At 72.3% G+C, this 56016-nt stretch carries 50 protein-coding genes (2 of these 50 running past the window's edge); 23 read left to right on the top strand and 27 right to left on the bottom strand.

The features are described from left to right. Positions 1-578: the beginning of an ABC transporter permease gene (locus AOQ37_RS27005; RefSeq protein ID WP_062647763.1), read on the bottom strand. The gene continues 895 nt to the left of window position 1, outside the view; the window shows 578 of its 1473 coding nt (coding positions 1-578); it begins with the start codon at positions 576-578; its stop codon lies off the left edge, out of view. 223 nt (positions 579-801) lie between these two features. Between AOQ37_RS27005 and AOQ37_RS27000 the strand changes: the two genes are divergently transcribed. Next, positions 802-2022 (top strand): D-alanyl-D-alanine carboxypeptidase family protein, encoded by a 1221-nt coding sequence (locus tag AOQ37_RS27000; protein ID WP_078890368.1) that lies wholly within the window; start codon positions 802-804, stop codon positions 2020-2022. 372 nt (positions 2023-2394) lie between these two features. On the opposite strand, the gene AOQ37_RS26995 is transcribed toward AOQ37_RS27000, so the two are convergent. Continuing rightward, positions 2395-3165, bottom strand: a complete 771-nt coding sequence (locus AOQ37_RS26995; RefSeq protein ID WP_062647760.1) for an SDR family oxidoreductase — start codon at positions 3163-3165, stop codon at positions 2395-2397. Positions 3166-3335: 170 nt separating this feature from the next. Between AOQ37_RS26995 and AOQ37_RS26990 the strand changes: the two genes are divergently transcribed. Continuing rightward, positions 3336-4976 carry an alkaline phosphatase D family protein gene (locus AOQ37_RS26990; RefSeq protein ID WP_062647759.1) on the top strand — a complete coding sequence of 547 codons (1641 nt, stop codon included), beginning with the start codon at positions 3336-3338 and terminating at the stop codon, positions 4974-4976. A gap of 55 nt (positions 4977-5031) precedes the next feature. Here the strand turns inward: AOQ37_RS26990 and AOQ37_RS26985 are convergent, their stop codons facing one another. The 3 genes from AOQ37_RS26985 to AOQ37_RS26975 all read right to left on the bottom strand — a co-directional run bounded on the left by AOQ37_RS26985 (position 5032) and on the right by AOQ37_RS26975 (position 8610). Beyond that, a complete protein-coding gene (locus AOQ37_RS26985; RefSeq protein ID WP_062647757.1) occupies positions 5032-6018 on the bottom strand; it encodes a small ribosomal subunit Rsm22 family protein in 987 nt (328 codons plus the stop codon). A 151-nt stretch (positions 6019-6169) separates the two neighbouring features. After that, entirely contained in the window at positions 6170-7336 is a 1167-nt protein-coding gene (locus AOQ37_RS26980) for a serine hydrolase domain-containing protein (RefSeq protein ID WP_062647755.1), read from the bottom strand. Continuing rightward, positions 7291-8610, bottom strand: a complete 1320-nt coding sequence (locus tag AOQ37_RS26975; RefSeq protein WP_062647753.1) for a multidrug effflux MFS transporter — start codon at positions 8608-8610, stop codon at positions 7291-7293. The genes AOQ37_RS26980 and AOQ37_RS26975 overlap by 46 nt, the downstream gene beginning before the upstream one ends. 87 nt (positions 8611-8697) lie before the next feature. Here AOQ37_RS26975 and AOQ37_RS26970 point away from each other — a divergent pair, with 87 nt between their 5' ends. The 3 genes from AOQ37_RS26970 (at position 8698) to AOQ37_RS26960 (ending at position 11243) form a co-directional block, all read left to right on the top strand. Further along, a complete protein-coding gene (locus tag AOQ37_RS26970; protein WP_062647751.1) occupies positions 8698-9699 on the top strand; it encodes a Gfo/Idh/MocA family protein in 1002 nt (333 codons plus the stop codon). A 45-nt stretch (positions 9700-9744) separates the two neighbouring features. Next, a complete protein-coding gene (locus AOQ37_RS26965) occupies positions 9745-10377 on the top strand; it encodes a TetR/AcrR family transcriptional regulator (protein WP_062647749.1) in 633 nt (210 codons plus the stop codon). Between the two features lie 128 nt (positions 10378-10505). Continuing rightward, positions 10506-11243, top strand: coding sequence for a bifunctional DNA primase/polymerase (locus AOQ37_RS26960; RefSeq protein ID WP_062647748.1), 738 nt, complete (start codon positions 10506-10508; stop codon positions 11241-11243). 127 nt (positions 11244-11370) lie between these two features. Here the strand turns inward: AOQ37_RS26960 and AOQ37_RS26955 are convergent, their stop codons facing one another. From AOQ37_RS26955 to efeO, 4 genes are read right to left on the bottom strand one after another with little or no spacing between them, the layout of a single operon-like run. Further along, positions 11371-12396 (bottom strand): SCO2278 family lipoprotein, encoded by a 1026-nt coding sequence (locus tag AOQ37_RS26955; protein ID WP_078890367.1) that lies wholly within the window; start codon positions 12394-12396, stop codon positions 11371-11373. After that, complete coding sequence (gene efeU / locus AOQ37_RS26950) at positions 12335-13228, bottom strand: iron uptake transporter permease EfeU (protein ID WP_062647744.1); 894 nt, start codon at positions 13226-13228, stop codon at positions 12335-12337. Before efeU ends, AOQ37_RS26955 begins: the two co-directional genes overlap by 62 nt. Before the next feature lie 3 nt (positions 13229-13231). Then, the gene (gene efeB, locus AOQ37_RS26945) at positions 13232-14485 is read right to left on the bottom strand and encodes an iron uptake transporter deferrochelatase/peroxidase subunit (protein ID WP_062647742.1); all 1254 of its coding nucleotides are present in this window, start codon (positions 14483-14485) and stop codon (positions 13232-13234) included. Between the two features lie 15 nt (positions 14486-14500). After that, positions 14501-15640, bottom strand: a complete 1140-nt coding sequence (gene efeO, locus AOQ37_RS26940; protein ID WP_062647741.1) for an iron uptake system protein EfeO — start codon at positions 15638-15640, stop codon at positions 14501-14503. Between the two features lie 580 nt (positions 15641-16220). Between efeO and AOQ37_RS26935 the strand changes: the two genes are divergently transcribed. Next, positions 16221-16865 (top strand): PhzF family protein, encoded by a 645-nt coding sequence (locus AOQ37_RS26935; protein WP_062647740.1) that lies wholly within the window; start codon positions 16221-16223, stop codon positions 16863-16865. A 123-nt stretch (positions 16866-16988) separates the two neighbouring features. Beyond that, entirely contained in the window at positions 16989-17213 is a 225-nt protein-coding gene (locus AOQ37_RS26930; RefSeq protein ID WP_062647738.1) for a hypothetical protein, read from the top strand. 99 nt (positions 17214-17312) lie between these two features. On the opposite strand, the gene AOQ37_RS26925 is transcribed toward AOQ37_RS26930, so the two are convergent. Then, positions 17313-17960, bottom strand: a complete 648-nt coding sequence (locus tag AOQ37_RS26925; protein WP_062647737.1) for a biliverdin-producing heme oxygenase — start codon at positions 17958-17960, stop codon at positions 17313-17315. Between the two features lie 122 nt (positions 17961-18082). Continuing rightward, a complete protein-coding gene (gene map, locus AOQ37_RS26920; RefSeq protein ID WP_062647735.1) occupies positions 18083-18940 on the bottom strand; it encodes a type I methionyl aminopeptidase in 858 nt (285 codons plus the stop codon). Positions 18941-18997: 57 nt separating this feature from the next. Between map and AOQ37_RS26915 the strand changes: the two genes are divergently transcribed. Further along, the gene (locus tag AOQ37_RS26915) at positions 18998-19231 is read left to right on the top strand and encodes a hypothetical protein (RefSeq protein WP_062647733.1); all 234 of its coding nucleotides are present in this window, start codon (positions 18998-19000) and stop codon (positions 19229-19231) included. 42 nt (positions 19232-19273) lie between these two features. On the opposite strand, the gene AOQ37_RS26910 is transcribed toward AOQ37_RS26915, so the two are convergent. Continuing rightward, complete coding sequence (locus tag AOQ37_RS26910; RefSeq protein WP_062647731.1) at positions 19274-19870, bottom strand: hypothetical protein; 597 nt, start codon at positions 19868-19870, stop codon at positions 19274-19276. 103 nt (positions 19871-19973) lie between these two features. On the opposite strand from AOQ37_RS26910, the gene npdG reads away from it, so the two are divergent. Both npdG and AOQ37_RS26900 read left to right on the top strand, forming a co-directional pair. After that, the gene (gene npdG / locus AOQ37_RS26905) at positions 19974-20702 is read left to right on the top strand and encodes an NADPH-dependent F420 reductase (protein ID WP_062647730.1); all 729 of its coding nucleotides are present in this window, start codon (positions 19974-19976) and stop codon (positions 20700-20702) included. Positions 20703-20764: 62 nt separating this feature from the next. Further along, on the top strand, positions 20765-20983 hold the full coding sequence (locus tag AOQ37_RS26900) for a hypothetical protein (RefSeq protein ID WP_062647728.1): 219 nt from the start codon (positions 20765-20767) through the stop codon (positions 20981-20983). On the opposite strand, the gene AOQ37_RS26895 is transcribed toward AOQ37_RS26900, so the two are convergent. After that, the gene (locus AOQ37_RS26895; protein ID WP_062647726.1) at positions 20973-21773 is read right to left on the bottom strand and encodes a site-2 protease family protein; all 801 of its coding nucleotides are present in this window, start codon (positions 21771-21773) and stop codon (positions 20973-20975) included. The genes AOQ37_RS26900 and AOQ37_RS26895 overlap by 11 nt on opposite strands. 180 nt (positions 21774-21953) lie before the next feature. Here AOQ37_RS26895 and AOQ37_RS26890 point away from each other — a divergent pair, with 180 nt between their 5' ends. After that, complete coding sequence (locus AOQ37_RS26890; RefSeq protein ID WP_234437008.1) at positions 21954-25316, top strand: AfsR/SARP family transcriptional regulator; 3363 nt, start codon at positions 21954-21956, stop codon at positions 25314-25316. A 65-nt stretch (positions 25317-25381) separates the two neighbouring features. Here the strand turns inward: AOQ37_RS26890 and AOQ37_RS26885 are convergent, their stop codons facing one another. The 3 genes from AOQ37_RS26885 to panB form a co-directional block, all read right to left on the bottom strand. Then, a complete protein-coding gene (locus tag AOQ37_RS26885; RefSeq protein ID WP_062647722.1) occupies positions 25382-26200 on the bottom strand; it encodes an ABC transporter permease in 819 nt (272 codons plus the stop codon). Beyond that, a complete protein-coding gene (locus AOQ37_RS26880) occupies positions 26197-27222 on the bottom strand; it encodes an ATP-binding cassette domain-containing protein (RefSeq protein WP_062647719.1) in 1026 nt (341 codons plus the stop codon). Before AOQ37_RS26880 ends, AOQ37_RS26885 begins: the two co-directional genes overlap by 4 nt. Before the next feature lie 141 nt (positions 27223-27363). After that, positions 27364-28230, bottom strand: coding sequence for a 3-methyl-2-oxobutanoate hydroxymethyltransferase (gene panB / locus AOQ37_RS26875; RefSeq protein WP_062647717.1), 867 nt, complete (start codon positions 28228-28230; stop codon positions 27364-27366). Positions 28231-28411: 181 nt separating this feature from the next. Here panB and AOQ37_RS26870 point away from each other — a divergent pair, with 181 nt between their 5' ends. The 4 genes from AOQ37_RS26870 to AOQ37_RS26855 all read left to right on the top strand — a co-directional run bounded on the left by AOQ37_RS26870 (position 28412) and on the right by AOQ37_RS26855 (position 33319). Then, the gene (locus tag AOQ37_RS26870; protein ID WP_078890366.1) at positions 28412-30007 is read left to right on the top strand and encodes an MFS transporter; all 1596 of its coding nucleotides are present in this window, start codon (positions 28412-28414) and stop codon (positions 30005-30007) included. Between the two features lie 86 nt (positions 30008-30093). Continuing rightward, positions 30094-30744 carry a TetR/AcrR family transcriptional regulator gene (locus tag AOQ37_RS26865; RefSeq protein ID WP_062647713.1) on the top strand — a complete coding sequence of 217 codons (651 nt, stop codon included), beginning with the start codon at positions 30094-30096 and terminating at the stop codon, positions 30742-30744. Between the two features lie 182 nt (positions 30745-30926). Then, positions 30927-31988, top strand: a complete 1062-nt coding sequence (locus AOQ37_RS26860; RefSeq protein ID WP_062647711.1) for an endonuclease/exonuclease/phosphatase family protein — start codon at positions 30927-30929, stop codon at positions 31986-31988. A 107-nt stretch (positions 31989-32095) separates the two neighbouring features. Beyond that, positions 32096-33319 carry an MFS transporter gene (locus tag AOQ37_RS26855; protein WP_062647710.1) on the top strand — a complete coding sequence of 408 codons (1224 nt, stop codon included), beginning with the start codon at positions 32096-32098 and terminating at the stop codon, positions 33317-33319. A 51-nt stretch (positions 33320-33370) separates the two neighbouring features. Here the strand turns inward: AOQ37_RS26855 and AOQ37_RS26850 are convergent, their stop codons facing one another. The 6 genes from AOQ37_RS26850 to AOQ37_RS26825 form a co-directional block, all read right to left on the bottom strand. Beyond that, positions 33371-33799, bottom strand: a complete 429-nt coding sequence (locus AOQ37_RS26850) for a MarR family winged helix-turn-helix transcriptional regulator (protein ID WP_062647709.1) — start codon at positions 33797-33799, stop codon at positions 33371-33373. Then, complete coding sequence (locus AOQ37_RS26845) at positions 33799-34215, bottom strand: SRPBCC family protein (protein ID WP_062647708.1); 417 nt, start codon at positions 34213-34215, stop codon at positions 33799-33801. Before AOQ37_RS26845 ends, AOQ37_RS26850 begins: the two co-directional genes overlap by 1 nt. A 349-nt stretch (positions 34216-34564) precedes the next feature. Next, a complete protein-coding gene (locus tag AOQ37_RS26840; protein WP_062647707.1) occupies positions 34565-36319 on the bottom strand; it encodes an NAD+ synthase in 1755 nt (584 codons plus the stop codon). A 104-nt stretch (positions 36320-36423) separates the two neighbouring features. Next, complete coding sequence (locus AOQ37_RS26835; protein WP_199825088.1) at positions 36424-38325, bottom strand: S53 family peptidase; 1902 nt, start codon at positions 38323-38325, stop codon at positions 36424-36426. Positions 38326-38721: 396 nt separating this feature from the next. Then, positions 38722-39321, bottom strand: coding sequence for a DUF305 domain-containing protein (locus AOQ37_RS26830; protein ID WP_234437007.1), 600 nt, complete (start codon positions 39319-39321; stop codon positions 38722-38724). Positions 39322-39332: 11 nt separating this feature from the next. Next, the gene (locus tag AOQ37_RS26825) at positions 39333-40001 is read right to left on the bottom strand and encodes a thioredoxin-like domain-containing protein (RefSeq protein ID WP_062647701.1); all 669 of its coding nucleotides are present in this window, start codon (positions 39999-40001) and stop codon (positions 39333-39335) included. Between the two features lie 151 nt (positions 40002-40152). Between AOQ37_RS26825 and AOQ37_RS26820 the strand changes: the two genes are divergently transcribed. Further along, positions 40153-40596, top strand: coding sequence for an RrF2 family transcriptional regulator (locus AOQ37_RS26820; protein WP_062647699.1), 444 nt, complete (start codon positions 40153-40155; stop codon positions 40594-40596). Positions 40597-40809: 213 nt separating this feature from the next. Next, positions 40810-41076, top strand: coding sequence for a DUF6959 family protein (locus AOQ37_RS26815; RefSeq protein WP_062647698.1), 267 nt, complete (start codon positions 40810-40812; stop codon positions 41074-41076). Between the two features lie 132 nt (positions 41077-41208). Here AOQ37_RS26815 and AOQ37_RS26810 read toward each other — a convergent pair whose 3' ends face one another. Next, the gene (locus AOQ37_RS26810; protein WP_062647696.1) at positions 41209-42081 is read right to left on the bottom strand and encodes a DUF4394 domain-containing protein; all 873 of its coding nucleotides are present in this window, start codon (positions 42079-42081) and stop codon (positions 41209-41211) included. Between the two features lie 396 nt (positions 42082-42477). Here AOQ37_RS26810 and AOQ37_RS26805 point away from each other — a divergent pair, with 396 nt between their 5' ends. Next, positions 42478-43773: a PucR family transcriptional regulator gene (locus tag AOQ37_RS26805; protein WP_199825087.1), complete on the top strand. Its 1296-nt coding sequence runs from the start codon at positions 42478-42480 to the stop codon at positions 43771-43773. A 100-nt stretch (positions 43774-43873) separates the two neighbouring features. Here AOQ37_RS26805 and AOQ37_RS26800 read toward each other — a convergent pair whose 3' ends face one another. Continuing rightward, complete coding sequence (locus tag AOQ37_RS26800) at positions 43874-45097, bottom strand: globin domain-containing protein (protein ID WP_062647692.1); 1224 nt, start codon at positions 45095-45097, stop codon at positions 43874-43876. Between the two features lie 332 nt (positions 45098-45429). Between AOQ37_RS26800 and glnA2 the strand changes: the two genes are divergently transcribed. Next, the gene (gene glnA2, locus AOQ37_RS26795; protein WP_020126756.1) at positions 45430-46791 is read left to right on the top strand and encodes a gamma-glutamylpolyamine synthetase GlnA2; all 1362 of its coding nucleotides are present in this window, start codon (positions 45430-45432) and stop codon (positions 46789-46791) included. Positions 46792-46967: 176 nt separating this feature from the next. Here the strand turns inward: glnA2 and AOQ37_RS26790 are convergent, their stop codons facing one another. After that, positions 46968-47402 carry a VOC family protein gene (locus AOQ37_RS26790; RefSeq protein WP_062647690.1) on the bottom strand — a complete coding sequence of 145 codons (435 nt, stop codon included), beginning with the start codon at positions 47400-47402 and terminating at the stop codon, positions 46968-46970. A gap of 196 nt (positions 47403-47598) precedes the next feature. Between AOQ37_RS26790 and AOQ37_RS26785 the strand changes: the two genes are divergently transcribed. Further along, positions 47599-50595 (top strand): bifunctional [glutamine synthetase] adenylyltransferase/[glutamine synthetase]-adenylyl-L-tyrosine phosphorylase, encoded by a 2997-nt coding sequence (locus tag AOQ37_RS26785; RefSeq protein WP_062647688.1) that lies wholly within the window; start codon positions 47599-47601, stop codon positions 50593-50595. A 90-nt stretch (positions 50596-50685) separates the two neighbouring features. On the opposite strand, the gene AOQ37_RS26780 is transcribed toward AOQ37_RS26785, so the two are convergent. Next, the gene (locus AOQ37_RS26780; protein WP_234437006.1) at positions 50686-51774 is read right to left on the bottom strand and encodes a DMT family transporter; all 1089 of its coding nucleotides are present in this window, start codon (positions 51772-51774) and stop codon (positions 50686-50688) included. 71 nt (positions 51775-51845) lie between these two features. On the opposite strand from AOQ37_RS26780, the gene AOQ37_RS26775 reads away from it, so the two are divergent. Continuing rightward, positions 51846-52739 (top strand): LysR family transcriptional regulator, encoded by an 894-nt coding sequence (locus tag AOQ37_RS26775; protein WP_062647686.1) that lies wholly within the window; start codon positions 51846-51848, stop codon positions 52737-52739. Positions 52740-52984: 245 nt separating this feature from the next. On the opposite strand, the gene AOQ37_RS26770 is transcribed toward AOQ37_RS26775, so the two are convergent. Then, on the bottom strand, positions 52985-53605 hold the full coding sequence (locus AOQ37_RS26770) for a TetR/AcrR family transcriptional regulator (protein ID WP_062647684.1): 621 nt from the start codon (positions 53603-53605) through the stop codon (positions 52985-52987). Positions 53606-53792: 187 nt separating this feature from the next. On the opposite strand from AOQ37_RS26770, the gene AOQ37_RS26765 reads away from it, so the two are divergent. Both AOQ37_RS26765 and AOQ37_RS26760 read left to right on the top strand, forming a co-directional pair. Then, a complete protein-coding gene (locus AOQ37_RS26765) occupies positions 53793-55421 on the top strand; it encodes an APC family permease (protein ID WP_078890364.1) in 1629 nt (542 codons plus the stop codon). Next, positions 55418-56016: the beginning of an amidohydrolase gene (locus AOQ37_RS26760; protein WP_062647682.1), read on the top strand. The gene runs 976 nt beyond the window's last position; only the first 599 of its 1575 coding nucleotides appear in the window; the start codon lies at positions 55418-55420; its stop codon lies off the right edge, out of view. The genes AOQ37_RS26765 and AOQ37_RS26760 overlap by 4 nt, the downstream gene beginning before the upstream one ends.

The raw sequence follows: 56016 nt of genomic DNA, 5'->3' as shown, positions 1-56016 counted from the left end.
CCGAGGTCCTGGTCGGTGACGTCGACACCGGCCACGGAGTACGAGTTGACGTCGAAGGAGGCACCGCCGCCCTGCACCTGCGGGGCTGCGGTGGAGCCGCCACCGGGGCCGCCCTGGCCGCCGTTGCCGCCGCTTCCGCCGGTGGAGCTCTGGGCCTTGCCCTGGGTGAAGGAGCCGTCGACCTTGGTGACGTTCAGGGTGAGGGCGCCGACCGCGGCCGACACGCCCTTCTGGTCGGCGACCTGCGTGACGAGCGCCGCCTTCAGGACCTGGCCGCCCTGCGTCGACACCCGGTCCGAGCTCTGCTCGGAGTCGTCGTCGTCCTCGCCCTTCGCGTCGAACTCGAATCTGGGGCCACCGGAACTGTTGGCCGAGGGCGCCGTGCGGGCCTTGGTGACGGTCATGTCGGTGCCGAGGCCGTACAGCGACTGAAGGACCTTGTCCTGAGCCTGTGTCATGCCGGCCGACACCGAGTTGACGGTGATGACCAGCGCGATTCCGAGCGCCAGACCCAGTGCGATGACCAGGGCGGCCTTCTTGCGCCGGCCCAGTTCACGCTTGAGATAGATGCCAAACATCCCGTTCCCTAAGGTTCTTGGCGCCCGCTGTGGGCGCGGCCACAACCTAGGGAGAAACCTTTGAGTCGTCCTGAGCAAAGGATGTGTAAGAACTGAGAATGCGAAGGCCGGGATCAGAATTCCTTGAGACAGCTGATTCCTAGGCTGCGGAGGGGCTTTTCCCAGGTGGCGGCGGTTGGCTGGGGATTTCCTTTTTCTTCGAACCCCCTAGTACGGTCCCGCAGTGCACGCCTTCTCGCGCCCGTTCCCGGGCTCGTCCCCGCGCCCGTTCCCGGGCTCGTCCCCGCGCCCGTCCCGGCGCTCCCTGCTGGCCCTCGCGGCCACCGCGCCCCTGACCGTCGCGCCGCTCGCCGCGACACCGGCCGCGGCCGCGTCCGACGTGGTGGTCGGCGGCGCGCGGCTCGTCGCCGACGGCGTCCAGGTGGACGGCGGCGGCGCCCTGCCGAGGAAGCTCACCGCCCGGGCCTGGCTGCTCGCCGACCAGGACAGCGGTGAGGTGCTCGCCGCCTACCGGGCGCATCTGCGGGTCGCGCCCGCCTCCACGCTGAAGATGCTGTTCGCGGACACCCTGCTGGGCCGGTTCGAGCGCACCGAGCGCTATGCGGTGACCGAAGCGGACCTGGCCGGCATCCCGTCCGGCTCCAGCCTCGTCGGCGTCCGGGCCGGGGTCACGTACACCGTCGAGCAGTTGTGGCAGGGCGTGTTCCTGCGCTCGGGCAACGACGCCGTGCAGGTGCTCGCCCGGATGAACGGCGGGGTCGCGAAGACGGTCGCCGAGATGCAGGCGCGAGCGGTCGACCTCCAGGCGCTGGACACCCGGGTCGTCAGCCCCGACGGCTACGACCACGACGGCCAGCTGTCCTCCGCGTACGACCTCGCCCTGTTCGCCCGGCACGGTCTGCGCGACGCCGACTTCCGCGCCTACTGCGGCACCAGGGCCGCCCGGTTCCCGGCCGGGAACGGGAAGACGTTCCGGATCGAGAACACCGACCGGCTGTTGTCGGGCACCTACGGGGTGACGCCGTACCCGGGCCTGATCGGTGTGAAGAACGGCTTCACCAGCAACGCCGGCAACACCTTCACCGGCGCCGCGACCCGCGCGGGCCGCACTCTCGTCGTCACCGTGCTGCATCCGAAGAGCGGCCACAACGCCGTCTACGAGGAGACGGCCGCGCTGCTCGACTGGGGCTTCGTGCAGGGGAGTTCGGCGCGGGCGGTGGGCACGCTGGTCGAGGCGTTGAGCGAGGGCGGGACCAGGGCGGCCGGGTCGTCGGCGGGGAAGACGCCGCATGCCGGGGCGCAGGCCTCGTCGGCGGAGGGCGGCGGCCCGGACGGCTGGGGCGTGCTCGGCGGGGCCGCGGGAGCGGTGGCGCTGCTGACGGGCGGGACCTACGCGCTGCGCCGGCGTCGGCGCCGTACCGGTGAGGCGCCGCCCGCGAGTTGACACCCGCGCATCGACGCCCGCGAGTCGACATCCGCTGGGTGACGTAGGTGAGGTGGCGCGTGACGCCCGCGGGCCGACGTTGCGACAGCCGTCCCACGGCGCCGGTGCGTACCTCGCGGTCCCAGCGAGGTCCACCCCCACCCGGTGCCGTGGGACGGCTGTCCCTCCCCCTCGGTGTGGCTTGCGGTAGTCCGTACGGAACTGTGGTGCTTCAAGTGTGAAGTTCTCGTGGAGAAGAGTTGAGCATAAGTCCGCCATCGGCCGCAATGGTACGGACGGAGAAACTCCGCTTGTGCAGGTTGAGGAGTTGACTACCTGGGGGCGGGCCGCGCCGCCCCCAGGTAGTCCCGCCGCCGGCCCCGGCGCGCTCCCTCAGCCCCGTCCGACGTACGGCATCGCCGTCGCCAGCACCGTCGCGAACTGCACGTTCGCCTCCAGCGGCAGTTCCGCCATGTGCCGCACCGTGCGGGCCACGTCGGCCACGTCCATCACCGGCTCCGGCGCGGTCTCGCCGTTCGCCTGGAGCGCTCCCGTCCGCATCCGCGCCGTCATGTCGGTGGCCGCGTTGCCGATGTCGATCTGCCCGACCGCGATGCCGTAGGCCCGGCCGTCCAGCGAGAGGGACTTCGTCAGTCCGGTCAGGGCGTGCTTGGTCGCCGTGTAGGGCGCCGACAGCGGGCGGGGTGTGTGCGCCGAGACGGACCCGTTGTTGATGATCCGGCCGCCCTGCGGATCCTGCTCCTTCATCTGCCGGTACGCCCCCTGCGCGCACAGGAACGCCCCGTTGAGGTTGGTGTCCACCACGTGCCGCCAGGCGTCGTAGGGGAGTTCCTCGAAGGGCACGCCGCCGGGGCCGAACGTGCCCGCGTTGTTGAACAGCAGGTCCAGCCGCCCGAAGCGGTCCCGCACGGCGTCGAAGAGGGCCGCCACGTTCTGCGGATTCGAGACGTCCGTCCGTACGACGAGACCCGTGCTTCCGGGGGCCAGTGCGGCGGTCGCCTCCAGGGTCTCGGCGTGCCGGCCGGCCAGCGCCACCGACCAGCCCGCGCGCAGCAGTTCCACGGACACCGCCCGTCCGATACCGGAACCGGCACCGGTGACGATCGCGATCTTCGGTGGCCCGGAGGTGAGGTTCGCATCCATGGCCCCGCAGCGTACGTGAGCCCCGCCGCCGGGACCCGGCAGCGGACCCGGCATGCGGAACGCACGCGTCCGACATCGGACTGTTGTGTACGCGCCAACCGGACGATGCTCGCGGGCCGCATCCGGCCACTCCAATGCCTCGTGTCGCCATTTCCCAGGGGAGGACCGGAATGACACCCGCAGCACGCCAGTCCCCGCACACCCCCGAACTCCGCGCCACCGCACGCCACCTGGGGCGCCGCCGCTTCCTCACCGGCACCGCGGCCGCCGCCGCGCTCGCCTTCACGGTGAACCTGCCCGCCGCCGGTACCGCGGCCGCCGCCGAACTCGACCCCGCCCGGATCACCGACGACCCCTTCACCCTCGGCGTCGCCTCCGGCGACCCGCTGCCCGGCTCCGTCCTCCTGTGGACCCGCCTCGCGCCCACCCCGTACCAGGCGGACGGCGGACTGCCCGCCGAGCGCATCACCGTGCACTGGGAACTGGCCCGCGACGCGACCTTCCGCAGGCCCGTCAGACGCGGCAGCGCGCTCGCCCACCCGGAGTTCGGCCACAGCGTGCACGTCCAGGTCGACGGCCTCGAGAACGACCGCGTGTACTACTACCGCTTCAAGGCGGGCACCTGGATCAGCCGCACCGGCCGCACCCGGACCGCCCCCGCACCCGGCGCCGGGGCGACCGCCCTCACCGTCGGCGTGGTCTCCTGCCAGCGCTACGACCAGGGCTACTTCACCGCCTACAAGCACCTCGCCGAGGACGACGTGGACCTCGTCCTGCACCTCGGCGACTACCTCTACGAGTACGCCGTCAGCGGCGTCGGCGGCGCCCGCGCCTACCCGGCCGGGACCGTGCCCGCCGTCTACGGCCACGAGATGGTGACGCTGGACGACTACCGCCTCAAGTACGCGCTGTACAAGTCCGATCCCGACCTGCTGGCCGCGCACGCCGCGCACCCGTTCGTCGTCACCTGGGACGACCACGAGACCGAGAACAACTACGCGGGCGCGGTGTCGGAGAACGACGACCCCGCCGAGGAGTTCCTCATCCGCCGGGCCGCCGCCTACCGCGCCTACTGGGAGAACCAGCCGCTGCGCCGACCGCAGCTCCCCGACGGACCCGACCTCAGGCTCTACCGGCGGCTGCACTGGGGCCGGCTCGCCCAGTTCGACGTCCTCGACACCCGCCAGTACCGCTCCGACCAGGCGTACGGCGACGGCTGGAAGGTCCCGGGACCCGAGTCCGAGAACCCGGCCCGCACCCTCACCGGCAAGACCCAGGAGCGGTGGCTGATCGACGGCTGGCGCCGCTCGCGCGCCCTGTGGAACGTGGTCCCGCAACAGGTCACCTTCGCCCGTCGGTTCAACTCCACCACCGTGCCCTCCCAGGTCTCCATGGACTCCTGGGACGGCTACCCGGCCTCCCGGGAGCGGGTCCTGGCGGGCGCGCAGGCCTCGGGCGTGGAGAACCTGATGGTCCTCACGGGTGACGTCCACGTGCACTACGGCTTCGACATCAAGCGGGACTTCGCCGACCAGGGCTCGAAGACCGTCGGCACGGAGATCGTCACCTCGTCGATCTCCAGTGGCGGCAACGGCTCGGCGAAGCCCGCCAACTGGGCCACCTTCATGGCCGCCAACCCGCACCTGAGGTTCTACAACGGGCTGCGCGGCTACGCGACCGTCTCGCTCGGCCGCGACCTCGCCCGCGCCGACTTCAAGACCGTTCCCTACGTCACCACGCAGGGCGCCCCCCTGACCACGGCCGCCTCCTTCGTCACGGAGGTCGGCGACCAGGGGCTCAAGCCCGCCTAGACCGGGCCGGCGTCGCGCCGGGCCGCAGGATGTCCAGGGGTCCGGGCCGCGCGGTTCACGGGGCCGGCGGCCAGGTGTCGCCCCAGTCGGCGTCCCGGGCCGCCCGGTACAGCTCGCCGTGCTTCTTCGTCACCGTCGTACGGCTCAGCCGCTCCTCGGCCTCGCACAGGTCGAGGAGCACCTGGCCCTTGCGGATCTGCGGCCGCCGCACCACCCGGGATGAGGCGGGGGAGACGGGGAAGCGGGCGGCGGCGACATAGCTGAACTTCTCGTCCTCGTAGGGCAGCGAGCCGCCCTTGACCTGCCGGTGCAGCGAGGAGCGGCTGACCCGCGCCGAGAAGTGGCACCAGTCCGTGCCGGGCACGATCGGACAGGCCGCGCTGTGCGGACAGGGCGCGGCGATCTCGAACCCGGCGGCGATCAGCCGGTCGCGGGCCTCGATCACCCGGGCGTAGCCGTCCGGGGTGCCCGGCTCGACGATCACCACGGCCCGCGCGGCCGACGCGGCGGCGTCCACCAGCACGGCCCGGTCGGGGGCGGCCAGCTCGTTGAGGACGTAGGAGACGGTGACCAGGTCGGTGGGGGCCAGGTCGAGGGCCGTGCCGATGCGGGCGCGCTGCCAGCGGGCGCCGCGCAGGGCCGGGTTCGCGGCGGCGATCTCCCAGCCGAGGGCCAGGGCGGGCTCGGCCCAGTCGAGCACGGTCACCGGGCGCGTCCCCTCCCAGGTGGAACTCACCGCCCAGGTCGCCGCGCCGGTGCCGCCGCCGATGTCCACATGGCCGGCCGGCGACCACTGCGGCACCGCGTCCGCGAACGCCTCCAGCGCCGAGCGCACCGCCTCGAAGGTCGCCGGCATCCGGTACGCGGCGTACGCGGCCACGTCCGCCCGGTCGCGCAGGATGGGGGCGTCGGTGGGGGTGGCGCCCCGGTAGCTGGCGATGAGCCGCTCAACGGCCTGTCCGGCCTGCTTGGGCGGCAGCCCGTCGAGCAGGTCCGTCAGGGCACCGCGGAGGGTCTCGGAAACGGATACGGAGACGTTCACCCCCGGATTTTCTCAGGTCCGGGCCCCCGCCCTCACCCCGCGCCCCCAGCACAGCACCACCGCAGCCTCACCGCGCCGCCCTCACCGCACAGCGTGACCGCCCGCACACTGCTGCCGCACAGCGCGACGGCACTGCGCTACCGCGCCGCCCTCACCGCACCGCCATCGCCAGCCGCGTCCCCACCAGGGCCCGCGGCCCGCTGTCCGGCACCCCGCGGCGTGGATGCACCGTGTTCGCCAGCAGCACCACGAACGTGTCCGTCGCCGGGTCCAGCACCAGCGAGGTCCCGGTGAACCCCGTGTGCCCCGCCGCGCCCTCGCCCGCCAGCTCGCCCATGAACCACGCCTGGTCCACCGCGAAGCCCAGCCCCGGCGGGGTCAGCAGCAGCTCCACGAAGTCGGGGCCGAGGATGCGGGCGGGGCCGTACGAACCGCCCGACAGCAGGGTGCGGCAGAACACCGCCAGGTCGCCGCCCGTGGAGAACAGCCCCGCGTGACCCGCCACCCCGCCCAGTGCCCAGGCGTTCTCGTCGTGCACCACGCCCCGCAGCATGCCCCGGTCCGCCTTCGCCCACGGCCGCCGCTGGTCCTCGGTCGCCGCCGCGCCGGGACACGGGCCGAAGTCGGTGGACGTCATGCCCAGCGGCCGGGTGATGCCCTCCCGCACCAGGACGTCGAGGGTGCGGCCGGTCAGCCGTTCCAGAACCTGCTGGAGCAACAGCATGTTCAGATCCGAGTACACATAGGTGCCCGGTGCGCCGACCGGTGTCTGCGCGCGTAGCAGCTCCCAGCGGCGGGTGTCGTCCGCGCACTCGTACAGGGGCAGCTCGGGGCGCAGCCCGGAGGTGTGGGTGAGCAGCTGACGGACGGTGATGCCGTGCTCCGCCGCCGCGTGGAAGTCGGGCAGATACGCGCCCACCCGCGCGTCGATGCCCAGGGTGCCGCGCTCGATCTGCTGCACCGCCGCCACCGAGGTGAACAGCTTGGTGAGGGACGCCAGGTCGAACGGGGTGTCGACGGTCATCGGGATCCGGGACCCGGCCGGAAGCTCCACCCCCGCGTCGGCCGCCGGGTCGTACGCCGAGTACCGCACCGCCCAGCCGACCGCCTCCCGCACGGCGATCACCGGGCCGCGCCCGGCGACCACGACGGCGCCCGCGGCCCAGGGCCGGTCGCCGGTGGTGAGGTCCATGACGTCACGGACGAGGAGGCGCGTCTCCGCCGGGTCGAGCCCGGCCCGTTCCGGTGTGTCGACACGCAGTCTCGGTGCGCTCAGCTCCCTGCTCCTTCCGCGCCCGCCTTGGTCCAGGGACGGCACATTCCCACGAAGCAGGCCACCGCCACCAGTGCGGCGGCCGACTGGACGACGGCCATCGGGACGGCCGTGCCCTCGCCGGCGATCCCGACGAGCGGCGAGGCGATCGCGCCGATGAGGAAGGAGGACGTGCCGAGGAGCGCGGAGGCCGAACCGGCGGAGTGCCGCACCCGCAGCAGGGCGAGCGTCTGGGCGTTGGGCAGGGTGACCCCCATCGCGGACATCAGCACGAACAGCGCGGCTGCCACCGGCGCCAGCCCGACCTCGCCGAACACCCCCGTCGTCATGAGCAGCAGGGCGGCCGAGGCCAGCACGACCACCGAGAGACCGGCGGCCAGGACCCGGTCCAGCCGGACGCGGCCCACCAGCATCCTGCCGTTGATCTGGCCGACCAGCACCAGCCCGACCGAGTTCACGCCGAACAGCAGGCCGAACGTCTGCGGCGAGGCGCCGTAGATCTCCTGGACCACGAACGGCGAGGCGCTGATGTACGCGAACAGCGCGGCGAAGGCGAAACCGCCCGTGAGCATGTAGCCGGTGAAGAACGGGTCGCCGAGGAGCCGGCGCATCGAGCGCAGCGCCTCGCCGACCCCGCCCGCGTGCCGCTCGGCGGCCGGCAGCGTCTCCGGGAGCCGGGTCCACACCACCCCGACCAGCAGCAGCCCCACGCCCGTGAGGAGCACGAACACGCCCCGCCAGTCCGTCCCCCGCAGGATCTGCGCGCCGATCAGCGGCGCCACGACCGGCGCGACCCCGGAGATCAGCATCAGGGTGGAGAAGAACCGGGCCATCGCCACGCCGTCGTACAGATCGCGCACCACGGCCCGCGCGATCACGATCCCGGCCGCGCCCGCGAGGCCCTGCGCCAGCCGGCAGGCGACCAGCAGTTCGACGGTGGGGGCGAGGGCGCACAGCGCGGTCGCCACCACGTAGACGACGAGTCCGACCAGCAGCGGGCGCCTGCGCCCCCACCGGTCGCTCATCGGGCCGACCACCAGCTGCCCCAGTGCCATACCGGCCAGGCACGCGGTCAACGTGAGCTGCACGGTCGCGGCCGGCGCGTGCAGGGAGCGGGTCACCTCCGGCAGCGCCGGGAGGTACATGTCCATCGACAGCGGGGGAGTGGCCGTCAGTCCGCCCAGGACGAGCGTGACGAGCAGCCCCGCCCGGCGCCGGGCGGACAGCGCCGGCCCCGTTCCCTCGCCCGTACCCGTACCCGTGCCCCGGTCCGTCACGGCCTTCGGCGCCGCGTCAGGTATGGCCCCACCCTCCGGCATCCGGCCGCCCCTCCCTCTCCGACATCTGCGCCACCTATGCTCTCAGCTCGAACACACTGCTGGGACGGCACGAGGGCGGGGCAGGGTATGACGACGGACACGGTGCGGTGGGGGATCCTGGCGACCGGCGGGATCGCCGCCGCGTTCACGGCGGACCTGATCGACCTGCCCGACGCGGAGGTGGTCGCGGTCGCCTCGCGCACCGAGGCCTCCGCGAAGGCGTTCGCCGACCGGTTCGGCATAGCCCGGGCGTACGGCGACTGGGCCGCTCTCGCCGCCGACGAGGACATCGATGTCGTCTACGTCGCCACCCCGCACGCCGCCCACCGCGAGGCCGCCGGACTCTGCCTGGAGGCCGGGCGGAACGTGCTGTGCGAGAAGGCGTTCACGCTGAACCTGCGCGAGGCCGAGGAACTGGTCGCGCTGGCCCGGCGGCACGACCGTTTCCTGATGGAAGCCATGTGGATGTACTGCAACCCCGTCATCCGCCGCCTCAAGGCCCTCGTCGACGACGGCGCGATCGGCGAGGTCCGCACCGTGCAGGCCGACTTCGGCCTCGAAGGCCCCTTCCCGCCCGCGCACCGGCTGCGCGACCCCGCCCAGGGCGGCGGCGCCCTCCTCGACCTCGGCGTCTACCCGGTCTCCTTCGCGCACCTCCTGCTCGGCGCGCCCTCGGGCATCGCCGCCCAGGCCGTCCTGTCCGCCGAGGGCGTCGACCTCCAGACGGCCCTGGCCCTGTCCTGGGACTCCGGCGCGCTCGCCGCCCTGCACTGCTCCCTGACCGGAGGTACGGGAACCACCGCCTCCGTCACCGGCTCACGCGGCCGGATCGACATCCCGGCCGGCTTCTTCCACCCCGACCGGCTCGTCCTGCACCGCGCCGGGCGCGAACCGGAGGAGTTCGCCGCCGACCCGGCCGACGGACCCCGTACGACGCTCCGGCACGAGGCCCGCGAGGTCATGCGCGCGCTGCGGGCCGGCGAGACCGAGTCCCCGCTGGTCCCGCTCGACGGCAGCCTCGCGGTCATGCGGACCCTCGACACGGTCCGCGAGCGGATCGGCGTGCGCTACCCCGGCGAGGACGCGTGACAGCTCACGAGACGTCCCGTCTCATCCGCTTGGTACCGTCGACCCATGGTCACCCAGCCCGGTAAGCCGGCCCCCGACACCACCCGACGCAGCGAGCGGTCCCGGCGCGCCATCTACGACGCCGCGCTCGCCCTCGTCGCGGAGACCGGCTACGCGAAGACCACGATCGAGGGAATCGCCGCCCGCGCGGGCGTCGGCAAGCAGACCATCTACCGCTGGTGGGGGTCGAAGGCCGACGTCCTGCTGGAGGCCTTCCTCGACCTCAGCGAACAGGCGGCGCGGGACGCGGGGGCCTCGGAGCAGGAGCCGTACGTCATCCCCGACACCGGCGACCTGGCGGCCGACATCAAGGCCGTCCTGCGGGCCACCGTCGACCAGCTCACGGACCCCAGGTTCGACGCGCCCTCCCGGGCCCTGGCCGCCGAGGGCGTGGTCAACGAACAGGTCGGCCGCGAGTTCACGGCCAAGCTGATGGAACCCTCCATCCAGCTGTACGTCGACCGGCTGCGCGCGGCGCAGGAGGCCGGCCAGGTCCGCGCCGACCTCGACCCGCGCATCGCGCTGGAGTTCTTCATCTCCCCGCTCGCCCAGCGCTGGCTCCAGTACACGGGCCCCATCTCCTACGAGTACACCGACACCCTCGTCGACTACGCCCTGCACGGCCTGGCCCCGCGATGACCCGCACCACATGGGTGACTCTGACCACACCCGCCCCACCTGCCCCGATTCACGGCTACGGCCCCCCGATGCGCAGGATGGTGGGACCATGAGGCATGCTGGCGGCACCACGGCGAGCGAGGGGACAGATGAGCGCGGAGTTCGGCGGCCGGACCGGCCTGTGGGGCAGGATCGCGGAGTGGCTGCGCACGAGCGGCCCGGCGGAGGCCGCCGACGACGGCGACCGTGAGGCCCTGCTGGTGGCCGCCGCGGCAGCGGGTCTCCCGCTCGCGCCCGCCGCGCACCCGGCCCCCGGCTACGGCTGCTCCTGCGACCGGGTCGGCTGTCCGACCCCCGCCCGGCACCCGGTGTCCTTCGCCTGGCAGACGCAGTCCACCACCGACCGCGCGCAGATCGAGCGCTGGGCCCGCCACCAGCCGCAGGCCAACTTCATCACCGCCACCGGCATGACGCACGACGTCCTCGACGTGCCCCTGGAGGCGGGCCGGCAGGCCCTGGAGCGGCTGCTCGACTCCGGCGTCGAGGTCGGCCCGGTCGCCGAGAGCGACGAGGGCCGCATGCTCTTCTTCACCCTCACCCGCGGTACCCCCGAGGACGAGGACGAGTGGTGGCCGTGCGAGCTGGACTGCCACCCCGAGACCATGGACGAGCACCCCGGACTGCGCTGGCACTGCCGCGGCTCCTACGTCCTGGTACCGCCCGCCCGGCTCCCCGGCGACGACGGCCGTTCCGTGCGCTGGCTGCGCGGACCCGAGCACGCCCTGCCCGACCCGCTGACCCTCCTGGAAACCCTCACGGACGCCTGCGCCCGCCACGCCGGCCAGGAACCCCACCACACGAACACCCCCTGGCCCTCCCGCCACTGACCCGCCCCTGAGGGGCGCGGGACGTGGAGAGCGCCCCCTGAGGGGCGCGGGGAACCGCGCGCCCGGCCACGACGCACCCGCAGGCACACGACGCCCCCGCCGGTGGTCTCCCGCGCTTCCAGCGGAGTTACGCGCCCTTGGCCGCCGTCAGACCCTCCAGCCGGCTGAGCATCGACACCTTCCCGCTCCCCGAGCCCTTCGCCGGGGCCAGAGCGACCTCGTTGGCGACGAACTCCATCGTCAGGGACTGCTTGATCTCACCGGTGGTCAGCGCGGCCACGTTCTTGTTCGGGGTGGGCACGGCGGCGCCCGTCGCGGCCGTCTGCTTCATGTAGTGGTGCGTGGTGAAGAAGACCAGCGCCCCGCCGTCCGCGGTGCGCAGCGCCAGCGGCGCGTAGTCGCCGCCGGTCAGCGGCTCGTCGATGTACTGCGTGGCCAGGCCCGGCTTCGTGGCGTTCTTCGCCCGGGTGGAGCGCAGCGCGGTGGTGTACGCGCCGTCCGCGAACGCACCCTTGCCGCTCTGGAGGTACGCCGCGTAGTCCTTGCTCAAGTCCTCCGGGGCAACGGCCAGTTCGGTCGTGTCCGCGGGCAGGGCCTCGACGTGGCCGTCCTTGCCCGTCCGCCGGAACTCCGGTACCGAGCCCGGCGCCACCAGCGTCAGATACGTCGCCTGCCACGGCTGCGCGCGCGTACCCCGGGTGAAGACCATCAGCCAGCGCGAGTCGCCGCCCTTGTTGCCCTTCGCGTCGGCGACGAACCAGCGCGGCCAGCCCGCCTTCTCGACGATCGTGTACTTCACGTCCGACAGCACCAGCGGCGTGTGCTGCGGATTGCCGTCCGGGTTGATGACGCGGCCCGCCTTCAGCCGCGCCTCGTCGATGATGCCGAGGGCACCGGTCGTGTAGTCGGCGTCCAGGGAACTGTCGTACGCCGCGTCCGCTTTGTTGTACGCGACAGTGAACTGCTCGATCGCCTTCGCGGCCTCCGCCTTCGTGGCCGCGGGGAGCAGTTCGAGTTCCCCGTGGACCACCACGCAGCCGCTCGCCAGGAGCGAGACGGCGGTGAGCGACGCCGCTAGGAGTGCGGACCGGTCACGTGCGCGGAGCCTTCGACTGCGCGGAACTCCGGTCGTCAGGCTGCGTTCCCTGCTCATCAGGCGACTTCACCTTCCCCTTCCCGGAGGCGAACCCTACCGGGGCGAGGAACAGCGCGAGCGTCGGGACCAGGTACAGCAGCCACACCGTGACCTGGAGGACCGTCGGGTCGGGCTGGAAGTTGAACACGCCCTTCAGCAGCGTGCCGTACCAGCTGTCCGGCGGGACGGTGCCGCTGATGTCGAAGGCCAGGCTGTTCAGGCCGGGGATCCAGTCGGCCTCCTGCAGGTCGTGGACGCCGTAGGCGAGCACGCCCGCGGCGACGACGACGAGCATCCCGCCGGTCCAGGTGAAGAACTTGGCGAGGTTGATCTTCAGCGCGCCGCGGTAGAACAGCCAGCCGAGCAGTACGGCCGTCGCCAGGCCCAGGGCCACGCCGATCAGCGGGCGCGGGGTGCCGTCGCCGGCCGCGTGCACCGACGCCCAGACGAACAGGGCGGTTTCCAGGCCCTCGCGGCCGACCGCGAGGAACGCGGTGGCGACCAGGGCGCCGGTGCCCATCGCGAGGGCCGCGTCCAGCCTGCCGTGCAGCTCCGACTTCAGATGCCGGGCCGTGCGCCGCATCCAGAACACCATCCACGTCACCAGGCCGACCGCGAGGATCGACAGGGAGCCGCCGAGTGCCTCCTGCGCCTGGAACGTCAGTTCCTGGGAGCCGAATTCGAGGACGCAGCCGAAGCCGAGCGCGAGCACGACGGCGACGCCGATGCCGGTCCAGATGGGCTTGAGGGCGTCCCTGCGGCCGGTCTTCACCAGGTAGGCGATGAGGATGCAGACGACGAGGCTGGCCTCCAGGCCCTCGCGCAGTCCGATCAGGTAGTTGGAGAACACGGGCTAAGCCTCCTTGGAGAACAGCGTCCGGCCCCACCAGTCGTCCTTGTCGCGGACGCCCGGCGGGACGGCGAAGACGGCCGAACCCACGTGCTGGATGTACTCGTTGAGCGCGTCCGTGGCGAGGTTGCGCTGAACCTGGATGAATCCCTCGCGCACGTCGCGCTGGTAGGCGAGGAAGAACAGGCCGGCCTCGAGCCGGCCGAGTCCGTCCGTGCCGTCGGTGAAGGAGTAGCCGCGGCGCAGGATCGTCGCCCCGTGGTTGGAGTCGGGGTGCGCGAGCCGTACGTGCGCGTCGGGCTTCATCGCCTTCAGGAACGGCTCGTCGCGCTCCTTCGCCTTGCCGACCGGAGCGCCCTCGCCCTTGTCGCGGCCGAAGATGTCCTCCTGCTCCTGGAGCGAGGTGCGGTCCCAGGTCTCGATGTGCATCCGGATCCGGCGGGCGACGAGATAGGAACCGCCCACCATCCAGGCCGAGTCGGCGTCGACGTCCTTCCGGCCGACCCACACGAACTTCGTCAGCCGGTCGGTCTCGGTGCCCGCGATGTTGCGGGTGCCGTCCTTGAAGCCCATCAGGTTGCGCGGGGTCTGCGCGTCGGGCGTCGTGGAGGAGGTCTTGCCGAAGCCGAGCTGCGACCAGCGGATGACGACCTTGCCCATGCCGATCCGGGCCAGGTTGCGGATCGCGTGCACGGCGACCTGCGGATCGTCGGCGCAGGCCTGGACGCACAGGTCGCCGTTGCTGCGGGCCGGGTCGAGCGCGTCCCCGGCGAACGTGGGCAGGTCGACGAGGGCGTCGGGGCGCTGGTCGGCGAGGCCGAACTTCGCGAACAGCGACGGCCCGAAGCCGATCGTCAGGGTCAGCCGGGACGGCTTGAGTCCCAGGGCCTCGCCGGTGTCGTCCGGCGGCGCCTCGGCGAGACCGCCGAACGCGCCCTCGCCGACCGCCTTCCCGGCCGTCATCCGGCGGGCCGCCTCGGTCCAGTCCTTCAGCAACTGGACGAACTCGGCGCGGTCCGTGGTCTTCACGTCGAACGCGGCGAAGTGCAGCCGGTCCTGCACAGGCGTGGCGATGCCCGCCTGGTTCGGGCCGTGGAAGCCGACCGCGGCGCCCACCTCGGCCGCCGTCGGGTCGACGTCGTCGCCGGTGCGGGTCATCGCGACCGCGCCGCCGGCCGCGGCGGCGCCGAGCGCGAGCCCGGCACCGCCCCAGCCGATCAGCGAGCGCCGTGACGGACTGCCCTGGGTCTCGGTCATGTCCTGGCCCCCCGGTTACTTCGCGACGGCGGCGGCGAGCTTGGACAGCGGCTCGGCGAGCGCGTTGACCGCGTCGGACAGTTCCTTGCGCTGGGCGGCGCCGACCTTCTCGTACGAGGTGAACACGTAGGACGACGCGTTCGGGCGGTACTTGTCCAGCAGCGTGTTCAGCGCGGCGAACTGCTTGTCCAGCTCGGTGACCAGGGCCGCGTCGTTCTCCTGGGCGACCGGCTTGAGCAGCTCGTAGGACTTCTGGGCGCCCTCGACGTTGGCCTTGAAGTCGACCAGGTCGGTGTGCGAGTAGCGCTCCTCCTCGCCGGTGACCTTGCCGGTGGCGACCTCGTCGAGGAGCTCCTTGGCGCCGTTGGCCATCGAGGTCGGGGTGATCTCGGCCTTGCCGACCCGCTGCTGCCAGTCGGTCAGGTCGGTGGTGAGCTGGTCGGCGAGGGTCTTCTCGGCGGCGGTGATCTTCTTGTCCTGCCAGAGCGCCTTCTCCAGCCGGTGCCAGCCGGTCCAGGCCTGCCCGGCCTCCAGGCCGTCCGCGCGGACGTCGACCTTCGGGTCGATGTCGCCGAAGGACTCCGCGACCGGCTCGGTGCGCTCCCAGCCGATACGCGAGGGCGCGTAGGCCGCCTTGGCCGCTTCGAGGTCGCCGGCCTTGACCGCCTTCACGAAGGTCGCGACGAGCGGCAGCGTGGCGTCGGCCTGCTCCTGCGCGTACTCCCGGTACGCGGCGACGGCCTTGTCCAGGCGCGGGTCACGCTTGGCGACCGAGCCGCCGGTCACCTTGAGGTCCTGGCGGATGCCGGTGCCCTTCATGCCGGGCTTGCAGGCGATCTGGTAGTCACCGGCCTTCACCTCGGCGGTGACCCGCTGCTTGGTGCCGGGGCCGATGTTCTCCCGCTCGCTGACGATCCGGTCGTCCGGGAAGAGGATGTAGACCTCGGTGACCTTGGAACCCTTGTTCTCGATGGCGAGCTCGACGTGCCCGGCGGAGATCTCCTTCTTGGAGGTCACGCACTTGGCGTCGGTGGCGGTCACGCTGATGACCCGGTCGCCGTCTTTCGCGTCGCTCTTCGAGGTGCAGCCGGTGACGGCGGTCAGTGCGGTCACGGCGGTGAGTGCGGTGACGACGGACAGTCTGGCGGCTCGCATTCGGGCTCCCAGCGATGGCTGAATAGTGTCGTGACGTGGCTCACAAGGGTTGGTGAGCCTCGCCTAACTTATCCAAGGCTTACCTGCGTAATACCCGCCCGTGCAGTGATTCACCTCTCATAGACGCCGTAAGAGCACGAGCGGATCACGGTGACTCAAAACGGACCCCAAGGGACGGTCAAAGGAGATTCAAATATTCCGCTTGGGGGGCGCGCCGGCACGGCGCCCGTCCGGGGGTGCGGCAGCCCCTCTACCGGCTGGTCCCGGACCTCCGGGAGCAGCCGCCCGGCGAACACCTCACCCGGCGGACCGCCCCCCCGCCCCCCGCCCGGCGCACAGGATCGCGACCCGGTGCGCGCGGGCGGCGGCGAGCCCCGATCGGATCCGACAGGACGACGACGGCCGGCGCCCGACCGGGGGCAGGGCGCAGCCCGCCCTCCAGGGGCGCGGGGAACTGCGCGACCGGCCACCGGCGACCCGCGGCCGCACTCGGCCGCGGGTCCGGGGCGGAGCCCCGGTGTGGAGGCCGGGGCCCACGCCCAGCCCCTGGCCGGGCCGTCCGCGGTGCTTCAATTCCCCGGTGACTGATTACGACGTGCTCCGCGTCTTCTGCGCGCCGAACGGCGGCTACGGCAATGAACTGGGCGTGGTCCGCGAAGGTTCGGTGCTGCCGGACCGCGGGGACCGGCAGGACCTCGCGGCGAAACTCGGCTTCGGCGAGACGGTGTTCGTCGACGACCCCGAGCGCGGGATCATCGACGTCTACACGCCCACCCGGCGGCTGCCCTTCGCGGACCACTCGTGCGTCGGCGTCGCCTGGCTGCTCGACGTGCCCGAACTCGTCCTGCCGGCCGGTGCGGTGGGCACCCGCCTGGACGGGGAGTTCACCTGGATCGAGGCGCGCGCGGAGTGGGCCCCGCCGTGTGTGTTCCACCGGTACGCCACCGCCGCCGAGGTGGACGACCTGCCCGTGCCGCCGGCCGGCGACTGGATCTACGCCTGGGCCTGGGAGGACGAGCCGGCCGGCCGGATCCGCGCCCGCGGCTTCCCCGGGCGCGGCGACGGCGTCGACGAGATCGAGGCGACGGGCGCGCCGGCGCTGCTGCTCACCGAGCGGCTCGGCCGTGCCCTGAACATCACCCAGGGCGCGGGCTCCCAGATTCTGACGGCCCCGCAGCCGCACGGATGGGTGGAGATCGGCGGGCGGGTGTTCCTGGAGCGCTGAACCTTACGGCCGACCGCGGGTGTCCGCGGACTTCTGCACGGCCGTACGGGTGGTCTGGCGTGTGCGGGAGGGAACGAGCGGGGACCTCTGGGCGTGACCACTGAGCCCCGTGAGAGGAACGCCATGCGTATCCGTTCAGTCCTCGCCGCCACCGTCCTGGGTATCGCCCTCGCCACCACCGGCGCGACGTCCGCCCTTGCCGACGAGGGCCCCCGCCAGCACCACGAGGAGCCTCGCGAGTACCACCACTTCGGCGGGGACGAGGGCGTGTGCAGCCCGTACATCGGTGCGGTCGACACGTCCTCGGCCGACATCTTCTGGGCCGGGAAGCACTGCGACCGTTTCTGATCCGGCGCCGGGCCCCCTCGCCGCCCGGCGAGGGGGCCCGCTCCGTCGGTCCGGCCGCCCGGCCGGGGGCTCACCAGGGTTTCCGCCCCTGCGGCCCGCTCACGCCGAGAGCGAGAACTCCTCGCCCAGGGCCCGGAAGACATCCGTGTTGAGCGCGAAGGCGCGCTTGCACTCGCTCACGATCCGCTGCTTCTCCAGGTCGTCCGCGCGCACCCCGTCCAGCAGCTCCCGGTAACCCCGCTTGAAGGCCGCCGGGTTGCCGATCTCCTCGAAGACGTAGAAGCGGACGCCGTCGCCCTTGCGCTCGAAGCCCCAGGTCCGTTCCGCCCTGTCGCGGATGATCTGCCCACCGGAGAGGTCGCCCAGGTAGCGCGTGTAGTGGTGGGCGATGTACCCGGCGGGCCAGCGCTCGGCACACTCCCGCACCCGCGCCGCGTACGCCTCGGTCGCCGGCAGGGCCGACACCCCCGAACGCCAGCCGGTGCCCCGCAGACGCGTGAGGTCCCGCTCCAGCGCCGGCAGCCGGAACAGCTCGGGCCGGACGAAGGGCCCGGCCACCGGGTCCGCGGCCAGCCGCTCGGCGTCGGCCTCCAGGGCCTCGTACACGAACCAGAGCTGTTCGGTGTAGCGCGCGTAGGCCTCGACGCCGAGCCGGCCGCCGAGGAGGTCGCTCATGAACGTCGAGGTCTCGGCCTCCACGTGCTGTTCGTGGGACGCCGTGCGGATGAGTGTCGAGAACGAGTCCATGCCCCATCCTTGAAGGTAAGGCTTACCTAAGTCAATGGGTCCGATCAGGTTTGCCGACGGTCTGTCGGTAAAAGCGTACAAGAAAAGGCCCGCCCCCAGCAGGGGACGGGCCCGCGCCTGTGTCACGGCAGGGTGAGGATCTCCGCCCCTGTCCCGGTCACCACCAGCGTGTGCTCGAACTGGGCTGTCCGCTTGCGGTCCTTGGTCAGCACCGTCCAGCCGTCCTCCCACATGTCGTACTCGTGGGTGCCGAGCGTCAGCATCGGCTCGATCGTGAACGTCATCCCGGGCTGCATGACGGTCGTCGCGTGCGGGCTGTCGTAGTGCGGGATGATCAGCCCGGAGTGGAACGACGAGTTGATCCCGTGCCCGGTGAAGTCGCGCACCACGCCGTACCCGAACCGCTTGGCGTACGACTCGATGACCCGGCCGATGATGTTGATCTGCCGACCGGGCCGCACCGCCTTGATCGCCCGCTCGAGGGACTCCCGGGTCCGCTCCACCAGCAGCCGCGACTCCTCGTCGACGTCCCCGACCAGGTAGGTGGCGTTGTTGTCGCCGTGCACCCCGCCGATGTACGCCGTCACGTCGAGGTTGACGATGTCGCCGTCGCGCAGCACCGTCGAGTCCGGGATGCCGTGGCAGATGACCTCGTTGATGCTCGTGCACAGGGACTTGGGGAAGCCGCGGTAGCCCAGCGTCGACGGATAGGCGCCGTGGTCGCACATGTACTCGTGCGCCACCCGGTCCAGTTCGTCGGTGGTGACCCCCGGCGAGATCAGCTTCGCGGCCTCCGCCATCGCCTGCGCGGCGATCCGTCCGGCCCGGCGCATCGCCTCGATCGTCTCGGGTGTCTGCACCTCCGGACCGGTGTACGGCGTCGGGGCGGGCTTGCCGACGTACTCGGGGCGGCGGATGTTTCCGGGCACCGAACGGATGGGGGACAGCTCCCCCGGGACGAGCAGCGACTGGCCAGACATGCCAGTGAGTCTAACGAGCGGCCATGGGGGAACATGTCGGTGGCGAGAGGAGCCGTCATGCCCCTGTTCAAGAAGTCGACCACCGGCAAGCCGGGTGAGTGGTACTACTGCCTGGAACACAAGAAGGTCGAGGAGGGGCCGGATTGTCCGGCCAAGGACCGATTCGGCCCGTACACCACCCGTGCGGAGGCCGAGCACGCGATGCAGACCGCCCGCGAGCGGAACCTCCAGTGGGAGAACGACCCCAAGTGGCACGACGCCCCGAAGGCCGGCGCCCCCGACGAGGACTGATCACCCGGGCGATCACCTGATCCGACGCGGTGAGCGGCGCGATCACCACGGGGCAGGGGGCGGTGCCGTCAGCCGTTCGGCCAGGTGGGAGAGCCGGTCGGCGAAACGCCTGCGAGCCCTCGGCGGGGGCGGTGTCTCGCCGGCGGCCGCGCTCACCAGATGCTGCACGGTGTCCAGGTCCAGCTCCGAGCCGTCCGGCACGGCCAGCGCCTCGTGGGCCAGGGCCGTCAGCTCCCCCTCGCCCGGCCCGAGGGACAGGACCACGACCCCGGCCCGCCGGGCGTCCGACACCCGCTCCAGAAGCGGCGCGTCCCCCGACGGCGACGCCACCAGCAGCGTCTCGCCCCGCCGGGCCGCCTCGATCCGGCCCAGGCCGACCGCCAGATGCGCCGGGTCGCAGGGACGCGCGGCATGCCGGACGAGGGTCGGTGCCAGCTCCGGCGTACCCGACCAGGCGGCCTCGTCCACCAGATGCGCGGCGAGATGCCAGGGCTCGTACGACGCCGTGCCCACCAGCAGCAGCCCGCCCCCGTGCGAGACGACCGACCCGCGCAGCACCCCGGCGAACCTCCGGGTGGCCCCCAGCCACTCGGTCCCGGCGAGCACCTCACGCAGCAGCGCGACCCGTACGGCGTCCATGCGGCCGTATCGTGCCGCAGTCGCCCGCCGCCCGCCCCGGGTTCGCCCCGCGTTCACCCGACATGACGAAGGACCGCCCGGCGCGCCCACGTAAAGTCGGCCCATGACCTCTACCGACAGTGCACAGAATGTTTCCGCGGACGCTCCGGCGAAGGCCCCCGCCAAGGACCCGTGGGACCTCCCCGACGTCTCCGGACTGGTCGTCGGCGTGCTCGGGGGGACCGGCCCGCAGGGCAAGGGTCTCGCCTACCGGCTCGCCAAGGCCGGCCAGAAGGTGATCATCGGTTCACGGGCCGCCGACCGTGCCCGGGCCGCCGCCGACGAGCTCGGCAACGGGGTCGAGGGTGCCGACAACGCCGAGACCGCGCGCCGCAGCGACATCGTGATCGTCGCCGTGCCGTGGGAGGGCCACGGCAAGACCCTGGAGTCCCTGCGCGAGGAGCTGGCCGGCAAGCTGGTCGTCGACTGCGTCAACCCGCTGGGCTTCGACAAGAAGGGCGCCTACGCGCTGAAGCCGCAGGAGGGCAGCGCCGCCGAGCAGGCCGCCGCCCTGCTGCCGGACTCCCGCGTCGCCGCCGCCTTCCACCACCTCTCGGCGGTCCTCCTCCAGGACCCGGAGATCGACGAGATCGACACCGACGTGATGGTGCTGGGCGAGGAGCGGGCCGACGTCGAGCTCGTCCAGGCGCTGGCCGGCCGGATCCCCGGCATGCGCGGTGTCTTCGCCGGACGGCTGCGCAACGCCCACCAGGTGGAGTCCCTGGTCGCCAACCTGATCTCCGTCAACCGCCGCTACAAGGCCCACGCCGGGCTGCGCGTCACGGACGTGTGAGCGCATGGGGGACACTGGTCGGAGCAGCCCAGCAGTGTCCCCCGACAGGAGAAACCGGACCCATGTCCTCCCTGCCCCCGGCCGGCCCGAACCGGCGACTCGCCCTCTACACCCTCGCCGTCTGCGTGCTCGCCGTGGCCGCGGCGGTCGTCTCCTTCGTCCAGGGCAGCTTCCTGGGCGTCGTGTGGGTGCTCCTCGCGGGCCTGTCGTCCAACATGACCTGGTACTACATGAAGCGCGAGAAGCTGCGCAGGGCCGCGCCGACGGACGTCACCGGCTGACCGCGCAGAACTCGTCCGTGCCCTCCCAGAACCGGTACAGCGACTGACCGCAGTACGTCTCGACGTCGCCGACCCCGAGGCCGCGCAGCACCGTGTCGACCAGGTCGAAGAAGACCCCGTTCACCGACGGCACCCACAGCAGCGCGAACACGAACAGCAGCCCGAACGGCGCGAACGGCTCCACCTGCCGCTTGACGTCGTACGACAGCCAGGGCTCGACGACCCCGTAGCCGTCCAGACCGGGCACCGGAAGGAAGTTCAGGATCGCCGCCGAGACCTGGAGCAGGGCGAGGAAGGCGAGCGCGAACCGGAAGTCGGCCGGCACGCCGTCCAGCGCGTCCAGCCAGAACGGCGCCGTGCACACCACCGCGAACAGCACGTTCGTCAGCGGGCCGGCCGCCGAGATCAGACTGTGCCGCCACCGCCCCCGGATCCGCGCCCGCTCGATGAAGACCGCGCCGCCCGGCAGACCGATCCCGCCCATGATCACGAAGAGCACCGGCAGCACCACGCTGAGCAGCGCGTGCGTGTACTTCAGGGGGTTGAGCGTGAGATACCCCTTCGCGCCGATCGAGATGTCACCGCTGTGCAGGGCGGTCCGCGCGTGCGCGTACTCGTGCAGGCACAGGGAGACGATCCAGGCGGCCGTCACGAACAGGAACACCGCCACGCCCGGCTTCTCGGCGAACCCCGTCCAGGTCGCCCAGCCGGTGACCGCCGTCACGGCCAGGATCCCGAGGAAGACGGGACTGATCCGCCGCTCGGCGCTGCGGGTGGTGGCGGTCGTCATGGTGCCCCCTGAGTTCGTACGCGTGTGTGGAACCGCCCGACCGTACCCGGCCCGGGCATACCGGGAAAACGTCTCACGGCCGACCGCCGGTTCCTGGGACGGGAAAGTGCGGGTGTCCGGCGCACGCCACCCCGCCGGAACCCCGTGACCGACCTCGATCCCACCGGAGAGAATGGCCCCGTGCGCTATCGCATCCTCGGTACCACCCAGGCGCTCCGCCCGGACGGCGTTCCCGTCGCCGTCGGCGGAGCGCGGCTGCGTGCCCTGCTGGCCGTGCTGGCGTTGCGGGCCGGCCGGAGCGTTCCGGCGGGGCTGCTGGTGGAGGAGGTGTGGGCCGGCGATCCGCCCGCCGACGCGACGGGTGCCCTCCAGGCGCTGGTCGGCCGGCTGCGCCGGGCCCTCGGGGCGGACGCGATCGACTCCGCCGAGGGCGGCTACCGGCTGGCCGCCGCCCCGGACGACGTCGATCTGCACCGCTTCGAGCGGCTGACCGCCGACGGCGTCCGCGCGCTCGCCGACGGGGACCCCGCCAAGGCGGCCGTCGTCCTCGACGACGCCCTCGCCCTGTGGCAGGGCCCGGCCCTCGCCGACCTGCCCGACCGCGCCGCCGAGGCGGCCCGCTGGGAGGCCCGCCGGCTCGACGCGCTGCGCGCCCGGCACACCGCGGCGCTCGCCCTCGGCGAGGCCGAGCGCTCGCTGCCCGAACTCACCGCCCTGTGCGACGCCCACCCGCTGGACGAGCCCCTCCAGGCGCTGCGGCTGCGCGCCCTGCGCGAGGCGGGTCGCACCGCGCAGGCGCTGGCCGCCTACGACGAGGTCCGCCGACTGCTCGCGGACCGGCTCGGTGCCGACCCCGGCCCCGAACTGCGCGCCCTGCACACGGAGTTGCTCGGCTCCGGCGAGTCGGCGGAGCCCACGGGGCCGTCCCGCCCCGCCGGGACCGCGGGCCCGGTCCCGGCGTCCGCACCGGCCTCCCCGGCACCGCCGCCCGTGCCGCTGGGCAACCTCCGCGCCCGCCTCACCTCCTTCGTCGGCCGGGAGGACGACATCGCGGCCCTGCGGGGGGACCTCGCGAACGCGCGGCTCGTCACCCTGCTCGGGCCGGGCGGGGCCGGCAAGACCCGGCTGTCGCAGGAGACCGCCGAGACCCTGAGGGACACCGCGCGCGACGGCGTCTGGCTGGCCGAGCTCGCGCCCGTCGCCGACCCCGACGCCGTGCCGCAGGCCGTCCTCACCGCGCTGGGAGCCCGTGAGACCGTGCTGTACGGCGCCGGCGCCGAGGAGATGCGGGTCGCCGCCGAGCGCCACGACGACCCTCTGGACCGGCTGGTCGAGCACTGCGCCCGACGCCGCATGCTGATCGTCCTCGACAACTGCGAGCACGTCGTCGGGGCGGCCGCCCGGCTCGTCGAGGAACTGCTGGCGCGCTGCCCCGGGGTGACGGTGCTGGCCACCAGCCGGGAGCCGCTCGGTGTGCCCGGCGAGGTGCTGCGCCCGCTGGCCCCGCTGCCCGAGCGGGTGGCGCTGCGGCTGCTCGCCGACCGGGGGGCGGCCGCCCGGCCCGGGTTCCGGCCCGACGCCGACGAGGAGACGGCCGCCGCCTGCGCGGAGATCTGCCGCCGTCTCGACGGCCTGCCGCTCGCCATCGAGCTGGCCGCCGCCCGGCTCCGGATGCTGACCCCCCGCCAGATCGCCGACCGGCTCGACGACCGCTTCCGGCTCCTGACCTCGGGCAGCCGCACCGTCCTGCCCCGCCAGCAGACCCTGCGGGCCGTCGTCGACTGGTCCTGGGACCTGCTCGACGAGGACGAACGCGACGTCCTGACCCGTTTGTCGGTCTTCGCCCGCGGTTGCGACCTCGCCGCCGTCGAGGCGGTGTGCGCCCCGTCCGCCCCGGCCCCCGACGGGAGCCACGGCCCGCGGTCCTGTCTCGACCTGCTGGCCTCGCTCGTCGACAAGTCGCTCGTCGTCGCCGCTCCGGATCCCCGGGGCGACATGCGGTACCGGCTGCTGGAGACCGTCGCCGAGTACGCGGGCGAGCGGCTGGACGAGTCCGGGCGGCGGGCCGCGGCCGAACGGGCGCATCTGACGTACTACCGCGAACTCGCCCGCACCACCGAGCCGTTGCTGCGCGGCCCCGGACAGCGGGACGCCATCGACCGCTTCCAGTTGGAGTACGAGAACCTGCGCACCGCGCTGGGCCGCGCCGTCGCGGCGCGGGACGAGCAGGAGGCGCTCTGCCTGGCCCTGTCGCTCGTCTGGTACTGGCAGATGCGCGACCTGCGCATCGAGGCCCGCACCTGGTGCGTCGAGGTCATGGCCCTCGGCCCCGATCCGTTCGCCGAACCCCTGCGCCGGGCCGCGCCGGTGTGGAAGGCCTGCACCGACGCGCCGCCGCCGATGACCGGCGAGATCCTCGCGGAGGCCCGGCGAGGCGTTCACCTGGCCCATCTGGCCTGTATGGACACCGAGTTGGAGTCGTGGCAGTCCCAGACCTCGCGGACCAAGCTGCGCCAGATCGCCGAGGCCTACGAGCCCGGCATGCCGCAGACCTGCCGCGCACCCGGGCTGCTCTGGTTCTTCGCGGTGATGATGACCGGTGACCCGGAGCGGATCCGCGCCATCGTCGACGCCAACGTCGACACCTGCCGCCGGACGCCCGGCTACGAGTGGGAGCTCGCCTCCTGCCTCCAGATGCGCGCCAACATCCTCGCCAACCGCTCCGACTGGGCCGGAAGCGCGTTCCGCGACGCGGCCGAGGCCCTGGAGATCTTCCGGCGCCTGGGGGACGCCTGGGGCACCGCCGAGTCCCTCTCCGCCCGGGCCGAGGCCCACGAACGCATGGGTGCCTACCGAGAGGCAGCCGCCGACTACGAGGGAGCCATCGAGTACGCCGAACGGCTCGGCGCCCGCTCCCAGTCGTCGGTCCTCGGCGCCCGGCTCGGCAGCGTGCTGCTGGAGGCGGGTGACGAGGAGCGGGGCGAGCGCATGCTCCGCGAGGTGATCGCCGGCGAGGAGCGCACGGTCAACGAGGCCATGCACATCGCCCGCCTCTTCCTGGCCGGCTGGCTCGGCATGACCGGCCGTCGCACCGAGGCACGCGAGGAACTACGGCTCCTGCGCGAGCAGTTCGACTTCGGTCACTTCGCGGTCTTCGACGCCTTCATCCTGGGCGCGGAGTCCTGGCTGGACGCGATCGACGGCCGGTCCGCCCAGGCCCTGACCGGCGTCCGGACCGCCCTGGAACGGGCGACGGACCCGCTCTCCGTGGCCATGGCCCCGCACATGCGTTCCTTCTACCTCTACATCGCCGCGACCGCCCTCGCCGGCGTCGACGGCGGCAGCCGCGCCGTGGCCGCCGCCCGCTGCCTGGGCGCCGCCGACGCGCTGCTGCCGGGGCGCCACATCCCCCCGCGCCTGGAGCGCGAGGCCCGCGACCTGGCGGTGACACGGACGCGCGACGCGCTCGGCCACGCGGAGTTCGACACGGCGTACGCCGAGGGCGGTGGCCTCTCCTACGAGGAGGCCACCGCCCTGGTGTGAAACCCGTCCTGACGCGGCAGGACGCGAACCGCCGCGTCCTGGCGTGACCCGTCCGGCTCCCCGGCTCAGGTCTTCGTACGGAACTTGTGGATGGCGACCGGCGCCATCACCGCGGTCAGCCCGATCGACCAGGCCAGCGTCACCCACAGCCCGTGCGCGACGGGCCCGCCCACCATCAGTCCGCGCGCCGCGTCGGCGAGCGAGGACAGCGGGTTGTACTCGGTGAAGTTCTGGAGCCAGCCGGGCATCGACCGGGTCGGCGCGAAGATCGACGAGCCGAACTGGAGCGGCATCAGCACCAGGAAACCCATCGCCTGCACGGACTGCGCGCTCTTCATCACCACGCCGAGGGTGAGGAACACCCACATCAGCGCCGAGCCGAACACCGTGGCCAGACCGACGGCGGCGAACAGCCCCGGCCAGTGGGTGATGTCGAAGCCCACCAGCACGGCCACCACCATGAGGATCACGCAGGCGACCAGCATGCGCATCAGTTCCACGACGATCTTGGCGAAGAGCACCGAGCCCCGTCCGATGGGCAGCGACCGGAAGCGGTCCATGACCCCGGAGTTGAAGTCCGTGTTGAAGCCGGTGCCCACGCCCTGCGCCATGTTCATCCCCATCATGGCCAGCAGCCCGGGAATGACGTACTGCACGTACGCCTCCTGCCCGCCGCCCAGCGACTGCCCGATCGAGCCGCCGAAGACGTACACGAACAGCAGGGTGAAGATCACCGGGAAGAGCACCGCGTCGAACATCGACTCGGGGTCCTGCCGGATCCACAGCAGGTTGCGGCGGATCAGCGCGCCGGTGTGCCGGAGATGGCTGCGCAGCGGGATACGCGCGTCGCCGGTGGTGGCTGTGTCGATCGTGGCCGCGCTCATACGGCGACCTCCTCGCGGGTCTCGGTGGGCCGGGCGTCCTGGGGGGCACTCGCGCGGTGCCCGGTGAGGGACAGGAACACCTCGTCCAGGCTGGGCAGTTCGGTGGTGAGGGAGGCGAGCGTGATGCCGCGCGCGCTGACCGCGCCGATCACGGCCGTCAGCTGCTCGTCGCTGAGCACCGGCACCAGGACGGAACCGCGCTCGGCGTCCACGACGGTGGTGGCGAGCCCGGTGATGCCGAGGTCGTCGAGCCAGCCCGCCAGCGGCCGCAGCTGGAGCGGGTCGGCGGGCCGTATCCGCAGCGTCCGGCCGCCGACGCGGGCCTTCAGCTCCTCGATGCCGCCGCCGGCGATGACCTTGCCCCGGTCGACGACGGTCAGCTCGGAGGCGAGCTGCTCGGCCTCCTCCATGTACTGGGTGGTCAGCAGCACGGTGACGCCGTCCCCGACCATGGCCTTGACCTCGGTCCACACCTCGTTGCGGGTGCGCGGGTCGAGGCCGGTCGTCGGCTCGTCCAGGAACAGCACCTGCGGCCGGCCGATCATCGACGCGGCGAGGTCGAGCCGGCGCCGCATACCGCCGGAGTACGTGCTCGCGGGCCGCTTGGCGGCGTCCGTCAGCGAGAACCGCTCCAGCAGCTCGTCGGCGCGGGTCCTGGCCTCCTTGCGGGGCAGGTCGAGCAGCCGTCCGATGAGGTAGAGGTTCTCCCACCCGGGGAGCTTCTCGTCCACGGAGGCGTACTGACCGGTGAGGCCGATCACCCGGCGCAGCTGCCGGGGCTGGCGTGCCACGTCGTAGCCGGCGACGGTGGCCTGCCCGGTGTCGGAGGCCAGCAGGGTGGACAGGATCCGCACGAGGGTCGTCTTCCCGGCGCCGTTCGGCCCGAGCACCCCCATCACGGTGCCCGCCCGTACGTCCAGGTCGACCCCGTCCAGCGCCTTGGTCTCGCCGTAGTGCTTGACCAACCCCCGAACGGTCACGGCGCTGTCCGCGCCACTGGGGTTCTTGTCGATTCGCGTCATGACCGGAACTCTGCCGCCCGCCACCGACAAACCACCGACAGGACGCCGACAGCACCGACATCCGCCCGACAGGCGCCGGCCGGAAAGAGCGCAGCCCGCCGACGGGGGAAGATCGGCGGGCTGCGGTGGTGCGGAAATGGCTCAGTGGACGCTGTGCTCGTCCGTCGGGAACGTCCCGCCGACGACGTCCTCGGCGAACGCCTTCGCCGCGTCGCCCATGACCTCGCGCAGGTTCGCGTACTGCTTGACGAACTTCGGCACCCGTCCGCCGGTCAGCCCGAGCATGTCGGTCCACACCAGTACCTGGGCGTCCGTCTCCGGACCGGCGCCGATGCCGACGGTCGGGATGTGCAGCACCCGGGTGACCTCGGCGGCCAGCTCGGCCGGGACCAGCTCCAGCACCACCGCGAAGGCGCCCGCGTCCTGCACGGCCTTCGCGTCCCGCAGCAGCTGCTGGGCGGCCTCCTCGCCGCGGCCCTGCACGCGATAGCCCATCGCGTTCACGGACTGCGGGGTCAGGCCGATGTGCGCCATCACCGGGATGCCGGACTCGACGAGCAGCTCGATCTGGCGGTGCGAGCGCTCACCGCCCTCCAGCTTCACGGCGCCGACCCCGGCCTCCTTGACCAGTCGGGTCGCCGAGCGCAGCGCCTGCACCGGTCCCTCCTGGTAGGAGCCGAAGGGCAGGTCGCCGACGATCAGCGCACGGCTGGTGCCCCGTACGACCGCCGCCGACAGCATGGTCATCTCGTCGAGGGTGACGGGCACGGTCGTCTCGTACCCCAGATGGCAGTTGCCCGCCGAGTCGCCCACCAGCATCACGGGGATCCCGGCCTCGTCGAAGACGGACGCCGTCATGGCGTCGTAGGCGGTGAGCATGGGCCACTTCTCGCCGCGCTCCTTGGCGAGGGCGATGTCGCGGACGGTGATACGGCGTGTGCCCTTGCCTCCGTACAGCGCCTTGCTGCCGTCGGGGGCATTGGTGCGGGCAGCCGAAAGCTGCGTCATTGCAACGGCTCCTTACGTCATCTCGAGGCGCCCTCACGGCGTCCCCGGACCACCACCCATGGTGGCACCTCGTGCCAGGGAGAGCCAGAGCGCCCCCTGTGGGTAAAGCCTCAGTAAGAAAAACGGTAAGAGGAATCGATACGAGACGGTCTCGTATCGGAAGTGGCCTACCCTCGACGTCATGACTACTCCTGCCGTCCCCACCGCTCCGCGCATACCGGAAGCGGTGCACCGGCGTCGTTGGGCCATCCTCGGTGTTCTGATGCTGAGCCTGCTGATCGTGGTGCTCGACAACTCGATCCTGAACGTCGCGATCAAGACGATCTCGACACCGGCCCCGACCGGCCTCGGTGCCACCCAGAGCGAGCTGGAGTGGGCGATAAACTCCTACACGCTCGTCTTCGCGGGACTGCTGTTCACCGCCGGTCTGCTCGGTGACCGGCTCGGCCGCAAGAAGGTCCTGCTCGGCGGGCTGGCCGTGTTCGGCATCGGCTCCGCGCTCGCCGCGGAGTCCGGCTCGCCGGCCCAGCTCATCGCCTTCCGCGCGCTGATGGCCGTCGGCGCCGCCTTCGTGATGCCCGCGACCCTCGCCGTCCTGATGAACGTCTTCGAGCGCGAGGAGCAGCCCAAGGCGATCGGCATCTGGGCGGGCGGTGTCGGGCTCGCCATCGCCATCGGCCCCATCACCGGCGGTCTGCTGCTCGACCACTTCTGGTGGGGCTCGGTCTTCCTCATCAACGTGCCGATCGTGGTGCTCGCGTTCGGGCTGATGCTGTGGCTGGTGCCCGAGTCCCGCGACCCGAACCCCGGCCGCATCGACCTGGTCGGCGTCGCGCTGTCGGTCGTCGGCCTGGTCCTGCTCGTCTACGGCATCATCAAGGGCGGTGAGCTGGCCGACTTCACGGATCCGACCGTGCTGGCGACCACGGCGGCCGGCCTGCTCGTCCTCGTCGCGTTCGTGGTGTTCGAGAAGCGCAGCGACCATCCGTCCGTCGACATGGACTACTTCAAGAACAAGGTGTTCTCGGCCGCGATGGCCGTGATCACGCTGGTCTTCTTCGCGTTGATGGGCGTCACCTTCTTCTCGGTCTTCTACACCCAGAGCGTGCGCGGCTACTCCCCGCTCCAGTCCGGGCTGCTGCTGCTGCCGCTGGCCGCCGCCCAGCTGATCTTCGCGCCGCGCGCCCGGCTGGTCGTCGACCGCTTCGGGGTCCGGGTCACGACCACCGCGGCGATGGTCGTCCTCGCGGCGACCCTGGTCGCCTTCGCCACGCTGGACGCCGACACCCCGATCTGGCTCCTGGAGATCGTCTTCTTCTGCATGGGCGCCGGAATGGCCCACGTCATGACCCCCACCAGCGTGGTCATCATGCAGGCCCTGCCCCGAGAGAAGGCCGGCTCCGCCTCCGCGCTCAGCAACACCTTCCGCCAGCTCGGCGGCGCGCTCGGCATCGCCGTACTCGGATCGGTGCTGTCGGCGTCGTACCGCAGCGGCATCGAGGGTCACCTCGGCGGCCTGCCGGCGAGCCTGCGCGACACGGCGGGGGAGTCCATCGAGGCGACGCTCGGGGTCGCCGCCAAGCTCGGTGACCAGGGCCGGTCGCTGATCACCCCCGCCAACGACGCCTTCCTGCACGCCATGCACGTCACCGCCCTGTGCGGGGCCGGGGTGGCGGCCGTGGGCGCGGTCGTGGTGGCCGTGTATCTGCCGGGCAGGCCGCCGCGCACCCCGCAGGACGCGGCGGAGGAAGGGGAGTTGGCGCGGACGAAGCCGTAGGCGGCGCCGGCCGGGGCGGCCGGGAACCGCCGCCCCGGCCGCCCCTCGGGCGACAATTCCCGCACCGTGACGAAAGGACCGAACACGTGAGCCTCGCCGACAGGGGGACCAGCGTCAGGGACACCGGCGTGCGGGCGGAGCCGCCCGCGCGGGGGCGGCCACGGAGCGAGGCCGTCGAACGGGCCATCCTCGAGGGCACGATGAAGCTGCTGGAGGACGGCGTCTCGCTCGCCGAGATCTCCATCGAGCGCATCGCCCGTACCGCCGGCGTCGGCAAGGCCGCCATCTACCGCCGGTGGAGCGGCAAGGAGGAGCTCTTCGTCGACGTGGTGCGCGCCGCCGAGCCGCAGGACCCCGAACTCCCCGGCACCTCCATGCGTGACGACCTGGTCGTGCTCCTGGAGACGCTGCGCCGGCGGGGCCTGGCCAACCGGTCCTCGGCGATCCTGTACAACGTCCACGCGCAGATGAAGAGCAGCCCCAAGATCTGGGCGGCGTACCGCAACACGGCGATAGAACCCCGGCGCAGGATGGCCGTCGAGGTCCTGCGCCGGGGTCAGGAGAACGGCGAACTGCGCGCCGACCTCGACGTGGAACTGGTGAACGACATCTTCATGGGCCCCATGCTCGTGCGCGCGGTCATGCGTCCCGACGCCGACCTTCCCGAGGAGCTCCCGGCGCGCATCGTCGACACGCTGCTCGCCGGGCTACGCCCCGTCAGTTCCGCGACCGGGTAGCCCCAATGTGCGCGTTTCGTCACAGACCGGTCCGAGTGGCGCGTGACCGGAACCCGTGGGACCGCCCCGGTCGTCCTCGTCCCCGTACGGCCGTCACGGGACGGCGAGATCGAAGCCGATCATCCCCTAGGGTCGTACCCGGGGGAACGGACGGTGTGCAAGGCAGGCAGTGAGGCGACGGTATGGCGCAGCAGGCGTACATGACGGAGACGGACGACAACGGAGGCTCGGGTCCCGAGCCTCGGGGAGTTCGGCTCCGGCGCCTGATCGGCACTCTGCTCGGCCGGATCGGCGCGGGCTGGCGCGGTGATCCGCGCATCTGGCGGCGGGGCCTGGTCCTGACCGGTTTCGCGCTGGTGTTCTCGATGGTGATGGGGCTGCACTCGCGGATCCCCAACCGCTACGGCAACCTCGGCAGTCTCACGGAGACGTTCCTTCCCTGGATCGGCCTGTTCGTGCCGGTGCTGCTGGTGCTGGCGGTGGTGCGGAAGTCGGCGACCGCGCTGATCGCCGTGGTCCTCCCGGCCGTGGTCTGGCTGAACCTCTTCGGCGGGCTCCTCGTCGACCGGACCGGCAGCGGCGGCGATCTCACCGTCGCCACCCACAACGTCAACGCCGACAACCCGGACCCGGCCGGCACCGCCCGGGACGTGGCCGCGTCAGAGGCCGATGTGCTGGCCCTGGAGGAGCTGACCGCGACGGCGGTGCCGGTGTACGAGAAGGCGCTGGCGGGGACGTACAAGTACCACTCCGTGCAGGGCACGGTCGGCCTGTGGAGCAGGTACCCGCTGAGCGGGGTGAAGCCGGTCGACATCAAGCTGGGCTGGACGCGCGCCATGCGGGCCACGGTCACCGCCCCGGAGGGGCAGGTCGCGGTCTATGTCGCCCACCTCCCGTCGGTGCGGGTCAAGCTCCAGGCCGGGTTCACCGCCCGGCAGCGCGACAAGAGCGCCGACGCGCTCGGCGAGGCGATCGTCGACGAGAAGCTGACCCGGGTGGTCCTGCTCGGCGACCTCAACGGCACCATGAACGACCGCTCGCTCAACGCCGTGACCTCCCAGATGCGCTCCACCCAGGGCGCGGCGGGCAGCGGCTTCGGCTTCAGCTGGCCCGCGTCGTTCCCGATGGCGCGGATCGACCAGATCATGGTGAAGGGCGTGGAGCCGGTCACCTCCTGGACGCTGCCGCAGACGGGCAGCGACCATCTGCCGGTGGCGGCGCGCGTGAAGGTCACCACACCTTAATCAGGGGGTCACCCGCCGGAATAGCGGGCCCGGGAGACTTTGTTCCGTACTTGAACATACGACCCGTATGCTGAACGGAACCCCTCTCCCTGAAAGGCGTGTCCCTCATGCCCCTGGCCCTGCTCGCCCTGGCCGTGGGTGCCTTCGGAATCGGCACCACGGAGTTCGTGATGATGGGCCTGCTGCCCGATGTCGCGGACGACCTGCATGTCTCGATCCCGACGGCCGGACACCTGGTCTCGGCCTACGCGCTCGGCGTGGTCATCGGGGCGCCGCTGCTGGCCGCGGTCACGGCCCGGATGTCCCGCCGGACCGTCCTGATCTCCCTGATGGGCCTGTTCGTCGTGGGCAACGCCCTGTCGGCCTTCGCCCCCGGATACGACTCGCTGCTGGCCGCCCGCTTCCTCAGCGGTCTCCCGCACGGCGCGTTCTTCGGCGTCGGCGCGGTGGTCGCCACCAACCTGGTCGCCCCGGAGCGCAAGGCCCGCTCGGTGTCGCTGATGTTCCTCGGCCTGACCGTCGCCAACATCGCCGGCGTCCCCGTCGCCACCCTCATGGGCCAGCACCTCGGCTGGCGGGCGACCTTCCTCGGCGTCAGCGTGATCGGCCTGGCGGCGATCGCCTCGCTGGCCCTGCTGATCCCGCGCGACCACACCCACGCGCCCGCCGTCGGGCTGCGCCGCGAGCTGGCGGCCCTGCGCTCGCTGCCGGTGTGGCTGGCCCTCGGCACGACGGTGGCCGGCTTCGGCGCCCTGTTCTCCGCGTACAGCTACATCACGCCGATGCTGACGGACTCCGCCGGCTACGCCGACACCAGCGTGACGCTGCTGCTCGCGCTGTTCGGCGTCGGCGCGACGGTCGGCAACCTGCTGGGCGGCCGCCTCGCCGACCACGCGATGCGCCCGACGCTCTTCGGCGGTCTGACGTCCCTGGTGGTCGTGCTGGCCCTGTTCCCGCTGCTGATGACCACGGCGTGGGGCGGCGCGCTGGCGGTGGTCCTGCTCGGCGTGGCGGCGTTCGTGACGGGTTCGCCGCTCAACCTGATGGTCATGGAGAAGGCGGCCGCCGGCCCGTCACTGGCGTCCTCCGCCAACCAGGCCGCCTTCAACATGGCCAACGCCGGCGGCGCCTGGCTCGGCGGCCTGGCCCTCACGGCGGGCCTCGGCGTGACCTCACCCGCGCTGGCGGGAGCGGCACTGGCCGTGCTGGGCCTGGTCGTGGCGGGCGTCGCGGCCGCGGTCGACGCACGCCGGGCCCCGCGGTCCGCCGGCCGCGAACGCGTCGTCGCGACGCACGTACCGCGGACGGCGGAGGCGGGCGTACGTCACTGACGTCCCTCCCGGGGGGAGGCCCGGCGGCCCGCGCCGCGCGGTGACGGCGGTTCAGGGCTCGGGACGGGCCAGGCGTCCGAGCAGGGCCGTCACGTCCTCGACGGACACCGGCTCGAAGAACAGCGCGTCGGCCCGCTCGACCGCGGCGATCGCGCGCGGGGCCAGCTCGGCGCCCGTCTCGGTGACCCGCAGCCGTCTGGCGCGGCTGTCGGCCGGGTCGACCTCACGCGCGACGAGCCCTTTGGTCTCCAGGGTGCGGAGCACCTGGGAGGTCATCTTGACGTCCGTGCCGGCCTGGCGGGCCAGGGTCAGCTGGTTGGGGTGCTCACCCCGCGAGTTGAACCACCAGGTGCAGGCGAGCAGCACGAACTGCACATGGGTGAGGTCCAGTGGTGCCAGGGCCGCGGCGATGTCGCGCTGCCAGCGCAGGGTGGCGTGCCACAGCAGGAATCCGGGGCTTTCGCCGGGGCTGAGGGGCATCAGCGCTCGGCCACCGCGACCAGCGCGGCCAGGGTGTCGGGCCAGTCGGCGGTGATGCCCGGACCGATCTGCGGGCCGGCCTCGTCGGCGCCGGTGCCGGTGATCTCCATCCGGTACACCACCCGGATCCGGCTCCCGTCGATCCGCTCGATGCGGTGGACGGTGCGCAGCAGCAGATCACCGAAGCGGGCCTCGTCGACGAACCGTTCGCCTTCGACGGCCTCGGCGAGGCGCAGCACGATCGGGTCGTCCCCGGGCGGCGTCATGGTGATGCGCGCGCCCGCCGCGAACGGGCCGTCGATCTCGATCTTCTCGATCTCCGCGTTCCAGGTGCCCCAACTCGGCACGTCGGCCCAGAGCCGCCAGACCGCCTCGGGCGTGGCGGTGGTCTCGATGCTGTGCTCGTACTCCCACATGCGGGCCTCCTGGACCAGATGATGTGCCCGTAGATTATCTGCGCGCAGACTAAATGTCGAGAGCGGTCCGCCGATCAGTCGGGCCGGGCCGTCGGCCGGGCCCGCAGGCCCGGCCCTTCGGTCAGGCCCACGGCCGGCCCTTCGTCCGGGCCCACGGCGGGCCCATCGGCCAGGCCCACGGCCGGCCTTTCGTCCGGGCCCACGGCCGGCCTTTCGTCCGGGCCCACGGGCCGCCCGCCGGTCGGGCCCACGGAGCAGGCTGGCCCGGCCCACCGAGGGCCTGGGCGGACCTCCGGGTGGGCCGGGCCTGCTCACCGGCCGAGTCGCGCCGGGGGACCGGCGCTGGCCGTCAGACCGACTCGCGCCAGCCGTTCGTGATCGGCAGGCGGCGGTCCTTGCCGAAGCCCTTCGCCGAGATCTTGGTGCCCGGCGGGTACTGGCGCCGCTTGTACTCGGCGGTGTCCACCATGCGCAGGGTCTTGACGACCAGGTCGCGGTCGTAGCCCGCCGCGACGATCGCGTCCGCGCCCTGGTCGCGGTCGACGTACAGCTCGAGGATCGCGTCCAGGACGGGATAGTCCGGGAGCGAGTCGGTGTCGACCTGGCCGGGGCGCAGCTCCGCGCTCGGCGGCTTGGTGATCGAGTTCTCGGGGATCGGCGGGGTCTGGCCCCGCTCCGCCGCGGCGCGGTTGCGCCACTCGGCGAGCCGGAAGATCCACGTCTTGTAGACGTCCTTGATCGGTCCGTACGCGCCGACCGAGTCGCCGTACAGGGTCGAGTAACCGACCGCCAGCTCCGACTTGTTGCCGGGGGCCAGGACGATGTGGCCCTCCTGGTTGGAGACGGCCATCAGCAGGGTTCCGCGCAGCCGGGACTGGAGGTTCTCCTCGGCCAGACCCGTCAGGCCGAGCGAGCCCATGTACGCGTCGAACATCGGCTCGATCGGGACCGTGCGGAAGTTCAGGCCCGTCCGGCGCGCCAGCTCCGCCGCATCGCCCTTCGAGTGCTCCGACGAGTACTTCGACGGCATCGACACGCCGTACACGTTCTCCGCGCCCACCGCGTCGCACGCGATCGCCGCGACGAGCGCCGAGTCGATGCCGCCCGACAGTCCGATGAGCACCGACCGGAAGCCGTTCTTCACGACGTACGCGCGCAGACCCACGACCAGTGCCGAGTAGATCTCCTCGGCGTCGTCCAGCCGCTCCGCGTAACCGCCGCTCAGCTCGGGCTCGTACGCCGGGACGGGCTCCTCCGACACCACGACGCGGTCGATGCGCAGACCGTCGTCCACGACACCCGTCGGCGCGTCGGTCGAGGCCGCCGGCAGGTCGAGGTCCAGGACCACACAGCCCTCCGAGAACTGCGGCGCCCGCGCCACGACCTCGCCGTCGCGGTCGACGACGATCGAGTCGCCGTCGAAGACCAGCTCGTCCTGCCCGCCGATCATCGCGAGATAGGCGGTGGTGCAGCCCGCCTCCTGGGCCCGCTTGCGGACCAGTTCGAGACGCGTGTCGTCCTTGTCCCGCTCGTAGGGCGAGGCGTTGATGGAGAGCAGCAGACCGGCCTCGGCGGAGCGCGCCGCCGGGACCCGGCCGCCGTCCTGCCAGAGGTCCTCGCAGATCGCGAGGGCCACGTCGACGCCACGCACCCGCAGCACGGGCAGGGTGTCGCCCGGCACGAAGTAGCGGAACTCGTCGAAGACGCCGTAGTTCGGCAGGTGGTGCTTGGCGAAGGTCAGGATCACCTCGCCGCCGTGCAGCACCGCCGCCGCGTTGCGCGGGGAGCCGGGCGGCCGTCCGAACTTCGGCCGGTCGCTCTCGGACCGGTCGAGGAAGCCGACGACCACCGGCAGTTCGCCGAAGCCCTCGTCGGCGAGACGGACGGCGAGCTCGCGCAGGGCCGTGCGGGAGGCCTCGACGAAGGAGGAGCGCAGGGCGAGGTCCTCGACGGGATACCCGGTCAGCGCCATCTCCGGGAACGCCACGAGATGCGCTCCCTGCTCGGCGGAGTGCCGGGTCCAGCGGAGGATCGTTTCGGTGTTGCCGACGAGGTCGCCGACGCGCGAGTCGATCTGGTTCAGGGCGAGACGAAGTTGAGGCACGTCCGTCAGTGTAATCGTCAATGCGACGCGATGGGGGGCGCGGGGTGTCGGATACCCCACGCCCCCCATCGGGAGAGCCCTGCGCGCACCGGCGTACGACGTGCTCAGCGCCGTCGGTACGACTCCACGTAACCGTTCGCGGGCGTACCGACGCCGGTGACGTCGTCGTAGCCCTTCACGGCGGACAGCGAGCTGTCCTTGCCGAGGCTGCGGACGGAGGTCAGCAGCCCGTCCGCCGCGTCGTAGCCGTTGGCGAAGTCGACGCGCGCGACCGCGAGTCCCGATCCGGTCGGGTTGTCCGTGACGTCGTGGTAGACCCGCGAGCCGAACTTGGAGTAGATCGACGGGTTGGCGAAACCGATCGCCTTGCCGCCGCGCGCCTCCTGGCCCAGGGCCTGCACGGCCGCGATGACCGGCGCGGCCAGCGAGGTGCCGCCGATGCGGTACTCGCTGTACTGCTCGGTCCCGTCCGGGAAGGTCTGGGTCTGGCCCACGCGGAAGCCGGTGTTCGGGTCGGCGATCGCCGAGATGTCCGGGACGACGCGGTTGCCGGCGGCGCTGTTGGCCGTGGCGAGCGCCTTCGGCACGACACCCTTCTGGTAGTACGGCTCGGCGACCGTCCTGCTGGTGCCGCCGCCCGCGCCCGAGGTGTACGCGCCCGGGAAGTCCGTCCAGCTCTTGCCGTCGGCCGACAGCGAGGCCTTGTCGGTGCCCCAGCCGGTCTCCCACAGGTACTTGTCGTTCTTGCCGACGGCCAGCGAGGTGCCGCCGACCGCCGTCACCCACGCCGAGTTGGCCGGGGTGTCGACCTGCTTCGTACCGGTGTTGGCGACCTCGTCGCCGTTGTCGCCGGAGGAGAAGTAGAAACCGATGCCCTCGACCGCGCCGAACTGGAAGACCTGGTCGTAGGCGGCCGCGAGGTCCGGCGTCTGGTTCGCCTCGATGTCGCCCCACGAGTTGGAGACGATGTCGGCGAGGTGGTTGTCGACGATCTTGCTGAGCGAGTCGAGCAGATCGTCGTCGTAGCAGGACGCGGCGCCCACGTACGTGACGTTCGCGGCCGGCGCGACCGCGTGCACGGCCTCGACGTCGAGGGTCTCCTCGCCGTACCAGCCGGCCGCCCCGCACTCCTCGGTCCGGGTGTAGTCCGACGGCAGGACCTGCGTCAGCTGCCCGGTCTTCCAGCGCGCGTCGCCGTGCGCCTTCGCGTAGGCGGCCGCGTCGTAGGCGATCGTCGGCGAGGCGTACGCGTCGGTGATGGCGATGCGCACGCCCTTGCCGGTGTAGCCGCCCGCGCCGTACGCGGCCCGCAGCTGCTTGCCGGTGTACCCCTGCACGGCGTACGGGATCTTCTTGCCGTACGCCGAGGGGAGGGTGCTCGCGGTGTTGGAGCCGTAGTACGAGGAGAACGGCCCGGCGTTCTTGAACACCGCGTCCGGCGGCGGAAGCTGGTCCTTGGACGCGGCCTTGTGCGGCGCGTTGTCCAGGCCGGTGACGGTCAGCACGGCGCCGTCCAGGCCCGCGGGCGCGGAGGCGGTCTTCGAGGGCGCGCGGTAGGTCTTGGTGCCCTTGGCGTAGTTGTGCAGCTGGGTGCCGAACGCCTTCTCGGCGGCGGCCACGTCACCGCTCACGGACACGTAGTGCGCGGTCGTGCCCGTCACCTTCAGACCGGCCGCCGTCAGCCACGACGTGACGGCCGCGACCTGAGCCTTCGTCGCGCCGAAGCGGGCCCGGGACTGGGCGGCGGAGAGGTACTTGCCGTAGGCGGGCGAGGCCGGGTCGGACACGGCCTTCGCGTACGCGGCGAGGCCGGCGGCGTCCCGTCCCGCGAGGTAGACGCGGGCGGTGACCTGGGCACTGTCCGAGGTCGAGCCCTTGTCCGCCTTGGCCGTGGCCCACGCGGGCTTGGTACCGGCCAGCGTGTCACGGGCCGGGCCGTCCGCGGCGTGCGCGGCGGGTATGCCGAGCGCCAGCGCGCCGGCGATCATCGGCAGTGTCGCTGCCATGCTCGCTCCGGCGCGCAGCGCGGCGCGGTTGGATCTCACAGGACCCCCTGTATGTGGTTCGACGCGAGTGGATCACTCGACGTGCGGGCCACTCTTGCGACGAACGCTTCATGCCAGGGGAATGCGCACACCAAGAAGCGCCCAAGTGGCCTCTGGATGGGACGATTTGACGGAAACGTCCGCGAAATCGAGGGAAAACCCTATGAGTTGTCCGGGGAGAGCGGATCGAGGGCGGATCGGGGGCGATCGCGCGCGGGTCGGGGGCGATCGAGCGCGGGTCGGGGGGAGCCGGGGGTCGCAGGGGATCACTGCGGGGCGCCGGGGGCGCCGGGATCACTGAGGCCGCCGGGATCGCTGGGGGTCGCCGCGGGTTGCGGGGGTCGCCGGGGTGGGACGCTACGGCGTGGCGCCCCGCGCCTTCAGCATGTCCGCCATCAGGTCGATCTCCGACTGCTGCGCCTCGACCATGCCCCGCGCGAGCCGCTTCTCCACGCCCACCGTGCACTCGTCCACACAGCCCTCGGCCATGTGGATACCGCCCTTGTGGTGCGCGGTCATGAGGCGCAGGAACAACACCTCGGCCGCCTTGCCGTTCAGGGTGCCGAGCTTCTTCAGCTCGGTGTTCGTGGCCATGCCGGGCATCAGCGCGCCGTCCTCGCCGTCACTCATCGCGCCCATGCCCATCCAGGACATGGGCGGCTCGGACGACACCTTCGGCAGCCCCCACAGGTCCAGCCAGCCGATCAGCATGCCGCGCTGGTTGGCCTGCGTCTGCGCGATGTCGTAGGCGAGCCGCCGCACCTCCTCGTCGGCCGTCCGGTCCCGCACGATGTACGACATCTCGACGGCCTGCTGGTGGTGCACCGCCATGTCCCGGGCGAACCCGGCGTCGGCGGAGTCGGCGGTGGGCGGCGCGGTGTCCGCGCCGCCGTCCTGCGCGACGGAGCAGGTGATGGCCCCGGCGGCGACGAGCACTCCGGCCACGGCGACCGCCACTCCCGCGTACCTCACTGCGACAGACCACCGGTGCACGCCGCGCCCGGCTCGGGCGTCTGCTCGCCCTGCACGAACTTCTCGAAGAACGCGTCCACGTTCGCGTCGCTCGCGCCAGTCACCGTGCGCTGGTGACCCCAGGCGGTGAGCATGATCGGGTCGGCCTGGGCGTCGTCCGGGCTCATGAGCGTGTAGGGCGTCTTCCTGACCTTGGCGGCGAGGGCGTCGACGTCGGCCTTGCTCGCCTTGCTGTTGTACGTCACCCAGACCGCGCCGTGCTCGAGCGAGTGGACGGCGTTCATGTTGTCGAGGGCCTTGGTGTAGACGTCACCGTTGCAGTTCATCCAGACCTGGTTGTGGTCCCCGCCGACGGGGGGTTCGGTCGGGTACTTCACGGTCTTGGTGACGTGGGTGCGCCCGAGCGTCCCCTTCCAGGTCTTCACCCCGTCCGTACCGGTGACGAAGTGGCCCGAGGCGGCCTTGGCGTCGGCGGCGGTGTCCTTGTCGTCGTCGGACCGCGACTGCACGACGAACACACCACCGGCGACCAGCGCGACCACGGCGACGACACTACCGCCGATCACGAGCAGCCGGTTCCGCCGCTCCCGGGCCTGCTCGGCCCGCCGCATCTCCTCTATGCGCGCCTTGCGCGCCGCGCTGCCGGTCGTGTTCGCGGAACCCATGAGGCCTGTCCTTCGGGGGAAAAGGGGCGGGACGGTCGGGGCGTTCGAGTCCGCTGATCGTAAGGGGGGAGACGGGGAAAGTCGTAGACAGGTCACAGCCAAGAGACCAGTGAATTTGAACGCGAGATGCGTATTATCTACGCTTCCTCCCATGCGGCTGCTGCGATCCACCGACCTGGCACTGCGCGTCCTCATGCGACTCGCGGTGGCGGGCGGCACCCCGGAGGCCACTCCCACCACCCGTGACGTGGCGGCCGCCATGGAGGTCCCCTACACCCACGCGGCCAAGGTCGTGGCCGAGCTCCAGCACATGGGTCTGCTGGAGGCCCGTCGGGGCAGGGGCGGCGGCCTGGCCCTCACCGAACGGGGCCGTGCCGCGTCCGTCGGCGCGGTGGTCCGCGCCTTCGAAGGGGACGGCGACGTCGTCGACTGCGAGGGCGCCACCCCGTGCCCCCTGGCCTCGGCCTGCCGGCTGCGCGGCGCCCTGCGCCGGGCGCAGGAGGCGTTCTTCGCGTCCCTGGACCCCCTCACGGTCGCGGACATCGTGGCGGAACCGACGGGGCCGCTGCTGCTGGGCATCTCGAAACTCGGCTGACGCGCCCCGCGCGGGCCGATGCCTGGACCTGCGGTGCTGTTGGGACCCGGGTGCTGCCCGGACCGGGGGTGCTGCCCGGACCGGGGGTGCCGCTCGGACCGGGGGTGCTGCCCGGACCGGGGGTGCTGCCGGGTGCCTCGCCCGCCCCGTCCTTCACACTTTCCCCGGGCAATGCGGTTGTCGCCGTGTCGCCGGGCCGGATTGGATGGCCCGATGGAACGCATCGAAGCAGAGCTGTTCACCGCCGGCGGCAACAACGCCGTGGTCCGCCTGCCCGGCCGACGCTTCCCCGGGGTGCTGGTGCAGGGCGACTCCCTGCACCTCCTGCGCACCGACATGGCCGAGCTGGTGGAGGCGTGCGACCGCGGTGACCTGGGCGACGCCCGCGACGCCGCCGGGCTTCTCCTGGCCGGCCTCGACGCCCTGCTGGAGCGTTACGGCGCCGCGCTGGACGAGCACGAGATCCCACGGCCGTACTGAGCGGGGCGTGGGAGCGGGAGTCGGGGAGCCGGGAGCGGGCGCCCGGGAGCCGTGCGCCGGGAGCCGGGCGGCCCCGCACCCCGCCCCGCGGGGGCGTGGGGCGGGGCGCCCGACGAGCGGTCCGGGGCGGGCTCAGGTCCCGGAGATGGTGATGGCCAGGTCCGTGATGTTCAGCGGGAACTGGCCGATGGAGGTGGTGTCGCCGGTGAGGATGTCGACGCCGTAGAGCGACGGCGTGCTCGCGCCGTACGGCGTGAGCGTGGCGAAGGCCGCGTACGACGTCGTCTTGCCGTTGGTCAGGTAGCTGAAGATGTCCAGGCCAGCGTTGAGACCGGCGTCGAAGCCGAGCAGGCCGGTCGTGACGAGGTTGCCCTCGTTGGGCGGCGACTGGATGACGACCTGGTCGTTGAGCGTGTCGATGTCGACCAGGGTCGTCCCGGTGGACCCGACCAGATCGTTGTTGGTGTACCCGGCGGCGGTCACGCCCTGCACCGCCGTGGTGGCCGGCGGGATGTTCAGGGGTGTGTCGGCGGCCGTGGTGTGGTCATTGAGGTTGTGCCGCAGGTTCTGGCCGTAGTCGCTGATCACCCGGAGCCGGTCGGCCGCCGGGTTGAAGTCGATGTCGAAGGTCGTGCCGTAGAGCGCGACCTGGAGCTGCGAGACCTTGGTGACGACGACGTCGGTGGTGGCCGGCGGGGTTTTGATCGTGTAGATGCCGCCCTTGTCGCCGAGGCCGTACAGGAGGCCGTTCTGCACCCGGTGGTCGATCCCGAGCAGCTTGGTGTCGCCACTGAGCCCGGTGACGAGCCGGACCCAGTCGAGCACCTGCGGCTTGTCGGTGGTGAAGGTGGCCATCAGGGTCCCGTCGCCGGTGATCCCGAAGGCCCGCAGGCTGGGGACGGCGGTGGCGGCGGAGCCGGAGCCGGGCGCGCCGACCAGGAGCGCGGTCGCCGCGGACATCATGGCGACCGTCGCCGCCCATCTCTTTCGCGTGCCTGATTTCATAGGTGTCTTCCTCCCGTTCGAAAGAACGTCGATTCCGCGCGCCGCGGCGGAATGCCCATGGAATGGCGGCGCGCCAAAGGCGTTCGGGACGTCGCTGGACAGCGATGGAATGCGTGGACCGCGAGAGCCGCGTCGGCAGGGCCCTCCGACGCGTCGAGCCGCACGCCGCACCGAAGTGATCCGTGATCCTCCGCAGGCGGCTGCGCGGTTCCCATTAAGCCCAGGCCGCGACGCCCTCACAAGCGGATCCGGCGACAAGCACGCCCGGATTCAGGAACTTTGCGCAGGGTGACAAACGCGACCTCGGCACATCCTTCATCAATTCACCCGGATTGATAAACGCCCGTCCGGATTTCGTCTGTCGACGCTCACGGCGGCGATGGCATGCTCACGTTCATGGTGAGTCTCTTCGCCGAGCTGGCCCGGCAGGCGACGGTCAACGCGCGCCGCGAGGTGGAGACTTATGTGCGCGAGATTCCGGAACTCGGGTCCCTGGAGCTGAACTCCCGGGCCAGGGACGAGACCCTGGACTACGCGGTGTGGTTCCGGCGCCGCACGATCGAACTCGCTCCGGAGAACGGCCGGTTGACCGACGAGGACCTCGGTTACATCGCGTCGATGGGCGCGGCGCGGGCCGGGTCGGGGATGTCGCTGGACTCGCGGCAGCGGATGCTGCGTGTGCACACCGCGCTCATGCTGCGCGAGATCAACGAGGCGACGGAAGCCCAGCGCGGCGGCCATGTCGAGGAACTCATGCGGATCATGGGCTGGTTCGCCCCGCAGGGCGAGCGCGGCATCGGCGCCTACCGCGAGGGTTTCGTGACGGTCATGCGGCGCCAGGTGCCCTGGGTCGAACAGGTCGCCCTGCTGGCCCGGTCGCTGCTGGCCGAGGACCCGGCGGCGGAGGAGCTGGCCCTGGTCGCGGGCATGGAACTGGCCGACACCTACGCGGTGACGGTGATCCGGGTGCCGGACCACCCCGCAGGTGATCGCGACCTGGAGAACGAGATCGAGGCCCTGGTGAAGACGTACGCGGTACCGGCCACCTGGTGCCCGGCACGCGGGCCCGGAGGCGCGGAAAGGGGAGGGGGCGGGGACAGGGGCGCGGCCGGGGACAGGGGCGGGGACGGGGAGCTGATCGTCCTGGTTCCCAGCGCCCTCGGAGCCCCCGGTCCCGACGTGGTGCCGGACCTCGTACCGGGCCGTGTACCGGAACCCTTACCGGACCCTGTCACCGGTCTCCTGCGGGACTTCGCCGAGGCGCTCGGACGGCCCTGCGCCGCCGGTACCGCCGTCGCGCCGCTGGGCGAGCTCGCCCGGGCCCTGGACAGGGCCCGGCGGGTCAGCAGGGCGGCCCCGCTGCGGCGGGCGTCGACGCGGCTGCGGCCGCACACGCTCGCGGACGTATTCGTCGAACTCGCGGTCGCGGACCTGCCGTTCGTCGACGCGTGGCTCCGCACGGTGGCCCGGAGCCTGAGACCGGGCCCGGACCTGCTGGTCACCCTCGACGCCTACTACCGCCACGACATGCAGCGCGGCTCAGCGGCGACCGCCCTGAACGTCCACCCGCGCACCCTGGACTACCGCCTCCGCCGGGTCCGGGAGCTCACCGGCATCGACCCGGCCTCGACGCACGGTGTACGGATCCTCAGCTCGGTCGTCACCCGGAGCCTGTCGCGCGCGTGGACCTGAGCCGAACCGTGCCGTCCCCGGACGGCGACCCCCGCCGCGACCGCCGTCCGGGCGCGCTGCCCGCCCCGCGGCGGGTGCGCCGCCGGGTCCGCCGTCCGGCTCAGGCGTGGGCCAGCCACAGGTCGGGGCCGAACACCTCGTAGTGCACGTCCGCGGGCGCGACGCCCTTCTCGATCAGCTGGGCCCGCACCGCCCGCATGAACGGCAGCGGTCCGCACAGGTACGCGCGCGTGCCGGGTGCGACGGGAACGTCCGAGAGGTCGGCCAGGCCCGTCCGGGCGTGCGCCGGGGCCTCCCGCTCGTACCAGAGGTGCACGGAGGCGTCCGGCAGCTTCGCGGCGTACGCCTCGTGGTCCGTGCGCAGGGCGTGGTCCGCGGGGGAGCGGTCGGCGTGGACGACCGTGACCGGCGCGTCGTGGCCGGTGGCGGCGAGGTGGGCGAGCATCGCCACGATCGGGGTGACACCGATGCCGGCCGAGGCGAGCAGCAGCGGGGTGCCCGGGGCGTCGTCGAGGACGAGATCGCCGTACGGCTCGGAGAGCTCCAGCACGCTGCCCTCCCGCACGCGCGCGTGCAGGTGGTTCGAGACCTCGCCCTCGGGTGTCGTCGCCCCGCCGGGCACGCGCTTGACGCTGATCCGGCGCACGTCGGCGCCGGGTGCGCCGGAGAGGCTGTACTGCCGTATCTGGCGGGCGCCGTCGGGCAGTTGCGCGCGGACGGACACGTACTGGCCCGCGCGGAAGTCCCGTACCGGGGCGCCGTCCACGGGGCGCAGGCCGAAGGTGACGACGTCCTCGGTCTCCCGGACGCGTTCCACGACCTCCCACTCGCGCCACACGTCGCCGCCGCTCTCCTCGTACAGGCGGCGCTCGATCGCGATCAGCGCGTTCGCCATCAGCCAGTAGACCTCGTCCCAGGCCGCGGCGACCTCGGGCGTGACCGCTTCGCCCAGGACCTCGGCGATGGCGGCGAAGAGGTGCTGGTGGACGACCTCGTACTGCCCGGGTGCGATGCCGAGGGAGGCGTGCTTGTGCGCGATTCGGGTGAGCATCGCGTCGGGGCGGTCCTGCGGACGGCTCGCGACCCGACCCTCCGAGTCCTGGGGAGCGGTCCGGACGAGCCGGGTGGCGAAGGCGGCGATGGATCCGGCCAGCGCCTGGCGCTGGGTGCCCGCCGCCTGGTTGCCGCGGTTGAACAGGTCGCGCAGGAGTTCCGGATGCGCCGCGAAGAGGCCGGCGTAGAAGCGCTCGGTGATCTCACCGATGGCCGCGCCAACGGCGGGGAGGGTGGCGCGGACGGTGGCAGCGGACTGTTCGGACAGCATCGGGGCTCCTCAAAGCTCACTCGGTGTTCTGCTGTCCCGCACGCTAGTTAAACTTGCATCTGAGATGCAAATTAAATGGCCGGGGTGGGACGCAGGGGGTGGGGCATTACGGATGTCGGTGCGAGCAGGCAAGATGGGCGGCAGAGCAGTACACCTGCCCGACGCGAGGCGGTACATCTGCCGGACGGGAGGCGTTCAGGCCCGGGTCGCCGAGGCGATCATGGTCGGCAACGCGCATGAAATGGTGTTGTGGTGTGATGCTCGGGTGCCCGACCGCCTCTCCGTGGGACGGGAAACAGGCGGCCTGACCAGCAAGGATGGGGAAGCGGAAGATGGACAAGCAGCAGGAGTTCGTGCTCCGGACGTTGGAGGAGCGCGACATCCGGTTCGTACGGCTGTGGTTCACGGACGTGCTGGGCTTCCTCAAGTCCGTCGCCGTGGCCCCGGCCGAGCTCGAACAGGCCTTCGACGAGGGCATCGGCTTCGACGGCTCCGCGATCGAGGGCTTCGCCCGGGTCTACGAGTCCGACATGATCGCCAAGCCGGATCCGTCGACCTTCCAGGTCCTGCCCTGGCGCGCGGAGGCCCCCGGTACCGCCCGCATGTTCTGCGACATCCTCATGCCGGACGGCTCCCCGTCCTTCGCGGACCCCCGGTACGTGCTCAAGCGGGCCCTGGCGCGCGCCTCCGACCTGGGCTTCACCTTCTACACCCACCCCGAGATCGAGTTCTTCCTGCTGAAGAACAAGCCGACCGACGGCTCCCGCCCCACCCCGGCCGACAACTCCGGCTACTTCGACCACACCCCGCAGAACGTGGGCATGGACTTCCGCCGCCAGGCGATCACCATGCTGGAGTCGATGGGCATCTCGGTCGAGTTCTCCCACCACGAGGGCGCCCCGGGCCAGCAGGAGATCGACCTGCGCTACGCCGACGCGCTCTCCACGGCCGACAACATCATGACGTTCCGCCTGGTCATGAAGCAGGTCGCGCTGGAGCAGGGGGTCCAGGCGACCTTCATGCCGAAGCCGTTCTCCGAGCACCCCGGCAGCGGCATGCACACGCACCTCTCCCTCTTCGAGGGCGACCGCAACGCGTTCTACGAGTCGGGTGCGGAGTACCAGCTCTCCAAGGTCGGCCGGTCCTTCATCGCCGGCCTGCTGAAGCACGCCGCCGAGATCGCCGCCGTCACCAACCAGTGGGTGAACTCCTACAAGCGCATCTGGGGCGGCTCCGAGCGCACGGCCGGCGCGGGCGGCGAGGCGCCGTCCTACATCTGCTGGGGCCACAACAACCGCTCCGCGCTGGTCCGCGTGCCGATGTACAAGCCCGGCAAGACGGGCTCCGCGCGCATCGAGGTCCGCTCCCTCGACTCCGGCACCAACCCGTACCTGGCGTACGCCATGCTCCTCGCCGCGGGCCTCAAGGGCGTCGAGGAGGGCTACGAGCTTCCGCCGGGCGCCGAGGACGACGTCTGGGCGCTGTCCGACGCCGAACGCCGGGCGATGGGCATCGAGCCCCTCCCGCAGAACCTCGGCGAGGCCCTGGGCCTGATGGAGCGCAGCGACCTCGTCGCCGAGACCCTCGGCGAACACGTCTTCGACTTCTTCCTGCGCAACAAGAAGGCGGAGTGGGAGGAGTACCGCAGCGAGGTCACCGCCTTCGAGCTGCGCAAGAACCTGCCGGTGCTGTAAGCGCGGCCGGCGCCTGGATCGACGGGCGTTCCGGGCGGACGGGCGTCCCGGGCAGACGCGTGTTCCGGGTCGATGGCCGTGCGGGCTGTCGACCCGGAGCGCTTCCTCGTCCGTCCGTCCCTGCGTCCGTGCGCCCGCGGAGCGGGCGGCGTGGCCGCGCCGCTCCCGCCCGAGTCCTACTGGGCGCGCAGTTGTGCCAGGACCTGGTGCAGCGGTTCCGTCTCGCGGCGGCGGTACTCCTGGATCGCCCAGCCGTTGCCGTCGGGGTCCTTGAAATACATGAAGGTCGCCCCGTCCTGCGGCGCGAACTGCTGGGGCTCGGTGACGTCCAGACCGCGGGCGGTCAGCTCCTCGTGCGCCGCCTTCGCGTCCGTCACACACAGCTGCATGCCGTGGTACGTGCCCGGCCGCGGGGTTCCGGTCGGGACCTGGAGGCCGTCGACCAGGGCGATCGAACAGCCGGAGCCGGGCGGGGTGAGCTGCACGATGCGCACGCCCTCCATGACCTCGCCGTCGAGGTCGACGTGGAAGCCCACCTTGTCGCGGTAGAACTCCTTGGCCCGGTCCACGTCGGACACCGGCAGCAGGATCACTTCCAGGGTCATGTCCATCGTTCGACTCCCTCTGACTCCGTTGTCACGGCCGTCGCTCCGCACGGAACCGAAGTCCCGCGCGAGCGAGGTCCCGAAGAACCCGACGTCCTCCGGAACCCGAAGTACCACAGAACCGGAAACCGGCCCGGGGCGCCACCGAAAGGCGCGGGTTACGCTCAGGTGCGTACGACCTTGATCCGAGGGAGGGCCGGGGATGATGGCGCCGGGGCGCAGGAGCAGCACCTTCACACGGCTGCTGCGGCACGGCTTCACCGACCCGTCCGCCGCCGAGCGGCTCCTGGACGGTCCCGAGCTGTCGCCGGTGCGCAACGACCCCTTTCTGCTGGAGGCCCTCGGCGCCACCGCCGATCCCGATCTCGCCCTGCACGGCCTCGTCCGGCTGCTGGAGGCCCAGCCCGGTCCCACCGCCCGCCGGGAGCTGCTCGACACGCTGATAGCGGCCAAGCCGCTGCGCGACCGGCTGCTGGGGGTGCTGGGGGCGTCCGCCGCCCTCGCCGACCACCTCGCCCGGCATCCGCGGGACTGGGAGGCCCTCGTCACGTACGAGCCGCGGGATCTGCATCCCGGGGTGGAGGAGTTCGAGCGCGGCCTGGCCGAGGCCACGGACCCGGTGTCGCTGCGCGTCGCCTACCGGCGCTGCCTGCTGTCCATCGCGGCACGTGACGTGTGCGGGACGACCGAGCTCGCCGAGACCGCCGCCGAGCTGGCCGACCTCGCCACCGCCACGCTGCGGGCCGCCCTGCACCTCGCCCGGGCCGCCGCGCCGGACGACGCCGCGCTGTGCCGGCTCGCCGTCATCGCGATGGGCAAGTGCGGCGGGCACGAGCTGAACTACGTGTCCGACGTCGACGTGATCTTCGTGGGGGAGGCCGTCGACGGGGCCGACGAGGGCAAGGCGCTGCGGGCCGCCGCCAAACTGGCCGCGCACCTGATGCGGATCTGTTCCGAGACGACCGTGGAAGGCTCCATCTGGCCCGTCGACGCCAATCTGCGGCCCGAGGGACGCAACGGGCCACTGGTGCGGACGCTGTCCAGCCATCTCGCCTACTACCAGCGGTGGGCCAAGACCTGGGAGTTCCAGGCCCTGCTGAAGGCGCGGCCGGTGGCCGGTGACCTGGCGCTCGGGGCCGAGTACGTCGCCGCCGTCGGGCCCCTGGTGTGGCAGGCCGCCGAGCGGGAGAACTTCGTCGTCGACGTGCAGAAGATGCGGCGGCGGGTCGTGGAGAACATCCCCGTCGCCGAGGTCGACCGTGAACTCAAGCTCGGGCCCGGCGGGCTGCGGGACGTCGAGTTCGCCGTGCAGCTCCTCCAGCTGGTGCACGGACGGGCCGACGCGTCGCTGCGCAGCGGCACCACGCTCGACGCCCTCCAGGCGCTCGCCGCCGGGGGATACGTCGGGCGCGCCGACGCCGAGCAGCTGGACGCCGCGTACCGGTTCCTGCGGTCCATGGAGCACCGGATCCAGCTCTACCGGCTGCGGCGGACCCATCTGGTCCCCGAGGCCGAGACCGACCTGCGGCGGCTGGGCCGCTCGCTCGGACTGCGCGCCGACCCGGTCGCCGAGCTCGGCCAGGAGTGGAAGCGGCACGCCGCCGTGGTGCGGCGGCTGCACGAGAAGCTGTTCTACCGGCCGCTGCTCGACGCCGTCGCCCAACTCGCGCCCGGCGAGACCAGGCTGAGCCCGAAGGCGGCCCGTGAGCGGCTGGTCGCACTCGGGTACGCCGACCCCGCCTCCGCACTGCGCCACCTGGAGGCGCTGGCCTCCGGCGTCACGCGCAAGGCGGCCATCCAGCGCACCCTGCTGCCGGTGCTGCTCGGCTGGTTCGCGGACTCCGCCGACCCGGACGCGGGGCTGCTCAACTTCCGCAAGGTGTCGGACGCGCTCGGCAAGACACCCTGGTACCTGCGGTTGCTGCGGGACGAGGGCGCCGCGGCGGAGAACCTCGCCCGGGTCCTGTCCGCCGGGCGGCTCGCCCCCGATCTGCTGCTGCGGGCGCCGGAGGCGGTGGCGCTGCTCGGCGACGGGGACGGCGGCGGGCTCGAGCCGCGCGGGCGGGCCCAGTTGGAGCAGGAGATACTCGCCGCTGTGCGGCGGGCCGACGGGGTGGTGCAGGCGGTCACCGCGGCGCGCGGGGTCCGCAGGCGCGAGCTGTTCCGTACGTCCGCCGCCGACATCGTCGCCTCCTACGGCACGGAGGCCCAGCCGGTCGAGGCGGATCAGGGCGCCCTCGTGGACCTGGTGGGCGGGGCGGTCTCCGACCTCACCGCCGCCACGCTGGCCGGGACGCTGCGCGCGGTCGTGCGCGACGGCTGGGGCGACACCCTTCCGACGCGCTTCACCGTCATCGGCATGGGCCGCTTCGGCGGCCATGAACTGGGCTACGGCTCCGACGCCGACGTCCTGTTCGTGCACGAGCCGCGGGACGGCGTCGACGAGCGCGAGGCCTCGGAGGCCGCGAACAAGGTCGTCTCCGAGATGCGCCGACTGCTCCAGATCCCCAGCGCCGACCCGCCGCTGCTGATCGACGCCGACCTGCGCCCGGAGGGCAAATCAGGCCCCCTGGTACGCACGTTGAAGTCGTACGAGGCCTACTACCGGCGCTGGTCGCTCGGTTGGGAGTCACAGGCCCTGCTGCGGGCCGAAGTCGTCGCCGGGGACGAGGAGTTGGGGCGTCGGTTCATCAAGCTGATCGACCCGCTGCGCTATCCGGCGGACGGCCTCGGCGAGGAGGCGGTACGGGAGATCCGGCGGCTGAAGGCCCGGATGGAGTCGGAGCGGATGCCCCGGGGCGCCGATCCGAAGCTGCACACCAAGCTCGGGCCGGGCGGTCTGTCCGACGTCGAGTGGACCGTGCAACTGGTCCAGATGCGGCACGGATCCACGCATCCGGGGCTGCGGACCACCCGCACCCGTGAGGCCCTCGCCGCCGCGCGCGACGCCGGCCTCGTCCCGGAGGAGGAGGCGGCGACGCTGGACGAGGCGTGGGTGCTGGCGACCCGGGTGCGCAACGCGGTGATGCTGGTGCGCGGACGAGCCGGGGACACATTCCCGTCCGACCCGCGCGAACTGCTCGCGGTGGGGCGGTACTTGGGGTACGGGCCCGGACGGGTGGGCGACATGCTCGACGACTACCGCCGGACCGCCCGCAGGGCCCGGGGCGTGGTGGACGAGCTGTTCTACGTCGGCTAGGACCTGCCGTGGGTGCCGTGGGTGCCGTGGGTTACGCGGGTCGCGTCAGTGCCGTCGGCGGTGTCGGCCGCGTCGGCGGGGTCGGCGGGGTCAGGGGCGCACGGCGGCTCGCGCCGCACCCTCGCTCCGCGTCTGCGACGGGCCGCGCTTCTCCGACGGCCCGCGCGTTTCCGACAGTCCGTGCGTCTGCGACGGTTCGTGCGTCTGCGACGGCCCGCGCGTTTCGGACGGGCCCGGTGTCTCCGCCGGCCCGCGCGTCGCGGACGGCCCGTGCGTCGCGGACGGGCCCGGTGTCTCCGGCAGCGCGCGCTTCCTCGGCGCCTTGTTCCTGCGGGTGAGGCCGACGCCGACCAGCACCACCGCCATGCCCGCGAGGACCCGTCCGCCTATCTGCTCGTCGAGGACCGCCGCGCCCAGTGCGACCGACACGACCGGCAGCAGATAGCCGACCGTCGCCGCCGTCGTGGGCCCCTCGTCCGCGATCAGACGGTAGTTGAGGTAGAAGGTCACGCCCGTGCCGAGGACGCCCAGCGCGGTGACGGCGAGCAGTGCGGTGACGTCCGGACGGAAGGGGCCGGCCGCGGGGAGGGCCAGGGTGCTCCAGGCCGTGGCGGTGAGGAGCTGGGCCGCCGACATGGCCATGGGCGCCCCGGAGGCCGTCAGGTGCCGGGCCATGTAGGCGAAGGCCACCGCGTAACTCGCCGCCGCGCCCAGCAGGTACAGGGCGGGCAGGCTGAGCAGGCCCTCCTGCTGCCAGGGGGCGAAGATCAGGACCGTACCGGCGAAGCCCAGGACCAGGCCGGTCAGGCGTACGGGGTGCAGGGCCCGGTCCGTGCCCAGCCCGATGCCGATGAGCAGGGACCACAGGGGAGTCGTGGCGTTGAGGACGCCCGCGATGCCCGAGTCGAGGTGCTGCTCGCCCAAGGCGAAGAGGGCGAACGGCAGCGCGTTGCAGAACAGGGCGGCGATGGCGAGACGGCCCCACGCGGCCCTGGAGCGGGGAAGGCGCTGGCCCGCCCGGCGCGCCAGGAGAAGGAGGACGGCCGTGCCCAGGGCGCACCGGGCGATGGTGATCTGGGCGGGGGTCAGCCCGTGGGTCAGGGCCAGCTTGATCCAGAGGAAGCCGGAGCCCCAGAAGAGGGCGAGCGCGGCCATGCGGAGCGTGGAGGCGAGGGGCATGGCTCCACGGTCGCCCGCCAGACCTGTGAGGACAAGTGAAATGTTCTGGATGATTCGTTAAGCTGACCTGCATGCTTGATGTGCGGCGGATGCAGGTGTTGCGGGCGGTCGTGGGGAACGGATCGGTGACGGGGGCGGCGGCCGCGCTGGGGTACACGCCGTCCGCCGTCAGCCAGCAGATCGCCGCCCTGGAGAAGGAGGCGGGGGCCGCGTTGCTGGAGCGGGTCGGGCGGGGAGTGCGGCCCACCGCCGCCGGACTGCTGCTCACCGAGTACGCGGATGCCATCGGACGGCAGGTCGCCGAGGCCGAGACGGCGCTCGCCGACCTGCTCGCCGGGCGGACGGGACTGCTGGCGGTGCGGTACTTCGCCACCGCGGGAGCCGGGCTGGTGGCCCCGGCCGTGGCACGCCTGCGGGAGGATCATCCCGGCGTCCGGATCGAGCTGGGTCTGACCGTCGATCCCGAGGACCCGGTGGCGCAGGTGCGGGAAGGGCGGGCCGATCTGGCGCTGCTGGTGGGCGGGGAGGGGCGGCAGGACGGCGGGGTACGGCTGCTGCACCTGCTCGACGATCCCTATCTCGCCGTCCTGCCGCGCGGCCACCGGCTCGCCGGGCGGCGGAGTCTGCGGCTGGCGGAGCTGGCCGAGGAGGCATTCGTGGGCAGCGAGTGGCCGGGGCCCTGTCTCGACGCCCAGCTCGACGCGTGCGCGGCGGTCGGGTTCCGGCCCCGGTTCGCGGTGCAGAGCGAGGACTACGTGACCGCCCAGGGGTTCGTCGCCGCCGGACTGGGCGTGAGCCTGGTGCCCCGGCTGGGGCTCGGCAGCCGCCATCCGGGGATCGTCGTGCGCGAGGTGCGCGATCCGGTGCCGGTGCGTGCCATCCAGGCGGTGATCCGGGAGACGGCGCCCGCGCAGCCCGCGCTGGACGCGTTCATCGACGCACTGAGGAGCGCCGCGAACACGTGAGACCCGGCCGGCCACCGGCCCCGCACCCCACCGGCCCGCACGCGGCACCGGCCCCGCACCGCACCGCCCCACACCGCCCCGCCCCGCTCCGCACCGACCCGCGCGTGACGCCCACCCGCCCCACACCGCCCCGCCCCGCCCCGCTCCGCACCGACCGACCCGCGCGTAACGCCCACCCGCCCCATACCGGCCCCGCTTCGGTCCAGCGTGGTACCGGCACACTCACCGGTCCGCGCCCCTCGGGGCTAAGCCGTCCCGGTCGCGGCTGGCCGCAAGGTCCGTGCGTGGTTCATGAGGCCCGTCAGGCCCACCTCGAAGGCCTGGTCCGCGCGGCCCTCGGGCACCGCGGCCAGCGCCTCGGCCAGGTGCGGGGTGGCGCCCTCCTCGGTCAGCTCCCACATCGTCTCGGGGGCCGCCAGGTCCAGGGCCGAGCCCAGCACCAGGTTCTCCAGGGCGATGATCAGCGGCATCACCGAGCGCGGTGCGAAACCCGCGTCCAGCAGCAGGGTCACCGCCCGTTCGTACTGCTCCAGGACACGGGGCGCCCGGACGGGTGAGGTCATCAGGAGCGGGATCGTCCGGGGGTGCGCGGCGAACGCGGCCCGGTAGGAGCGGGCCCAGGACTCCAGGGCGGCGTCCCACGGGGCGGCGTCCAGGGTCGTCGGGTCGATCGCGGCCGAGACCCGCTCCCGCAGGAGTTCCACGATGCCGTCCCGGCCGTCCACATGGTGGTACACCGAACCGGTCTGCACCCCGAGCCGCTTCGCGATCTGCGGGACGCTGAAGTCACCCTGTTCGTCGACGAGTTGCAAAGCGGTCGAGGTGATGCGCTCGCGGTCGAGAAGCGGTGTGCGCGGCCGTCCCATGGATGTGATCTCCCCTGAGGGTCCGAGAAGGGCTTCCCGGATTCCCAGGAGGAGGCTACATTGCCGAAACCGAAAGCCTTTAGATTTACGGGTCCGGGGCGGCCTTCCGGCCAGGTCGGCCCCGAGAAACGCCGGTCATCCCGCACGCCCGGAACCCTCCCGTCCCGCCGCGCTCGAAGGGCTCCCCATGTCCGACCCCACCCTCGAGCGGACGCCGCCCCCCGCGGCGACCCTCCGCTCCGGTTCGCTCGGCACCGCCGACATCGCCTTCTTCGTCGTCTCCGCAGCCGCCCCGCTCACCGTCATGGCCGGCGTCGCCCCGCTCGCGATCCTGCTCGGCGGCATCGGCGCCCCGGCCGGCTACCTCCTCGCCGGCATCACCCTCGCCGTCTTCGCCGTCGGCTTCACCACCATGAGCCGCCATGTGAGGAGCGCCGGCGCGTTCTACGCGTACATCACCCGCGGTCTCGGCCGGCCCGTCGGCATCGGCGCCGCGCTGCTCGCGCTGATCGGCTACAACGGCATGGAGATCGGCGTCTACGGCCTTCTCGGCACCGCCGGCCGGGACACCGCGCAGGCGATCCTCGGCGTCGACGTCCCCTGGCTGCCGATCGCCCTGGCCGGTCTGCTGGTCATCGGCTACGGCGGCTACCGTTCCGTCGAGTTCGGCGCCAAGCTGCTCGGTGTCCTGCTCGTCGCCGAGACCGGGATCCTGGTGCTGCTCGCGGGAGGTGTGCTGGTCGAGGGTGGCGCGCACGGGCTGTCGGGGACGTCGTTCGCCCCGGACAACGTGTTCGTGTCCGGTACGGCCGTCGTCCTGGCTTTCGCCTTCGCCGCTTTCACCGGCTTCGAGTCGACCGTCATCTACCGCCGTGAGGCCCGTGATCCCGAGCGTACGGTGCCGCGCGCCACCTACGCGGCCGTCGCCTTCCTCGGGCTCTTCTACGCCTTCGTCGTGTGGATCGTCATCCAGGCCTTCGGGAACGACGAGGTGATCGCGGCCGCCGCCGAGGATCCCGGCGGGCTCTTCTTCTCCGCCATCACCACCTACGTCGGCGGCTGGGCGGCCGACCTCATGCACGTCTTCATCGTCACCAGCGTCATCGCCTCGCTCCTCGCCTTCCACAACGCCATCAACCGGTACGCCCTCGCCCTCGCCGAGGAGGGCGTCCTGCCCGGGGTGCTGGGGCGGATCCACCGCCGGCACCGTTCCCCGTACGCGGCGGGTGTCGCGCAGACCGTGCTCGGCGCGGTGGTCGTGCTCGCGTTCTGGGCGGCGGGCGCCGATCCGTACGCGCAGTTGCTGCTGTGGGTCAACACCCCGGGAATGATCGGGCTGTTCGTGCTCCAGCTGCTCGCCGCGATCGCCGTGCCCTGCTACTTCCGGCGGGTGCCTCACCAGGAGGGCGTGCTGCGCACGGTCGTCGCCCCGGTCGTCGCCGCCGGGCTGCTCGCCACCGCGATAGGGCTCGTCGTCACCCATATCGACCTGTTCACCGGGGCTTCCAGCGCGGTCGACACCGTCCTGGTCGCGCTGGCGCCCGCCGTGTTCGTCGTCGGGCTCGCCCTGGCGTGGTGGCTGCGCCGCGAACGCCCCCTCGTCTACGCGAACTTCGCCGCCGAACCGGTCGAAACGGTCGAACCGATCGAGCCTGTCGAACCGGTGGAATCCACCGATCCCGCCAAGTCCACCGATCCCGCCAAGTCCACCGATCCCACCGATCCCGCCCATCTCGCCGAGCCGGTCGGATCCGCCCCAGCGGTCGAAGCGTCCGCCGAACCGTCCCCCGTCGCGAAGGAGTTCACCGAGTCATGACCGCCCCCGACCTGATCCTCGCCGGTGCCGAGGTCCGTACCCTCGACCCCGCCCGGCCGTACGCCACCGCCGTCGCCGTGCGCGACGGGAGAATCGCGGCGGTCGGCGACGAGAGCGACGTCCGCGACTGGCGCGGGCCGGGCACCGAGGTCGTCCCGCTGGCGGGCGCGCATCTCGTGCCCGGCCTGGTGGACGCGCACAGCCATCCCGTGTGGGGGCTGGACATGGCCACCGGCGTGGATCTGTCGGGTGTCACGGACCTGGCGGGGCTGCGGTCGGCGCTCGCCGGTGCCGAGCGGACCGACGGGTGGGTGGTCGGCTACGGGCTCGACCACAACGCGTTCGAGGGACGGCCCGTAGACCGGGCGCTCGTGGAGGACGTGCTCGGGGGCGCGCCGGCCTTTCTGCGGCTGTACGACGGGCACTCCGCGCTCGCCAGCGGCGCGGCGCTCGCCGAGGCGGGGGTGACCGGGGCACGGACCTTCGCCCAGCGCTCGGAGGTGGTCTGCGACGCGGGCGGACGGCCCACCGGGCACCTCGTCGAGCAGGCCGCGATGGACCTGGTCGCGACGGCCGCGCCCCGGGCCTCCGACGC

The organism is Streptomyces maremycinicus, from assembly GCF_001184025.1.
Lineage (GTDB): Bacteria > Actinomycetota > Actinomycetes > Streptomycetales > Streptomycetaceae > Streptomyces > Streptomyces maremycinicus.
This window is presented reverse-complemented; position numbering and strand designations above follow the sequence as displayed.

What these genes read in the sequence shown, in the direction of transcription:
- AOQ37_RS26870 (WP_078890366.1), top strand. Translation starts at nt 28,412, where the DNA reads ATGACTACTCCTGCCGTCCCCACCGCTCCGCGCATACCGGAAGCGGTG.
- map (WP_062647735.1), bottom strand. Translation starts at nt 18,940, where the DNA reads ATGTCTGGCCAGTCGCTGCTCGTCCCGGGGGAGCTGTCCCCCATCCGT.
- AOQ37_RS26770 (WP_062647684.1), bottom strand. Translation starts at nt 53,605, where the DNA reads ATGGGACGGCCGCGCACACCGCTTCTCGACCGCGAGCGCATCACCTCG.
- AOQ37_RS26800 (WP_062647692.1), bottom strand. Translation starts at nt 45,097, where the DNA reads ATGCTGTCCGAACAGTCCGCTGCCACCGTCCGCGCCACCCTCCCCGCC.
- AOQ37_RS26825 (WP_062647701.1), bottom strand. Translation starts at nt 40,001, where the DNA reads ATGGGTTCCGCGAACACGACCGGCAGCGCGGCGCGCAAGGCGCGCATA.
- AOQ37_RS26775 (WP_062647686.1), top strand. Translation starts at nt 51,846, where the DNA reads ATGCTTGATGTGCGGCGGATGCAGGTGTTGCGGGCGGTCGTGGGGAAC.
- AOQ37_RS26970 (WP_062647751.1), top strand. Translation starts at nt 8,698, where the DNA reads ATGACGACGGACACGGTGCGGTGGGGGATCCTGGCGACCGGCGGGATC.
- AOQ37_RS26845 (WP_062647708.1), bottom strand. Translation starts at nt 34,215, where the DNA reads ATGTGGGAGTACGAGCACAGCATCGAGACCACCGCCACGCCCGAGGCG.
- AOQ37_RS26990 (WP_062647759.1), top strand. Translation starts at nt 3,336, where the DNA reads ATGACACCCGCAGCACGCCAGTCCCCGCACACCCCCGAACTCCGCGCC.
- AOQ37_RS26860 (WP_062647711.1), top strand. Translation starts at nt 30,927, where the DNA reads ATGGCGCAGCAGGCGTACATGACGGAGACGGACGACAACGGAGGCTCG.
- efeO (WP_062647741.1), bottom strand. Translation starts at nt 15,640, where the DNA reads ATGCGAGCCGCCAGACTGTCCGTCGTCACCGCACTCACCGCCGTGACC.
- AOQ37_RS26820 (WP_062647699.1), top strand. Translation starts at nt 40,153, where the DNA reads ATGCGGCTGCTGCGATCCACCGACCTGGCACTGCGCGTCCTCATGCGA.
- AOQ37_RS26925 (WP_062647737.1), bottom strand. Translation starts at nt 17,960, where the DNA reads ATGGACTCGTTCTCGACACTCATCCGCACGGCGTCCCACGAACAGCAC.
- AOQ37_RS26995 (WP_062647760.1), bottom strand. Translation starts at nt 3,165, where the DNA reads ATGGATGCGAACCTCACCTCCGGGCCACCGAAGATCGCGATCGTCACC.
- AOQ37_RS26855 (WP_062647710.1), top strand. Translation starts at nt 32,096, where the DNA reads ATGCCCCTGGCCCTGCTCGCCCTGGCCGTGGGTGCCTTCGGAATCGGC.
- AOQ37_RS26815 (WP_062647698.1), top strand. Translation starts at nt 40,810, where the DNA reads ATGGAACGCATCGAAGCAGAGCTGTTCACCGCCGGCGGCAACAACGCC.
- AOQ37_RS26765 (WP_078890364.1), top strand. Translation starts at nt 53,793, where the DNA reads ATGTCCGACCCCACCCTCGAGCGGACGCCGCCCCCCGCGGCGACCCTC.
- npdG (WP_062647730.1), top strand. Translation starts at nt 19,974, where the DNA reads ATGACCTCTACCGACAGTGCACAGAATGTTTCCGCGGACGCTCCGGCG.
- AOQ37_RS26930 (WP_062647738.1), top strand. Translation starts at nt 16,989, where the DNA reads ATGCGTATCCGTTCAGTCCTCGCCGCCACCGTCCTGGGTATCGCCCTC.
- glnA2 (WP_020126756.1), top strand. Translation starts at nt 45,430, where the DNA reads ATGGACAAGCAGCAGGAGTTCGTGCTCCGGACGTTGGAGGAGCGCGAC.
- AOQ37_RS26850 (WP_062647709.1), bottom strand. Translation starts at nt 33,799, where the DNA reads ATGCCCCTCAGCCCCGGCGAAAGCCCCGGATTCCTGCTGTGGCACGCC.
- AOQ37_RS26955 (WP_078890367.1), bottom strand. Translation starts at nt 12,396, where the DNA reads ATGAGCAGGGAACGCAGCCTGACGACCGGAGTTCCGCGCAGTCGAAGG.
- AOQ37_RS26780 (WP_234437006.1), bottom strand. Translation starts at nt 51,774, where the DNA reads ATGCCCCTCGCCTCCACGCTCCGCATGGCCGCGCTCGCCCTCTTCTGG.
- AOQ37_RS26835 (WP_199825088.1), bottom strand. Translation starts at nt 38,325, where the DNA reads ATGGCAGCGACACTGCCGATGATCGCCGGCGCGCTGGCGCTCGGCATA.
- efeB (WP_062647742.1), bottom strand. Translation starts at nt 14,485, where the DNA reads ATGACCGAGACCCAGGGCAGTCCGTCACGGCGCTCGCTGATCGGCTGG.
- AOQ37_RS26900 (WP_062647728.1), top strand. Translation starts at nt 20,765, where the DNA reads ATGTCCTCCCTGCCCCCGGCCGGCCCGAACCGGCGACTCGCCCTCTAC.
- AOQ37_RS26810 (WP_062647696.1), bottom strand. Translation starts at nt 42,081, where the DNA reads ATGAAATCAGGCACGCGAAAGAGATGGGCGGCGACGGTCGCCATGATG.
- AOQ37_RS26975 (WP_062647753.1), bottom strand. Translation starts at nt 8,610, where the DNA reads ATGCCGGAGGGTGGGGCCATACCTGACGCGGCGCCGAAGGCCGTGACG.
- AOQ37_RS26790 (WP_062647690.1), bottom strand. Translation starts at nt 47,402, where the DNA reads ATGGACATGACCCTGGAAGTGATCCTGCTGCCGGTGTCCGACGTGGAC.
- panB (WP_062647717.1), bottom strand. Translation starts at nt 28,230, where the DNA reads ATGACGCAGCTTTCGGCTGCCCGCACCAATGCCCCCGACGGCAGCAAG.
- AOQ37_RS26885 (WP_062647722.1), bottom strand. Translation starts at nt 26,200, where the DNA reads ATGAGCGCGGCCACGATCGACACAGCCACCACCGGCGACGCGCGTATC.
- AOQ37_RS26960 (WP_062647748.1), top strand. Translation starts at nt 10,506, where the DNA reads ATGAGCGCGGAGTTCGGCGGCCGGACCGGCCTGTGGGGCAGGATCGCG.
- AOQ37_RS26910 (WP_062647731.1), bottom strand. Translation starts at nt 19,870, where the DNA reads ATGGACGCCGTACGGGTCGCGCTGCTGCGTGAGGTGCTCGCCGGGACC.
- AOQ37_RS26805 (WP_199825087.1), top strand. Translation starts at nt 42,478, where the DNA reads ATGGTGAGTCTCTTCGCCGAGCTGGCCCGGCAGGCGACGGTCAACGCG.
- AOQ37_RS26915 (WP_062647733.1), top strand. Translation starts at nt 18,998, where the DNA reads ATGCCCCTGTTCAAGAAGTCGACCACCGGCAAGCCGGGTGAGTGGTAC.
- AOQ37_RS26965 (WP_062647749.1), top strand. Translation starts at nt 9,745, where the DNA reads ATGGTCACCCAGCCCGGTAAGCCGGCCCCCGACACCACCCGACGCAGC.
- AOQ37_RS26895 (WP_062647726.1), bottom strand. Translation starts at nt 21,773, where the DNA reads ATGACGACCGCCACCACCCGCAGCGCCGAGCGGCGGATCAGTCCCGTC.
- AOQ37_RS26785 (WP_062647688.1), top strand. Translation starts at nt 47,599, where the DNA reads ATGATGGCGCCGGGGCGCAGGAGCAGCACCTTCACACGGCTGCTGCGG.
- AOQ37_RS26880 (WP_062647719.1), bottom strand. Translation starts at nt 27,222, where the DNA reads ATGACGCGAATCGACAAGAACCCCAGTGGCGCGGACAGCGCCGTGACC.